Origin of the sequence: Colwellia maritima, from assembly GCF_022669015.1 — a bacterium.
GTDB lineage: Bacteria > Pseudomonadota > Gammaproteobacteria > Enterobacterales > Alteromonadaceae > Colwellia > Colwellia maritima.
Map to the genome: position 1 here is coordinate 1,095,759 of NZ_JAKKSL010000002.1, position 55,823 is coordinate 1,151,581.

Consider the following 55,823-nt stretch of genomic DNA (forward strand, 5'->3'; position numbering starts at 1 on the left):
TCTTTTAAGGGGCGAGGATAACGTGAATGATATATATTAATGAATCGACTTCTAAAATCAGGTACATCCACTTTAATAGGGCACTGACTTGCACAGGCTTTACAGGCTAAACAACCTTGCATAGCTTCCATCACTTCATGAGAAAAATCATTTTTATTCTCTTCTTTTTCAAAAAGACTAAGTTTAATTTTGCTAAAGGTAGAATCTAGTAACTTTTTTATTGACCAATGATTGACTTGATTTTCAAGGGCTAAAATATCTACACCTTGTCTCTCTAATAATCGTAACCATTCGCGCATTAAACCCGCGCGACCTTTTGGTGAATGACGTCTATCTTTGGTTATTTTACTTGATGGACACATAGGGCTGTCTACGTCATAGTTAAAACATAACCCATTACCATTACAATCCATGGCAGCGTTGAATGAATCTTTAACTGCAACGGGTATTTGTCTGTCAAAATATCCTCGTTTAGTATCATCAACACTCACTAATTGTTCTGATGAGTCAATTGGTGTGCAAATTTTACCAGGATTCATTTTATTTAATGGATCAAATACGGCTTTTATTTTTCGGAGTTCAGTAAATAATTGATCACCAAAAAATTCTGGACCGTATTCGCTCCGGTATCCTTTACCATGTTCCCCCCACATTAAACCACCGTATTTTGCGGTTAATTGAACAACTTTATCAGATAGCGTTCTTAAGAGTTTTTCCTGTTCAGGATCACACATATCAAGCGCAGGGCGTACATGTAAAACACCGGCATCAACATGACCAAACATACCATAATGCAAGTCATAGCTATCAAGTAATGCTCTAAATTCACTAATATAATCAGCAAGATTTTCAGGTGGTACCGCAGTATCTTCAGCAAAAGCTAATGGTTTTTGACTACCATCCGTATTGCCTAAAAGACCAACAGCTTTTTTACGCATTGCATATAATTTATTAATACTGGCTAAATCCGAGGTGACTTGATAGCCAATAACTCCGCCTGTGTTTTCGCTTGTAATTGTTTCATCTAACCCCGCCGTTAACATCGCCACTTGTTCAGCTAAAGCGTCAATGGTGGTACCATTAAATTCTACAATATTAATACCATCCATCACTTTGCCAGGCACATCAGTTATTAAATCACTAACACTGTGCCAAACAATATCTTGTTTAGCTAAATTTAATACCTTGCTGTCAATAGTTTCAACAGATGTTGCCTTGGCTTTAACCAAAAAAGGAGAATGACGTAACGCCGAATCAAAACTATCGTATTTAATATTAATTAAAGTTTTAGCGGGCTAATAGGAGTAATATTAAGTTTGGCTTGGCAAACAAAGGCAAGTGAGCCTTCAGAACCTGTAATCAAACGACTTAAATCAAAGGTATTAAGTTCATCCGCTTCGGTGTTTTTCTTCTGTAAAACATTTTCTAAATCATAACCTGTTAAAAATCGATTTAAACGTGGAAATTTTTCTAGAATCAGGTCACGGTTATCCAAGCTTGATGCTAATACTTGTTTCGTTATTTGACCATGACTAGTATCTTCTTGCGCTAATGCTTGAGCTTCTTTTATAGTCATGGGTTCAGTGTTCAATACGTCACCGTTCACAAGTACTGAAGTTAAGGCTAAAACATGATTGGATGTTTTACCGTAAACCAATGACCCCTGTCCTGAAGCATCTGTGTTGATCATGCCTCCAATGGTAGCGCGATTACTTGTTGATAAATCAGGTGCAAAGAAAAAGCCATGAGGACGTAAATAGTCATTAAGCTGATCTTTTACAACACCCGCCTCAACTTTCACCCACTTTTCTTCCACATTAATTTCTAAAACTTTATTCATGTATTTAGATAAATCAACAATGATACCCGGCGTTAAGCTTTGCCCGTTTGTACCTGTACCGCCGCCTCTAGCACTAAATTTTATTTCACTAAACCTTTCTTCACTTGCCGTTTTAGCGAGTATAATAATATCTTGCTGTGAACGAGGATTAATCACTAACTGAGGCAATTGCTGATACACACTATTATCAGTAGCAACGGCAAGGCGAGCACTGTATTTAGCAGAAATATCGCCAGTAAACTGTTTAGCTTTTAACGAGCTAACAAAATTAGTGTATAGCGGAGAAAGGTGCGTTTGATGGTCAATACGGGGTAACATAAAACTAAGACATTAAAAGTAATATAGGGGGTTAGTATATCACGAGATTTTTTGTTTTTGCTCAGCTTATTCAAGATAGTTATAAAATTTTTATAACTATCTATAGGCAATTAAAGAAGATTTATGTTTTTTTATCTTATATAACTTAGTTATTCAAAACAGCTTCATAGACTAAGGCAATAATACTACCGTATTTACCTGTTTCAAATTGCTTACCTGTAAAGTGGTAATTTTTATTATCTCCTTCAATTTCACTATGTCGCGCATTCGTCAGTAAAATAATGGCTAAATCGAGATCAGGGTCAATAACTGTTGCTGTGCCTGTCAGCCGGTATGCCCGTATGCTGAGTGACTAGCATAAGGGCCAAAATGCCATTTACTCTCACCATTATTGGCGCGTCGCCAACCTAGTCCATAACTGCCATTATCATCAGGTTTGATAAATTGATCTATCGCTTGCTCTGAAAATATAACGTTATGCCCATAACCGCCCCTATTCAATAAAATTTGAGCTAACACAGCTAAGTCTTGACCTGTAGAAAAAAGCCCGGCGTGGCCTGCAACGCCGACTAAAGAATGGAACGCTTTTTCATCATGTACTTCCCCTTGCAGTACATAAGTACGAACATTATCAAACGTAACTCGCTTGTCACGTGTTGTGCCGTAAATTTCAGTGGCAGCAAATTGTTTTTTATTGAAACCTTTTTGTAAAGGATTATACAAGGTATTTGTTAGCCCTAGTGGTCGATAAATATTATATTCCACATATAAATCTAGAGGCATTCGAGTTATTGATTCAATGAGCATTCCTAACAAAATAAAGTCGGTATCACTGTATATTTGTTTTGATAGGTGTTTTCTAGCAAAAGGAACTTGAGTTAACATTAACGCCTTAGTACGTTGAGAATCTTGAGAGAAAAAATCTAAACCTAATGCATTTTGTTTAGTAAAAAATTTTACTTCAGGTGCGTAACCCGCTTGATGCGTTAGCAAATCTTTTATTGTACGTAATTCTCGACCGCCACCTCGATACGAAGGTAAATAGTGATTTATCGGTAAACTTAAGTCTAGCTTTCCTTCACTTACTAATTTCATTAATGCAAAATTAGTTGCAAACATTTTTGTATTTGAGGCAAGGTCAAATAGGGTTTCTGTTGTCATTTGTACCGGAACTTTCTGTAATTCACCACCATCAAAAAATTTTCTAGCGTATCCATACGCTGAATTTTTAATGATCTTTCCATGATGAACAACAACTAAAACAGCGCCAGGAAATCCTTTATCTATATCATTTTCGATTAACGTATCCACTTCAGAAAACAGGTGACTATAATATTGAGTGTCATTTTTGAGATGAGGGTAAGGTATGGTAATATGTAAACTTGCCCCTTCTGGTACTACATTTTCAATTTTGAAGGTATTCATACCATTTTGGGTGCGTCGCTTTAATCGGTAATGGTAGCGTTTGTTTGCCTTTAAAGGATTGGCAATGGTGAGTTTTTCGCCATTGATAAAGAAATCTGCAGAAACAGCGTCTTTGTTATCAATAATTAGGTGACCACCTCCCTGATAACTTTTAAACACAGCACGATCATTTACTCTTGTACGACTACTTCGGTTTTTGTCTGGAAACACTTGGTCTATTTGCCCTTTTTTATTAGACAAGTTGTTTTTTGTATTACTAATAGGATGAATAGATTTTTTAGGTGTTGAAGAGTGTTTTTGAGCTGTTCCGTTTTTCGCTAAAGTATGTTCATTTGGTAGCGTGCAATTAGTCACAAATAAACATGCGACTACCAATATCATTTTTTTTGACCTTGTATGCTGTGATTGATTCATGATTTTTCCATAAAAATGGCGATGTCAATTGCACTCTCTTACGAGGTTTAACTTACTTTAGTTACACCAATTAAAATGAATACAATAAGTATGGCGATCTCAACTTCGTAAAATCAGCTAAGTCGTTCTGCCAACTGGCCTTGATTTCTTCTGCCTTTTTTCCTGCCTCTATCGCTTTTCTTAATGTGTCTGTGCCACTTAATTTATCCATAAAGCTTGGTCGTGTAAAAAATGTCATTCCATTTGCTTTAAATACTGTATGCCATTCAATAATAAAATTGAGATCTAAACCGCTAGTTTGACTATGACGTAAATCTTGTCCTAACAATTTTTCATTCATTAACTTAGGACTAATAGCGGCTCCAGGGGTTGAAATAGGTGTAAAAGCAAATTGACCTACTGACACTTTGTTATGCCCGATCACCTGAAAAGGAAAGTCTGTGCCCCGACCTATACTGATAGGCGTTGCTTCAAAAAAACCTAATGAAGGATATAACCTAATTGCTGTGTCGTTCGGTAAATTAGGGCTTGGTTTTACTGGTAACGAATAAAACATAGTACGTGTATAATTTTTCATCGTAACAAAGCGTAAATCGAGTAGTTTTTGGGTGTTAAGCCATTTTTCACCTTTAAACATTAACGCCGGCTCTCCTACAGTCATCCCATGCAGCAAAGGAATTTCATGCATGCCCACAAAAGAAGAGAATTCAGGCTTTAATATTGGACCATCCACAAACGCGCCATTAGGATTAGGTCGGTCAAGAACAATAAACGAAACGCCCGCATTAGCTGCAGCCTCCATCATGTAATGCATCGAACTAATATAGGTATAAAAACGAACACCTACGTCTTGAATATCAAAAATAATAATATCTAAATTATTCATCACCTCTGTCGACGGTTTACGATTTTTACCATAGATAGAGACTAAAGCTATCCCTGTTTTCTGATCTAAACTTGAGTTAAATTTTTCACCCGCATCATAATTGCCACGAAAACCATGTTCAGGTGCAAAGATAGTTTGTACATTAATACCATTAGCAAGTAGTACATCAACCAGGTGTGTTTTACCGATCATGGATGTTTGATTAACAACTAAACCTACCCGTTTACTTTGTAATGTAGGTAGGTATTGAGAAATTTGCTCCGCGCCTAAAATAATCTTTTTGTCTGCCGAGTGTGTGTTTTCTGTTTGCATAACAGAAACATCTGTAATTTGATTGGAAGGTGTACATGACATCAGTAAATAAATTATAAATAACGTTAAAACATAATAACTACACTGATTTTTTATCAAGAATGGCATAAGTAAGTCTTGTGGTTAATGTTCAAATTTTTGAACTGCTTCTCGTAAAAATCCACTGTGATCATCTAAACAAGTAGTAGCCTGCTCAAGATTCAAGCCTGTCAGTATCATCAAAGTAGCAAGTTTGGCATTGTTTTCAGATTTTTCTAGCGCGTTTTTCGCACAACTATAATTACAATCAGTTGCTTGCATAACAATTCGTACAGCTCTCGCATAGAGTTTTTCATTACTTGCATTCACATCAATCATTAAGTTTTTATAACTTTTTCCTGACCGAATCATACTCGCGGTACTTAACATATTTAAAATTAATTTTTGCGCCGTACCTGATTTCATTCGCGTTGAGCCAGTTAACACCTCTGCGCCAACAACAGCGCAAAGATTAATGTCATTAGCTTGTTCAAACTCGCCATTATAACTGCAACTTAAACCCACAACTTTTGCGCCAACTGATTTACCATAATGCATTGCTGAAATAACGTAAGGTGTTCTACCGCTAGCAGCGATCCCAACTAGCACATCTTTTGCTGATAACTCAATTTGCTTAAGATCTTCAATTGCCAATAATTCATTATCTTCTGCACCTTCCACTGCTTTATGAATGGCTTGATTACCGCCGGCAATAATCCCTATAACTTTTTGATCAGAAACACTAAAAGTTGGCGGACACTCTACTGCGTCTAAAATACCAAGACGACCACTTGTACCTGCCCCGATGTATATTAGCCGTCCGCCTTTTTCAAAAGCTTTTACTATCTCATCCACTGCAGAAGCTATTTGAGGAATAATATTTTTTACTACATTGGCAACCTTTTGATCCTCAAAATTTATTTTTTCCAAAATACCTTTAGCATCAAGTAAATCAATGTCTAACGTTTCTTTATTTTGGCTCTCAGTAGAAATTCGTGTTAACTCATCTAATAACTGAGATTGTTTATCCTTGGAATATTCATTCATAATTCATTTCTTCTTTATTATCTAAATTTAGGATTAAACTTACTTAATACGCAACACGCTTTAATATAGAAACATGATACACTGAAAAAAGTGCCGTGCTTCTCCAAATTAATTAGTTGTAATAACTTAAATAACTTGAATAAATAAATCGAATGAAAAACCACTCTAGAAAAACCTACTCTCTTATTAACTTACCTGCTTTACTCTGTAATTATAATCAAATTGATAATTTGACGCCAAACAGTAAAACAATTGCCGTAATCAAAGCTAATGCTTATGGTCATGGCGCTGTTGAAGTAGCACAGTATTTAAGCAAACATGTGCCCGCATTTGGAGTAGCACTGATTGATGAAGCAATTGAATTACGAGAGGCAGGAATTACTTTACCTATTCTGATTATGGAAGGTGCATTGTCCCGTGAAGATTTTTCCACGGCTTTACAGCAAAACTTTTGGCTAATGTTGCACACAACTCAACAAGTAGAATGGTTAACATCATCTTTTCCAAACTATGTAGGTAAGTTATGGCTTAAAATGGACACGGGGATGAATCGTTTAGGCATAAAACCCGATGAAATAAAAAACATCTTAACTAAACTAACAGCACAGCAATTAGAAGAAATAGTACTTTGTACACATTTTTCTAGTTCAGATGAGCTAAACAACCCTAAAACACAGTTACAAATACAAGAATTTGATCGTATAAATCAGATTTTCGGCTTGAAAAAAAGTTTAGCTAATTCCGCAGGTATCCTTCATTGGCCTGAGAGTCATGGCGATTACAATAGACTTGGCCTAGCTTTATATGGATCGAATCCTACCCCTGTTGAAAAACTAGCCGTCACATTAACACCTGTAATGACACTACAATCAACAATTATCAGTTTACGTCAATTAAGCGAAGGTGAGTCGGTCGGGTATGGGGAAATGTGGCAAGCAAAACGCCCTACAATAATTGCAACCATTGCTATTGGTTATGCTGATGGCTACCCCAGAAACGCTAAAAATGGCACACCTGTTTTTATCAATGGTAATATAGCTCCTCTAGCGGGGAGAGTATCTATGGATATGTTAACCGTTGACGTAACAGATATATCAGATGTTAAATTAGGTGATAGTGTAGAATTATGGGGTGAAAATTTAGCCGTTGAAACCGTCGCAGAATATCTCGATACCGTTAACTACGAGCTACTTACTCGGGTGTCAAATAGAGTGACACGAATTTATAGAAGCTGAATATACATAATTGAATATACATAATTGAATATACATAATTGAATATACATAATTAAGCCGAATATTGAACACACCCGACTTTAAAATAGCTTGTACTTATTTCACAATATAATTTTTTCGATTTTTTGCTTCTCTAATATTTTCTTGGTAGAGGTTTTGATAAAAATCTTTTTGTACTTTATCGTATTCAGCCTTTTGATATAAAATATTTTGCATATTGTCTTGATTCCAAGCATTCCATAAAGTCGCTAATTTAGCTTGCTCAATAGGATATTTATCAACAATATTATACTGCTCTGTTGGATCAGAAACCATATCAAAATAGGCATGATTGACACCAGGTAAGCCTTGCTGCATATACTTTCCTGTTATGGTACGTACAGCCCAAATATTATCCGCTTCTTCTAAGCGCCAAAAAAGCGCTTGGTGTGGTGTCCCTTTACTCGTCCCTGTAATGAATGGCATTAGATTTACGCCATCTAATAAGCCATCAGAATCATCTGCGCCGGCTAACGCAACTGAAGTTGCAGCAATATCTAATGAAGAAACTAAACCATCAAAAACTTGACCTTTTTTAATTTTTTTAGGCCAATGTGCAATAAAAGGTACGTGTACCCCTCCTTCTAACAAAGCAACCTTACCATGGCGAAAAGGAGAATTATCTGCCCAATTAAAGGTTGGCCACCATGAATCAGGGTATAAACCACCGTTATCAGAAAGGAAAAAGATTAATGTATTATCAAACTCACCACTTTCTTTTAAAGCATCAATGACCATACCAATACCTTTGTCCATTTCATCAACCATTGCTGCATAAATTTGACGTTTTGGATTTTCAATATAACGATACTTTTTGATTGTCTCCTCAGGAGCTTCTAATGGCATATGTGGCGCGTTGTATGATAGATACATCATAAAAGGCTGACCTTTATTTTCAGTAATATAGCGTGAAGCATCACGGCTAATTGCCGTGGTTAAATATTCATTAAGTTCAGTCGGTTTTCTATTGCGGACTATAGGTAATGAATAACCGTCACCACCGATACTTACACCGCTTGGCATATAGTTATGCCCACCATCTAAAAAGCCATAAAAATAATCAAAGCCACGATTATTCGGTTGAAAGTGAGGCGCCCCTCCTAAATGCCACTTTCCAAAAGCGGACGTTTTATAACCCGTAGTTTGTAATCGTTTTGCAAACGTAGTTTCTGTTAATGGCAATCCCATATATTTGTCGTTAGGCGAATATGAAACATTATTTTCCATACCAAACCGAGCTTGATATCGGCCCGTTAGTAATCCTGCTCTTGATGGACCACAATAGGGGTGTGTCACATAACCATTTTTAAAAATAACACCATTACTTGCTAATTTATCAATATTAGGGGTTTGAATATCTGTTTTTCCAGTAAAACCAACATCGTTGTAACCTAAGTCATCTGCCAAAATGACAACGATATTAGGCCGCTCACTACTAGCCATAGCATTTGAAGTACTAAAACATAATGCACTCAAAACTAGTACTATCATTAATTTATTATTCTTTATCATATACTGCCCTACCAATAATTTTTGTTATCACATAGCCTAAGACAAAGGTTTTAGTCGTACTAATATAGCCTTCAGTATTCTGGGATACTTTATTCTTTCACTACATATAAATTCTTTATTTATAATTTCAATTTAGCGAAAACACAAATAGTTAATAATTAATTGTTAACATATTAGATATAAGTATCGAAGTAAAGATAATAAATAGATAAAATCAAGCGTTAATACGGTAATGCCTAAAGTGAGTCGACAAATAGCATTACAATGGCTATACGGTATGCCTACTAATCAGACTTAACGTATTGAGAGATATGAAGCATTTAATGTATGAAACTTAAACTTTGATTACGCGAATGTAACAGCAACTGCTATTGGCTTTAAAAATTCAAGTTATTTTAGTAGCGTCTTTAAAAAACGACTGGATTAAGTCCATTGTAATTTAAACAGGCTCTTCTCCTAAACAGAGTATCATCGGTAATAAAGTAATTAAGACAAAATGTTACTCAATACCTATATATTTATGTACTTGCACTGATAAACGCCAATTATTGGCAATACATGTTTCAATTGCTAATTCAGTCGCTCTACTTTTTTGACTAATGGGCTGCAAGTATACTGGGGTATTTTCAATAGCATGCTCAGCGAGCAATGCTTTAAGATCATCCACATGCTGCTCTGTAGCAATAGGGTGTTTAATTTCATTGGCTCGTTTCATCGCACTTTCTAAAATAGCATAACCACCACGCATATTGACTTTTGGCGACACGGTTACCCAACATGCTTCGGGCACTAAAATATCAAAGGTTCCAGAAGTTTCTACTTGCGTACTATAGCCTTTATTATCAAAAGTTGAACATAATGGTGTTAAATCAACCATACATGGTTCCCCTCCAGTAATAACAATATGTTTAGCTTTGTAACCCCGTTCAATAATTAACGAATAAAGATCTGACGCTGTAAATGTAGCCCATTGTGACGTTTCTTGTGATTTCGCTAACAAAGTCTCTTTAGTCACTTCATCACTTAATTCAATATCCCAAGTATGTTTAGTATCACACCAAGAACAACCAACAGGACAACCTTGCAGGCGAATAAATATTGACGGTTGACCTGTAAAAGACCCTTCGCCCTGTATCGTTTCAAATATTTCATTAATTTTGTATTGGATCATTTTAATTTGTGCTTTTGCCTAAGATTTTATTCAAGTAAAATATAATGTATCAATTATACCCTATTTATTTTTAAGAGACCTAACTATGACAGAAAAACTATCCCCAGAAAAAGTAAACCCAAATAAAGTGGTGGTTATCTATTCTGGTGGAATGGATTCGTTTACCGTACTCAACAGAGCAATAAAAGACGGCAAAGAGGTGTTTGCGCTTTCATTTGATTATGGTCAACGTCATGTAAAAGAATTGCAATGCGCTAGTAATGTATGCAAATCTTTAAATATAAAGCATAAAGTCATAGATATTTCATCAATAAACCAATTACTTGCCGGTTCTTCATTGACAGATGATATTGAAATTCCAGAAGGTCATTATGCTGCAGAAAACATGAAGTCAACCGTAGTACCTAACCGCAACATGATTTTATTATCTTTGGCTGTGGGTTATGCTGTATCAGTTGGGGCATCACAAGTTTATTATGGGGCTCATAATGGTGATCACGCAATTTACCCTGACTGCCGACCAGAATTTGTTGAAAAAATGAATGATGTATGTCAGATCGCAAACTATGAAAGCGTGGAGATATTCAGTCCTTATCTAACAGTAAATAAATCAGCAATTTTAGCTGATGGGCTTAGCATGGGATTAAATTATAGTGACACTTGGACTTGTTATAATGGTAGAGAGAAAGCCTGCGGCAAATGTGGTTCTTGCCAAGAGCGTCTTGAAGCTTTTAGTGATAATAACTTGGTAGATCCCATACCATATGAATAAAAATAAATAATATCAAACTAAAAAATCAACAACGTAATAGGTGTTTATATGTCAGACCAACTAAACGAGGCACCTAGTTTACGCCTAAAAATATATAAGTTACTTGAAAGTGAAACAAGCTCTAGTATCACTGCCAAAATAGTGACTTGGTTTTTAATTATCCTCATTATTACTAATGTAGCTGCCACTATAGCAGCTTCAGAGCGTGAGTATTTTTCATTATACAAAGAGACATTTATTCTATTTGAAACGCTCTCATTATTGATCTTTTCTATTGAATACTTAATGAGGGTCTGGTGCTGCGTTGAATCAAAAAAATACAACAATAAACCAAAGTTCAAATCGAGAATAAATTATATATTCACCCCTATGGCACTGATTGATTTAATGGCAATTTTACCTTTCATTATTGCTTTGTTTTTTGCCATAGATTTACGAGCTTTACGGTTAATAAGAGTACTAAGATTATTAAAAATAACACATTATTTTAAAGGATTTGATATTTTTGCTACGGTTATTATTAAAGAGTCTAAAAGTATCATGGCCGCAATGATCGTAATGTTTTTTTTGATTATTATTGCAGCGAGTATTATGCAATTTATAGAAGGAAAGGCTCAGCCCGAACAATTTGGCAGTATTATGCAATCTTTTTGGTGGGCCGTAGTAACGATGACAACCGTCGGCTATGGAGATGTGATTCCTATCACAACTACAGGTAAAGTTATCTCTACTTTCATTATGCTTATTGGTGTTGGTTTAGTCGCATTACCTGCAGGTATGTTAGCGGGTCGTTTTGGTGAAGAATTACGACAAAGAAAAGAAAGTTTAGATTCTCAAATTAAAAAAGTATTAGCTGAAGGTCCTATAGATACCGAGGACTACGAAGCGTTAGAAAAATTAGCTGATAAGTTAGAAATTGATCCGGAAGATTTACAACGTACCATTGCACAATTAAAACAAGGTCACCATAGTGGGAAGTGTCCATATTGTGGTAAATAAAAATTAGGTGATCTATTGTATACGTAGAGAAGATTACCAAACACATGACATTTATTTCAATAACGAGTTGTTCTAATTATTAAATAACGAATGCAGTGGGTGATTTTAGCAAGTAGAAATGATCACATAGTTAGTGAGTTTGGTATTAATTACTTTTAGCGCTATAGAATATTATCTTCCTTTGGTTTTATTTTAAGACAAAATCTATCTAACCCTTATCCGGCTTGGGCTAAACTTATACTTACGTCACCTAAGTAAGCTGGATTTTATCATGAGCGAAGCTTTCAAAATACAAGCACAACGTTTGAATAAAATGATTGATGCTAACAACGCAACACAAGCACATATGTATCTTGAGCAGTTATTACTTTTCCCTGTAGATATACAAGATAAAATAATCGATGAAATTAGTCGTTTGGGTAACTGTAATAGTGATGCTATTGCCAATATCATCGGTCGTTATGCAATGATAGATCTCAAGTAGGTGATGCTAACTTAATTCTTCAGTTTTAGCGCTTAGTGACAACATAATAGTTTCTCATGTTATTGCAAAACGTTGAATTGTTAAGCTATTAAGTACTCAATTGTTGGGTACGTAATTTTGCAATATCATCTCGGACTGCTGCCGCTTGCTCAAATTCTAAGTTTTGCGCGTGGTTATACATCGTTTTCTCCAACGCTATAATTTTATCATCAATTTCTTTTGTCGTTAATGCTTGATAGTTGGCCGTCCTTTCAGCCACTTGATCTAACGCTTTCGACTGACTGAAACCACCAACGTCCATAACGTCTGAAATCTTACGAATCACGCCTCTTGGCACAATATTATTATCTAAATTATATTGATGCTGCTTTTCTCGTCGACGCTCAGTTTCATCAATCGCTTTACGCATAGATTTAGTAATTTTACTGGCATAAAGAATAGCACGGCCATTAATATTACGTGCTGCCCGACCAATCGTTTGGATTAGCGAACGTTCTGAACGTAAAAAGCCCTCTTTATCAGCATCTAAAATTGCCACCAGTGATACTTCTGGCATATCTAAACCTTCTCGCAACAGGTTGATTCCAACGAGTACATCAAATTTACCTAAACGAAAATCGCGAATAATTTCAACACGTTCAACTGTATCAACATCAGAATGCAAATAGCGTGTTTTAATACCATGTTCATCTAAATAATCAGTTAAATCTTCTGCCATGCGTTTTGTCAAGGTAGTGGCAAGTACCCGTTCATTTAAGGGTAACCGTTTATTAATCTCTGATAATAAATCATCAACTTGTGTTTCTACGTCACGCACTTCTATTTCAGGATCTAATAAGCCTGTAGGCCGGACAACTTGCTCAGCAATATCTCCGGCTGACTTTTCAATTTCATAATTACTTGGTGTTGCTGACACATAAATAGTTTGCGGCGACAGCGCTTCAAATTCATCAAACTTCATTGGGCGGTTATCTAGCGCTGATGGTAATCGAAAGCCATATTGCACTAAGTTTTCTTTTCTTGACCTATCCCCTTTATACATAGCGCCAATTTGGGGCACTGTAACATGGGATTCATCAATAATAAGTAAACCATCATCAGGTAAATAGTCAAATAATGTTGGTGGTGCTTCACCTTCACCACGACCAGATAAATAACGTGAGTAGTTTTCAATGCCAGAGCAATATCCAAGCTCAGTCATCATTTCTATATCAAATTGTGTACGTTGTGTAATACGCTGCTCTTCAACTAAACGATTATTATCCTTAAGGTATTGAGAACGCTCTTTTAACTCAATTTTTATTTTTTCCACAGCAGATAAAATTTTATCACGAGGGGTCGCATAGTGTGTTTTGGGGTAAACAGTAACACGTCGTAGTGTCCGTTCAACCTGCCCTGTTAATGGGTCAAATTGGCTAATACGTTCAATTTCTTCGTCAAATAATTCTACCCGTAAAGCAAGGCGATCTGATTCTGCAGGGAATATATCAATCACATCCCCTCGAACTCGGTATGTGGCCCGCGCAAAAGCAACGTCATTACGTTTGTATTGTAATTCTGCTAAACGACGTAAAATATCACGCTGATTAATAATATCGCCAACACTAATATGCAGCATCATCTTAAGATACGAATCAGGATCACCCAAACCATAAATAGCTGAGACAGAGGCAATAATAATTACATCTCTACGCTCTAATAACGCTTTGGTTGCAGACAAGCGCATTTGTTCGATATGTTCATTAACAGAGGCATCTTTTTCGATAAATGTGTCTGTGGTCGGCACATAAGCTTCAGGTTGGTAATAATCATAATAAGAAACAAAATACTCAACCGCATTATTGGGGAAAAATTCTTTCATTTCACCATACAATTGTGCCGCCAAAGTTTTATTAGGTGCTAGCATCATGGTAGGACGATTGAGTTTTTCAATAACATTAGCCACGGTAAAGGTTTTACCTGAGCCTGTTACCCCTAATAATGTTTGATGTGCTAAACCCGACTCGATCCCTTCTAATAATTGCTTTATCGCCGTGGGCCGGTCACCACTTGGCGTATAGTCTGACTCTAACTTTAGTGATTTTACCGTTGTTTCTTTTAATATTGTTTCTTTTAACATAGTTTGTTTCAACATTAGCCCGTTTAAGACAATTGTTCCTTAGCAGAGAATTCATCTTCATTAAACTGTTTCGAAAAAAGTCGGTATGAAATTAAAGCCATGATTAAATTTCCCAGTAAAGCCCCTATAAAAAAGCCATATAAGCCATATAAGTAACTTCCTAAAAAAGCTAAAGGTACGTAGCAAACAAATAGCCTTATGATACTTAATATTAAAGCGACAATAGGTTTATGCAATGCATTAAAAGATGAGTTTGTTAAAATGACAACACCTTGCAATCCGTAACCCAAAGGTAAAATCCACATAAATAAGACAATAATATCAGCCACTTTTTGTTCTTTAGCAAAAACGCCTGCAATCCAAGGGGCAGCAAGAATCAATACGACATAAACCAATACTTGCCAGAACAAAATAAACTTAATAGAGCTTTTATATGCTTGTTCAACTCGGTGCATAAGGTCTGCCCCAAAGTTTTGGCTAATAAAAGGCGGTAAAGTCATCGACAGGGCCAAAACAACAAGAGACGCAATAGATTCAATTCGAGTGCCAACACCAAAGCCCGCTACCACTGATTCACCATAACTTGCTGCAATAGCCGTCATAATAGCAGCAGCTATTGGCGTTAACATATTTGCTCCTGCGGCAGGCAAACCTATTTTCAAAATGCCTCGGCACGAATTCATTAATACTTTGATTGATATTAAGTGAGTATGAATTAAATTTTTCTGTTTAGTTAAGATAATAAGTACAAACCCCAAACCAAAAAGCCATGATATGAAGGTAGCTATTGCAGCACCTTCAAGCCCCATTGCCGGCACGGGTCCAAAACCAAAAATACAAATAGGGTCAAGTATTGCATTGATCAGGCCTGCACTCCCCATCACTATACTAGGAGTTTTAGTATCACCAGAGGCTCTCAGTACGGCATTGCCAATCATAGGACCAATTAGACATACACTGCCTAGGTACCAAATATCCATATACTGATGTATCAAAGGCAATAAAGATGCTTTAGCGCCCAGTAAAGTAAATAATTCATCCGTGAATAAATATCCGATAAACGATAAACTCATAACGACAATTGCGGCGAAATATAACGCCGCTGTTGCAGAATTTTTAGCTGATTCGTGATCGTTATTGCCAAGAAATTTGGCAATAACGGCCGAAGTACCTATTCCTAGACCAATCATTAAACTAATAACCGTAAAAGTAACTGGAAAAGTGAAACTAATGGCGGCTAATGGCTGAGTACCTAACATACTAACAAAAAAAGTATCGATTAAGTTAAACGTCATCAACAAAATCATGCCGTAAATCATCGGAATGGTCATTCGTTTTAAAGTACTAGTAACAGGATCTTTGAGTAAGTTAACCGGTTGTTTACTTTTTATTGCTATTTTATTTGACGTCATTAATAAATTTTATAAGGACCTGAGTGAAAATACTTAACTTCATATAAAAAATGCTGAATAAAAATTAAGTAAGGCAAAATATATTGTAATCAAAAGTGAGAGAAATGCACAGTAAATGTCGTTAAATATCGACCTGGTTAAAAATCGACCCAAAGTGTTAATAAAACAACAGATGAAACATAAGTGATTGAATATTATAACTAAACAAAAAAAACACAATTAAGTATTGACTTAACTACACCCTAAGAAAAACGATAATGTAACGAGTTCTTACAAATTAGCCCACATAGTTATCCACAACTTTGGTGGATAACTACATTTTTATTATGTTTTATCGCCCCTTAATTATCTGAGTATATAAAACTACCAAAAAATGCTGATAAACTGACATTACTGAACGCAAAATGAGCAAACAAACTAATAAATGAAATTTTTCTTATTTTAGTGTTGACACATCGGCATCAGGTCTTTAATATTCCGCTCCGTTAGCCAAGATGGTTAACGCGCTTACGAAAGAAAGCAATTCCCCAATAGCTCAGTTGGTAGAGCGATGGACTGTTAATCCATGTGTCACTGGTTCGAGCCCAGTTTGGGGAGCCACATTTTAAAGATGAGAAGTAACAAACTCATTAAAGTTTTATTCCCCAATAGCTCAGTTGGTAGAGCGATGGACTGTTAATCCATGTGTCACTGGTTCGAGCCCAGTTTGGGGAGCCACATTACTTCGGTAAGAAATTAAACCTGCTTTATGCAGGTTTTTTTTCGTCTAAAAAAAGCCATTCCCCAATAGCTCAGTTGATAGAGCGATGGACAGTACTCTTTATTAGTCACGCATGTGTCACTGGTTCGAGCCCTTAACTCATAGAATCTTTGGGAGCCACATTACTTCGGTAAGAAATTAAACCTGCTTTATGCAGGTTTTTTTTCGTCTAAAAAAAGCCATTCCCCAATAGCTCAGTTGATAGAGCGATGGACAGTACTCTTTATTAGTCACGCATGTGTCACTGGTTCGAGCCCTTAACTCATAGAATCTTTGGGAGCCACATTACTTCGGTAAGAAATTAAACCTGTTTTATGCAGGTTTTTTTTCGTCTAAAAAAAGCCATTCCCCAATAGCTCAGTTGATAGAGCGATGGACAGTACTCTTTATTAGTCACGCATGTGTCACTGGTTCGAGCCCTTAACTCATAGAATCTTGGGAGCCACATTACTTCGGTAAGAAATTAAACCTGCTTTATGCAGGTTTTTTTTCGTCTAAAAAAAAGCCATTCCCCAATAGCTCAGTTGATAGAGCGATGGACTGTTAATCCATGTGTCACTGGTTCGAGCCCAGTTTGGGGAGCCACATTACTTCGGTAAGAAATTAAACCTGCTTTATGCAGGTTTTTTTTCGTCTAAAAAAAGCCATTCCCCAATAGCTCAGTTGATAGAGCGATGGACTGTACTCTTTATTAGTCACGCATGTGTCACTGGTTCGAGCCCTTAACTCATAGAATGCCGGGAGCCACATTATTTCGGTAAGAAATTAAACCTGCTTTATGCAGGTTTTTTTTCGTCTAAAAAAAGCCATTCCCCAATAGCTCAGTTGGTATAGCGATGGACTGTGCATTTTTTAACAAAAAAAAACCTTATTTTATTAAAAATAAGGTTTTTAGCTTACATTAAGGGTTTGAAAAACTATTTTTCAGCAATTAACTCTTTTTTATTTTCAAATGAAAGCACTAACTTATCTTTCTTCACGCCTACTTTAGCAACACCACCGTTTGTGAGCTCTCCAAAAAGAAGTTCGTTAGCTAATTCTTTCTTAAGTTGCTCTTGAATCAAACGAGCCATTGGGCGTGCTCCCATCGCTTTATCATATCCGTGTTCAGCTAACCACTTTTTGGCTTCTCGTGTTAACTCTAAAGACACCCCTTTCTCATCCAGTTTTGCTTGCAACTCAACAATAAATTTATCAACTACTTGTTGAATTACTTCATTGCTTAGATGATTGAACCAAACGATATTATCGAGACGGTTCCTGAATTCGGGTGAAAATACTTTATTAATTTCGCTCATAGCATCTAAGCTATGATCTTGTTGTTTAAAGCCAATAGATTGACGTACAGTCTCTTGAACACCTGCATTAGTAGTCAGTACTAAAATAATATTTCTAAAATCTGCTTTACGACCATTATTATCAGTTAAAGTACCGTGATCCATCACTTGTAGTAAAATATTATAAACATCTTCGTGAGCCTTCTCTATTTCATCAAGAAGCACTACAGCGTGAGGATGTTTTATTACTGCATCAGTAAGTAAACCACCCTGCTCATATCCTACATAACCTGGAGGAGCACCAATTAAACGGCTAACCGCATGTTTTTCCATGTACTCTGACATATCGTAACGTAATAACTCGACGCCCAAGATTTTAGCTAACTGTTTGGTTACTTCCGTTTTACCCACCCCTGTTGGCCCGGCAAATAAGAAAGAGCCAACAGGTTTTTCATCATCTCCCAATCCGGCACGAGACAAGCGAATCACGGAAGTAAGCTCTTCAATAGCCTCATCTTGGCCAAAGACGACTAACTTCAAATTACGATCTAAGGTTTTTAGACTATCTTTTTCCGTTGATGATACTGATTTTTCAGGAATTCTAGCCATTTTAGCCACAATGCTTTCTATATCGGTATTACTAATTGTTTTCTTACGTTTTGAGGCGGCAACTAATTGCTGTTTTGCACCTGCTTCATCGATAACATCTATCGCTTTATCAGGTAAGAAACGTTCATTAATATATTTAGCAGAAAGTTGTGCTGCTGCACGTAAAGCTGCATTGGTATATCGAATCCCGTGATGAGTTTCATATTTTTCTTTCAAACCTTGCAGTATTTTAGTGGTATCTTCAACACTTGGTTCTACAATATCTATTTTTTGGAATCGTCTTGCTAATGCACGATCTTTTTCAAATATACTTTGATATTCTTGGTAAGTCGTTGAACCTAAACAACGCAATTTACCCGCAGAAAGTAAGGGTTTGATAAGATTTGAAGCATCTAACATGCCCCCTGATGCAGCACCTGCACCAATAATGGTATGGATTTCATCAATAAATAAAATTGCATTCTCATCTGACTCTAAGTCTTTTAATAGTGCTTTAAAGCGTTTTTCAAAATCGCCTCTGTACTTTGTACCGGCAAGTAATGCTCCCATATCAAGGGAGTATATGGTTGCATTGAGTAAAAATTCAGGTACTTGCTCGTTGACAATTAAATTAGCTAAACCTTCAGCTATAGCCGTTTTACCCACACCGGCTTCACCAACAAATAAAGGGTTGTTTTTACGGCGACGCCCCAATACTTGCAGCGTTCTTTCAAGCTCACTGTCTCTACCAATTAAAGGATCGATATTTCCCTTTAATGCTTCCTCATTAAGATTGACAGAAAAATTTTCAATAGTACGCGGTTCTTCGGCGACCTGTTCACCATCTTCTATTGGTGAATTGGAAGGATTTTGATCTATTTTCGCAATACCATGTGAAATATAATTAACAATATCTAAGCGGCTTATACCTGCTTTTTTTAATATATATGCGGCTTGTGATTCTTGTTCGCTAAAAATAGCCACAAGTACATTAGAGCCGCTTACTTCACTTTTTCCTGACGATTGCACATGAAAAACAGCGCGTTGCAATACTCGTTGAAAACCTAATGTTGGTTGAGTTTCACGCTCTTCTTCCTCAGCAGGGATGATCGGTGTTGTTTCTTGAATAAACTCAAGTACATTAGCGCGTATTATATTCATGTCTGCACCACAAGCACCCAAAACATCTATAGCCGATGGGTTATCTAATAAAGCTAAGAGTAAGTGTTCAACCGTCATAAATTCATGACGAGACTCTTTGGCTTGACGAAAAGCCAAGTTCAGGGAAATTTCTAAGTCTTTATTCAGCATAGGTACTCCAATTTAATTCCTTGCTATCTTTTCTTTAATCAATTTAATCAAAGATTAGATAACATTAAGCTTTTTCTAAAACACATTTTAAAGGGTGTTCGTTTTCAAGTGCATAACGGATCACATGATCCACTTTCGTTTCTGCAATATCTGCAGTATATGTGCCACAAAGTGCTTTTCCTTCATAATGAACGGTTAACATTATATCTGTAGCTTGATCAGAATTTTTATTAAAGAATCGACATAATACATCCACAACAAAATCCATCGGGGTGTAATCATCATTGAGTAAAAAAACGTGGTACTTAGGTGGTTCTTCTACTTCGTCTTTAATTTCTTCTTCTACAAACGCATGACTGTCAAATAACTCTTTCCAATTACTCATATATTTATCTTAGTCTCTACTGATAATTTTTGCTGTAACTTTTTTGTTAAAAAAAGATATTTATTCCCAAAATTAGCTTGACTAATTTTATTTTTTATCTACGATTTAGTAGGTGACTATTTTTTAGTCACTGTTCTAAATTATGTATATGCTTTATTGTATCTCTATTTTAGTAAGACTAAAATTAAATATAAAATTGATATCAAGCATAACTTATATTACTGAAGGATATAGAAGGAAGTAGAAGTATGGCTCACGGTACAGTTAAATGGTTTAATAACGCAAAGGGGTTTGGTTTTATTCGTCCGGATAGTGGTGGAGAAGATATTTTTGCTCACTATTCTACGATTGAAATGGATGGTTACCGTACACTTAAAGCCGGACAAGATGTCAATTATGAATTAAGTGAAGGTCCAAAAGGACATCATGCAGCAAGTATAAAACCTGAGGACGAGTTAGAGTAATTGTTATTACTCTCTTGAATGTATTTTCTACAATGTAATATCTATACAATTATTTATATTGTAGAAAATCTCAGGCCACTAATACTTTTGATTTAATTATTTATGATTAATTCTGTTAAAGCGTTAGTCTAGTTCTTCTATTGCGATACCTACTAAATACATACCTTCACATTCCTCATCAATTCGAACCACTTTCCCTCTTATATCTAGCGGTTGAACTTGCTCAGAAGACGATTGAAGCTTAATCTTTACATGAGTAGACATGGCTAACGGATGATCGACTTCTATTGCTATCCCCGTGGCACTTAAATCCCGACATGTTGCTTTTATTTGACTATTTGCTTCGTCATCAATAATTGTAACATCTACTTCACTGTTCAACATCATGCGATAAAAATTACGCTTGTCATCAAAATTTATCATTTGTACCTCAATGCCATAAAAATTTAAAATGATCTAATAAACTATTTATACTGAGCTTAAGTCGATGTGTCAATTAACAGTTATGAACATTTTATGAAAAGTCTTTTAAGTGATTGATAATTCGTTTTAATGAAATCGGTTGAGCCGTACCTAAGTTTTGCGAAAATAACGAAATTCTTAATTCTTCTATCATCCATTTGGTTGCTAATATTTCTTGTGCTACTGGTTTATCTTTTCGTTGTTGGGAAAGCACATTAATATATAAATCGGTCGCCTTCTTAACTTCAATTAGTTTTAATCTATCTTGGTTAGGATCAATAGGTAGCTTTTCTAATCGGCGTAACATTCCTTTTAAATAACGCATAATATCATCCAATTTATCAAAGCCTGACACACTCACAAACCCTTTAAAAACTAATGATTCACTTTGTTGTTTAATATCCGCATGCGATTGAATAACATCTAAAGCAACGTTACCCTTTAACTTTTTAGCAATATCATGACGTAAACTAAGTACTTGCTCCACTTTAATTGCCGCAGTTAACACACTGTCTGAAATATCAGCTCGAACATAATCACGAACTAGTGCAAAGCTTTTTTCATCTCTAGGTAAATGGTTTAATTTTTTATCGAGCACATACTTTTTAACTAAAAACACACATGCTCCCTGAATACAATCTTCTAATAACTCAGTGATTGAACCAAAGGGATTAAAATACAATCCTAGCTTAGCCTTATTAGGCATTTTCTCTTGTAAGTATTTAAGCGGCGATGGAATATTCAAAAGAATTAATCTGCTTATACCATTAAGCATTGCTTGTTCTGCATGTTCTTCTTGCTCAAACAATTCAATAGCAACACTATTTTTATGATCAACTAAAGCAGGAAATGCTTTTATTGTCATACTTGCCACTTTCTTTTCATAACCTTGCGGTAATTTACCAAAATCCCAAAGCGTTAATTTTGATTTTTCAATACCTTTTTCGGCAACTTGTTTAATAGATGCCTTAACTTTACCTTGTAATTGTGCTTTTAACTGATTTAGGTCTCGACCTTGTTTTAATAACTGCCCTTTATCATTAACAATTTGATAATTCATGGTTAAATGCACGGGTAATTCAACGCCTTGCCAAGCATCTTCAGGTAACCTTACGCCAGTCATACGTAATAATTGTTTTGCCAAGGCATCAATTAAGTTTCCTTGACTTTCATTCATATTATCTAAACAAGCTTGAGCATAATTTGGTGCAGGTACAAAGTTTCGACGTAACGCTTTAGGTAACGCTTTAATTAACGCGACAACTAAATCATAACGCAATGCTTTGGTATTAGCCAATCAAAGCCATCTGCGTGGCACTGATTCAACAATGCCACAGGTATTATGACACTCACACCGTCGTCAATATCACCTGGACTAAAGTGATAAGTAAGCGGTAACGTTAGGTTATTTTGCTGCCAAGTATCTGGGTATTCTTTTAATGACACTTCATCAGAAGACTTATTAAGTAAAAAGTCTTCTGTAAAATTAAGCAGTTTAGCATTTTCTTTTTTTGCTTTTTTCCACCAAGCTAAAAAGCTACGTTGACACACAGCCGATTCAGGAATTTTATCTAGGTAGAAATCAACTAACTGCTGCTCATCAATTAAGAAATCTTTGCGGCGTGCTTTCTGCTCTAACGCCTCAATACTCGCCACTAATTTTTGATTTTCTATTAAGAAACTTTCTTTAATATAACTGTCGCCATTAACAAGTCCCTCTCGGATAAAAATATCTCGACAAGTTTTAGGCTCAATGGCTTTAAAATTAACTTTGCGTTTAGTAACGATAGGCAAGCCATATAAACTAACCTGTTCAAAGGCCATCACCGCCCCTTGTTTCTTCTCCCAATGAGGCTCACTATAACTACGTTTTATCAAGTGTTCGGCTAACGGTTCTATCCAAAGAGGATCAATTCGCGCATTCATTCGGGCAAATAAACGGTGGTTTCCACTAATTCTGCTGACATTAACCATTTAGGCGGTTTCTTTGATAAAGCAGAACCAGGAAAAATAAAGAATTTACTACCACGGGCACCTTTAAACTCTCTATTTTCATCTTGGTGCCCTAAGTGGCTTAATAAACCAGACAATAACGCCTGATGAACAGACACTAAACTGCTTGGTAGATCTTGCGCTTTATTTTGTTGATTTAAGGATTCTCCAGGTTCAACAATTGAAAATTGATAATCAACAGAAGAAAGTGATATTTTTTGTTCTTTTAAGGTTAATTTAAGTTGACTGAAAATATCTTGCCATTCTCGTAATCTCACATAAGACAAATACTCTCGCTGACATAACTTTCTAAAGTGATTTTGAGATAAACCTTTTTGTTGTTTTGTGACGTATTGCCATAAATTTAGCAGGCTGATGAAATCTGAATTTTTATCTTTAAAACGGTTATGCTTCTCATCTGCCGCTTGTTGCTTTTCATGTGGTCGTTCGCGCGGATCTTGAATACTTAAGGCGCTCACAATAATCAATACTTGTTCAATACATCCCATTTCAATAGCGGTAAGCACCATTTTAGCTAATCGTGGATCAATGGGGAATTTTGACAATAAACGACCTGACGTTGTTAATCGAGTTCCTTGGTTTTGGGGTTCTTTTTTCTTTTGCTATGCTTATCAGTTTGAATTACACCATTATCAATAGCAGCTAATTCCTCTAATAATTTAACGCCATCATTGATGTTTCTGTTATCTGGTGCTTCAACAAAAGGAAAATCTTCTATTTCACCTAAATCTAATGATAACATTTGTAAAATAACGGTGGCCAAGTTAGTACGAAGAATCTCAGGATCGGTAAATTCGGGTCTATTGAGATAATCGTCTTCACTGTATAAACGAATACAGATACCTGATGAAACACGACCACAGCGCCCCGCTCTTTGATTTGCGCTAGCTTGCGAAATTGCCTCAATTGGCAAACGTTGTACCTTAGTACGATAGCTATACCGTGAAATACGTGCAGTACCAGGATCTATGACATATTTAATACCTGGGACAGTCAAACTGGTTTCAGCAACGTTAGTAGCAAGCACTATATTTCGTCCCGAATGCGGTTTAAAAATAAGATTCTGTTCGCTAATGGTTAAACGTGCATACAATGGGAGTATCTGAGTGTGCTTTAAATCCGCTTTATTTAACGCGACAGCGGTATCACGAATTTCTCGTTCACCATTTAAGAAAATTAAAATATCTCCTTGCCCATCGGCTGAATTATCTGAAAGTTCATCCACAGCATTCAAAATACCGCTAATAATATCTTTGCCTTCGTTAGCTGATTCACTATCCTGTTCTATTCCCTCACCGTTTAGGGGTCTATAGCGCATTTCTACAGGATATGTACGGCCAGAAACTTCAATAATTGGGGTTTGGTTTGCCATTAATATCGGCAAAATGATTTGCAAAACGCTGAGGATCAATTGTTGCTGAAGTAACAATCACTTTAAGATCTGGTCGTTTAACTAAAATTTGACGTAAATAACCTAGAATAAAATCGATGTTTAAACTTCGTTCGTGGGCTTCATCAATAATAATAGTGTCGTATTGACGAAGCAGCCTATCTTTTTGCATTTCAGCTAATAAAATACCATCAGTCATTAATTTGATATAACTGTGTTGACTAACTTGGTCGTTAAATCTAACCTTATAACCTACTTTTTCTCCAAGCTTACTGTTTAGCTCTTCAGCGATACGATTAGCTACGGTTCTAGCCGCTATTCTTCTAGGTTGCGTGTGACCAATTAGTCCATCAATGCCACGACCTAACTCAAGACAAATTTTGGGAATTTGAGTAGTTTTACCTGATCCTGTTTCACCCGCAATAATAACAACTTGATTTTCTTGAATCGCTTTTGCTATATGTGATGCATTATCACTAATAGGCAAACCTTCAGGATAAGTAATCTTAGGAAGGTTATTTAGTTTTTGTTGTTTTTCAGTAATTGAAATATTAATTGCTTCTGCGGTTTTAGCTAACTGCTTAAGACGTTGTTCAAGTTTGGCTTGACTTTTTTCAGACGAGTCCAGTTGACTTATCGCTCTTTTATGATGAATGAGTTGTTGCTTCAAACGAGGAAGATCTGATTTTTTTACTTGAGTTAAGGTATCAAATAAAACTTGAATATTAGGAATTTCACGAGTTTGGTTACTCGAGTTTATAGTAGCCTTTGCACTCGGCGATGTGGTTAACGACAAAATATACTCAACTAATTTAACAATAAGAAAACATAGAAAGGTCTATTTTATCAGTTATCTTTAACAAATTATATTATGAACTAAAATTAACAATACGAGAAGACTATAAACCCGTAAATGCTGAGCAAATGCATTTAGACAATATATTTTAAGATTATACTGCCTGCATTTTTTTGCTGTCCAATAAAAATAAAAATAAAACTATTTAATTCAATCGGTTAAATAAAAACTGAATTTTTACAAAGCCTTTATTGTTAATAATATTGGATGAAATCCATTCATTTATACTTACTTGTATTCTTGTACTATACTTAAAAAGTAGATAAGTATTGCTCGTGCATTTGATTAGAATTATTCTTAAAATAACTCTCTAATAAAGTTCAAGGATGATTCAGCTATTTTTGAAGGAGTAAAATATGCAGGGTGTAAACAAAACTGATTGTTCTAATATTCCCATAGCACACTTGATTAAGTATGCTGCCCTTATTTTTATCCCCACAGTTTTTATACTTACTGCCATTATATTATTGGGAGTTAACTTTGACGAGAAGCTACAAATAAATCGTACAAAATCCCAAGAATCAAACCGTATTCAGTTTGGTAAAAGAGCGTGTTACGAGAGGCCTTGCGGTTGTTGATACGGATATTCGGGTCATAGTTAACATGCCTTTATTCCAAGAATATGTTAATAGTGGAGATCCTGTATTAAAAACAAAACTTGAACATTATTTTCTTAATTTCTCTAACGAAACAAAACGTTATGATCAAATGAGATACCTTGACCTCAATGGCCATGAAGTATTTCGTGTAAATTACAATGATGGTTATCCCGATATTGTGCCGGCAAACTTGTTACAAAACAAAAAGGATCGTTACTACTTCATCAACACAGTCAAGCTTAATCAAAATGAAATATTTATTTCTCCACTCGATTTAAACATGGAGTTTGGAAAACTAGAGGTACCTTTTAAGCCTGTTATCCGTTATGGCACCCCTATATTTGATAAAAACAAGCATAAAAAAGGCATTCTTTTAGTTAATTATCTAGGAAGTAAATTACTAAAAATTTTCCGTGAAGAAAAACAAAACTCTCATCCTACTATGTTACTTAACCGCGATGGATATTGGTTATCTGGTCTTAATCCTGAAGATGAATGGGGTTTTATGCTTGGTAATAACAATCGAACTTTCGAGCATGATTTTCCACAAGAGTGGAAAATCCTATCCAATGCTGAACAAGGTGCTTTAGTAACAGAAGATGGATTATTTGTCTTTACCACAGCTTACCATTTATCGAACTGGCATAAAGTACAATTAAACCCTGCCATGGAAGATAATTATTATTGGAAGATTGTATCCTTTATTCCAAATGACGCCCTTTTGGTTAATACAATTTATAATCAACCTTTAGGCAAAATATTATTAGGTATTATCTACTTACTGCTTGCGCTCGCCAGTTTTTATGTTGCTCGAGTGATTATAAACCGTAGACAAGTGACTATGGCTTTACATGATAGTTCTGCCCGAGTTTTATCAATTCTCAATGCAGTAAGTGAAGGTATTCATGGGGTTGATTTAAACGGAAACATAATGATTGAGAACCCTGCTTCTATAAGAATGCTTGGTGGAAAGAAGAAGAAATTATTGGCCAACCTGCACATCAAATAATGCACCATACTCGCAATGATGGTTTGCCTTACTTAAGCAGCGAATGTCCAATTTATGCCACACTTAAGGACGAAATTCCTCGTCAGATTGACGATGAGGTTTTTTGGTGTAAAGACGGTACCAAAGATCCCCGTATCTTATACAGCAAGAGCAATGCGAAACAGTGAAAACGACATTATAGGTGTTATCGTATCATTCCGTGATATCACTGAACAAAAACTAGCTAAACAACGATTACTTTCAGCAAAAGACAAAGCTGAAATGGCCAATCGGGCTAAAGATTCTTTTCTAGCTACGATGAGTCACGAAATTCGCACACCTCTTACAGGCATGTTGGGTATGTTAGAAGTGCTTTCTATGGCACCATTGGAAAGCGATCAAAACCAGACATTGCAAGCAGCATGGGAGTCAGCAAGGAGCTTACTGCGAATTGTCAACGATATATTGGATTGGTCTAAAATTGAAGAAGGAAAACTAGCCCTTGCTCCTCGTTCCACTTGTATTCCACAATTACTACAGGATACGGTGAACACCTATTCACGGCTTGCTAGTAGCAAATCACTGATGATCAAACACCATACCGATGAGAATATCAGTTCTGCACATATTGTCGATCCGTTGCGTCTGTCACAGGTACTAAATAATTTTGTCAGTAACGCAATTAAGTTTACCAAAGAGGGTGAAGTTGAACTAACAGCCGAATTATTAGAGGTGCATGAAAGTGGGGAACGCATCCGATTTTCGGTTCGAGACACTGGTGTAGGTATTCCCAAAAGCATTCAAGAACACCTGTTTAAACGTTATAGACAAGAAAGTTCTGATACTGCACGCATGTATGGCGGTACAGGACTGGGATTAGCAATCAGCCGGCCGTCTTGCACAAATGCTTGACGGTGAAATCACGTTAGAAAGCAAACCTGGTCATGGCTCAATTTTCAGTATCACAATGATATTGCCAGTTTCCGCCGAACCAACTGAAAAAGTAATCTGTTTGCATCCAGAAGTTTCACAACACACAGTAGACCCTCTGTTTAATACAAGTATGGATGCACCATTAGTACTGGCAGTGGATGATCATCCTATCAATCGCGATCTATTGGCTCGTCAAATTAAACTACTTGGTCTTCGAGCTGAAACGGCAGAAAATGGTAAAGTAGCATTAGCAATGTGGTTAGAAGGACGGTTTGACTTAGTGATTACTGATTGTCATATGCCAGAGATGGATGGCTATGCCTTTTCATTAGCTGTACGTAAACTTGAAGCTGAAAAAAAATCACCACGTACACCTATTATAGCTTGGACGGCTAATGCACTTGCCGAAGAAGCCAAAAACTGCCGATCTGCAGAGATGGATGAAGTGTTAGTAAAACCAAGAAATTTAATTCAATTGAAACAAATGTTGTCAAAATGGTTACCCGACTCTGTGAAAAAACCTAATCAGGTTATACATTCAATTAATCATTCGTCAAATAGTCGAAATATTGTACCTATTAACTATACTATTCTAGAGCAGATAGAAACCGACACTATTAAGCAAATTCAAATACTTGAGGATTTCATTTTTCATATACATACTGATAATAAAAAACTAATTAAGCTGTTGGCGCAAGGGGCTTGTGACGATATTAAAAATACAGCCCATCGCATGAAAGGCTCTAGTCGAATGATAGGCGCAGAAGGCATAGCTAAAGCCTGTAGCGTGATTGAACAGGCTGCAGCTAATGGAGATATACTTAATGCAAGGACTGGTAAAAGTACATTAGATATTGAATTAAAAATTGTAGAGGCACACCTCACAGGAGCTAAAATATAATGGACAATATTGATAAATTGAATCTTTGTGTGATGGAAGATGATGACTTTCAACGTAAAATGCTTATAAAAATGTTACATTCTTTAGGTGTAACATCAGTTCTTGAAGGATGTGACGGCGAACAAATGCCGGAGGTAGTTAAAAACCAAACAATAAAACCCGATATTGTACTCTGCGACCTGAATATGCCGAACATGGATGGTCTGGAATTTCTTCGGCATCTAGGTGAAGCATATAAAAACATTGCTGTTATTATTATTAGTTCACTAGATAATAAACTGTTGGTCGCTGCAGGTAAAATAGCAAAAATGCATGGTATTCAACTACTTGGCGTCATAGGAAAACCTGTTATGTTATCTCAGCTTGAATCGCTTCTTAGTAAATTTGAATTTATGAAAAATAAAAAAGAAGCGCAGATAGTCACTGAAATTGGCTTTACTCTAGAGGAAGTCCTCGGTATTCATGCAAAGCAAATCGTGCCATTTTTCCAAGCAAAAGTAGATTTAAAATCAAACCGACTAATAGGCGCAGAATCATTAGCTCGCCGGATCCATCCAAAGTATGGTGTCGTCAGCCCTTATTACTTCATTCCGATACTAGAGAACAGTAATAATATTGATGAACTTACTTTCAATATGCTCGAAAATTCTGCTACTGCCTGTCGTTCCTTTCATGATAAAGGCTATTTGATTTCAATCTCAGTTAATCTATCACTCGTCTCATTGAGTGATCCTAATTTATCAGAAAAAATTACTCAGATAGTAAGAAAGTCAGGAGTGGAAAATAAATATATCGTATTAGAAATTACAGAATCTGCTGCTATGACTGATATTGCGAATGCCATGGAAAATTTAACCCGTTTACGCATGAACGGATTTTCACTTTCCATTGACGATTATGGAACTGGCTACTCCAGTATGCAACAACTAACCCGCGTTCCTTTTAATGAATTAAAAATCGACCAATCCTTTGTACATGATTTTGGCGATAATGAAGCTTTACGTATCGTAGTTGAATCAAGTATCCACATGGCGCATAAGCTACATGTTAAAAGTGTTGCTGAAGGCGTAGAAACACAGCAAGATTGGGATATGCTAAAAAGTATGAAATGCGACATTGCACAAGGTTATTTTATCTCAAAACCGATTGATTTAGACGCTTTCCATGATTTTATGAAAATTTTTAATATAAAATGAATTACCTAATCCAACGGTTGAGAATAAACGCTTAGTGATAATTAAACCTTGCTTGACTGAAAATAACCAATGCATTGAATTAGGAAAAAACTAAAATATTTAAATAAATAATCTCTATTTATTTAATGCTATTGCGATGATTTTATTGTTTTAGTTTCCTTTTTCGCATAACTAAAAATATCGCCAATGCAATGAGAATAATGATGCCATTACCTGCCGCTATCAATAGTATTGTTTGAGTCTTATCTTCTTCTTTAATTTTTTTCTGCTCGGCAATATCTTCAAGCATCTTACGGTTTTTATCTGCTAAATCTTGTATGGAGGTATCAACTATCAACGCTTGATCGCCATCGATTTCTTCAGTGGTTGTTTTCAATGTTTTATTTAAAGACCCTTTTACATTAAAAGTAAATTCAGGCACAACTAAACGAAATTCTCGCCCTGTTGTAGTTCGTCCAAATGCACTTAAATTTACGCGGTGAATACCAGGCTCTGTATAAGGAATAATCTGCGTTCGAGTTATAGCATCTTCATTACTTTCATTATTAATAATTGAAAACGGTTTAGTTTGTCTATCAGGGAACGTTGTCTTACCTTGAAATACTAAGCTGCTAGGATCAACATACGTTGGATCAATAGTAATTAACAAGTTATGAGGAGACGATTCTTCATTCGAAGTTTCCACAGTCAATGTGATTGGTGATTGGTATAAGAGGATAGGTTTCTGTCTAAGCTCTCTTGTTATCAAAGGTAATTTAATAATAAATACAGGTTGCCATTCTCCAGTAGCAAAGTCTAAAACAAATTCCCCAGTATAAAGACCATCCCCTGCATATTCATCAAGGTCACGACCATTATCTTCGAATGATGTTAATTTGAAGCCATCTCTGCCAAAATTATCATAAGCTGAATTATTAGTACTAAAAAAATTAACGTCTAATTGAACTGTATCCTTAAAACCAAGAACATCAATTTTTTGATTACCATTATAAAGCCTTCCTACTACTTTTAAAGTTTCGCCTGACAACACAACTTCTGGTAAAGGGTCAACAGCAATGCTAACGTCTGACACTACCAATATTTTACTATCAGGTAATATATCTCCGATAGCCTGCCATGGTCCTGGCATAGGTTTACTGATTTTAATCATATCGAATGTACGATCATCATGCCATTTAACCTTCTCGTGATCATAGTCATTTGCCCGTATCTTTTTACCATCAGGTTGAACTAGGATAACAGGAGTACTTCCTCGCTCTCGAAAGAAAACCAGTGTTATTTCATCAAGTTCAGCATCAATACGAAAGCGATTATCGAAGTATGGAATTTCGTTCGTAGTATTATCACTTTGATAAAAATCTATTTTGCCATTGAGTAATAGTTTTTTGTCATCTTCAGCTATATTGTTATGGCGTGTTTTATTCAATGTAGTGTCTTGCACTAACGCTTGCGCTGTTTCTGCTGAAAAAGCGATATTAACGTGAGTTAATAATAAACAAAATATCACTAATGACTTGGGAATTTCCAAAGTGGCTCTCCTCCTTTTTCCTTAACAACCAACAATCTTTCTTTATGGGCTTCTACTTCATCGGCAGAAGCAGTAATAACCTTTAATTTTTCCCTGTCACTACGTAAACGTCTCACTGCATTTTGATCACCACTCGAATTATCACCCACAGATAAATTAAAGGTAGCTTGTTCACGAGTCATTTCAATGTAAACAAAGGCAAGCAGTTGAGCATCTATTAATGCGCCGTGATAAGTACGGTCGATTAACTTGTCAACTTTATAAAAACGCGCCAAATAATCTAATGTTTTTGGTGAACCAAATTCATCTTTCGATGTTTTCAATGTATCTATAATGGTACAAATATCTTCTGTCATTGGTACTTTATTACGAGCGCGTTCGGCAAAATTCAATAATGAAAATTCATGATCCATAAAGCCAACATCAAATTTTGCATTATGAATAACCAATTCACCACCACGAATGAAATCAATAAATTCATCAACAACTTCTGAAAATATCGGTTTATCATCTAAAAAGTCATTGGTTAATCCATGAACATTAATAACTTCTTGATCCATTTGTAAAACTTGTCCTCGCGCATCAAGTGGCTTGATATAGGCATGAAACGTTCGTCCAGTTAATTGGCGGTTGATCATCTCAACACAACCTATTTCTACAATTCTATGTCCTTCTCTCGGGTTTATGCCCGTAGTTTCAGTATCAAGAATAATCAAACGTTCTTCTTGTTTGCTATCGATTTTAGGTTCAGTTTTACTCGGGGGATTACTCAAATTCACTATAAATATCTCTGCTCTATTCTTATTAAGGGCGTTACTTTTCGGGCATTTTTTGCGGAAACTCTTCTAGATTTATTTTAAATCGCTCACTGCTATAGCATAGTACAATCAATACGATACTGATAATGATCTGAATGAAAATCCATGTTAATGAAAATAATTGCCAATAAAAATACGCAATTACATGGGTGAGTAAATCAAACAACAATGCCACAACAATAATTGTGCGACAATGCCGCCAAGATACTTGTACCCAATTAGCCGCTTCAGGTCGACGTAAGCTAATATTGAGTACAACAAACAAACCGATAGCTCCAGAAAGTAAACTTAAGTAAAACAAAGATGTTTCTGGGTATATCCACGAAATAATACTTACCCTATCACGCATATTTGTGACTGACATTAACCAAACAATATAACCACGTAAAATGAATAACAATACTAAATACAAACGTTTTGACAATTTTAAGCAATCATAGCTGTCAAAATCTTCAACCGAGTAACGTTGATACTTTTTAGGATCCCTTTTGCTCACCCAACGTCCTTCTTTTGTGTAGTTGATTCACGTGCAAGCTTTAAATATTCTTGTCCTGCTGTAATAGCTTTCACTGCTTTTGAATTAAACTCACGGGTATACAAGGTATAAACAACCCAAAGGCTCATTATAATCAGTAATAGTGGATGAAAAAACCAACATATAGCGGCTAATGCAAAATAATAAGATCGGAGTCCATAATTATACGCATGCGCTGCTTGGTCTTGCACAATAGACATTTGTTTAGCATATGCTTTCAGGTTTTCATTTAAACCAGAAACATCGATAGGTGCGGCACCAACCATAACATTAACAAAACCATATTGACGCATTGACCAAGTAAACTGAAAGAATGACAAAACAAAAATGGATACGAGCAAAGTTAATTTAAGTTGTATTCCTAGATGACTAGGGAGATCAGCATAAGGCATTGATGATATAACGGTTTCTAAGGTATCAATTTTAGCGAACAGTGTTAATAAACCGCCTAAAATTAATAAAGTACTCGAAGCGAAAAAAGTGATATTTCTTTCTAGATTCCCCAATAAAGCAGCCTCACCTACTCTTATTTCTCGAGTCATTACTTCAGACATCCAATAAATTCTGTGTTGGTTTAAACTCCGCGCTAAGCAGTCAGTAGTTTTAGCTCTATTGCGAGCAAACCAAGTATAACCAGACCAACAGAGGAAAAAAACTAATAAAGCAAAAACGTCAACGATAGATAATGGCATGTAAACACTCATAAAACGGGGTAGTTAAGTAATATATCAATACAATATTAACTTGTTAATATTAGTCTGTAACCTAATACTAACAATAATTGATCTTAACTATTAAGAATAATTAATCGGCTGCTTCAATTTTTGGTAATACAAATTTAAAATTATGTATAAATAAGTAAATATTGTGTTAATGGATTAAATTTGTAACAATTCACCTAAAATTTGTACGGATTATGCTTTTGTCATAACTATTTGAGTTTCATTATACTCAATTCACCGTACCAACATTATAATAAAAAATAATAATTATAAAAAATAATAATTATAAAAATCAAAAATTTATGGACGATTTATGCAAAAGCTAAGTTTTATTAACTTATTAGTGCTTTTTGTTGCTTTTTTACTGATATCACCAATATCAGCTGCACAAGCAATCAATGCGCTTCCTATAAAGGAAAACATAACTAAACAACCTTTAAATATTCCCTTCGCTAAAGGAAAAATTATAATAGACGGCGAATTAGATGACACCCTTTGGTCTAACGCCTTAACAATTGATCTAAATATTGTAAATAATCCTTGGAATAATCTAGCTAGCCCAATAGATACGACAGCGAAAATAATAGAAAATGGTAAGTTTCTTTATGTATCATTTATTGCTTCTGATCCTAATCCAGAAAATATTCAAGGATTCTTAACGGATCGAGACAATGCTTGGTCCCATGATTTAGTGGGTATTAAACTTGATACACATAACAACCGCCGCTTAAATTATGAGTTTTTTGTTAATCCTTATGGTGTACAGAACGACGCAACCTTCAATGAAATAACTGGCCAAGCAAACAGTGCTTGGGATGGTCTTTGGTTTTCATTTGGTAAAAAAACTGAGCAAGGCTATCAAGTAGAAATAGCAATTCCTTATAATATATTAAATTTCGAAAGTGATGGCCAAGTAAAAAAGTGGGCCATAGAGCTTGTTAGAACCTACCCTAGAGATACAAATTTACGTATTTCTCATGTACCAATCGATAGAGATAACCCTTCTTGGTTATGCCAATACCCTGAAGCCATTGGATTTAAAAAAGCCACCATTGGAAAAAATATACGCTTAACACCATCATTAACGGCAACTCGATATGATACGCGTGATATTTATGTCAATAGTAGTGACGTTGCAAGTGATTGGTCTGCTGAAAATGATGTGGAAGCCGGGTGGATTTACGCCGGGAATAAATGCCCATAACTTATTAAATGCAACACTAAATCCCGATTTTTCAACAGTAGAAAGTGATAGTGGTCAACTGAGCGTTAATACTAACTTTTCTTTATTTTATGATGAAAAACGCGCATTTTTCTTAGACAACAGCGATTATTTTAGTAGTGATTTTAACTTAGTTTATACTCGCAACATTGCTGATCCTGATTATGGTATTAAAGTTACAGGTCGAGCGGATAAACATAGCTACGGGATTTTTAATACCAATGACACTGAAACAAATATTCTTTTGCCAGGCAATTTAGATTCAGAACTAGTGACTATAAACCGAAAAAGTAGCGCCGGCGCATTACGCTATCGTTATGATTTCGATGAGAACCTAACACTAGGTACCATTGCAACATTACGTTCAGCGAATGACTATCATAACTATGTTTTGGGTTTAGATGCACGCTACCGTTTATCTGATTCAAATGCTATCAAAGCACAAGTTTTAAGTTCCGATACATTATATTCTGATACATTATATTCTAATAAATTAAATTCTTATCAAGCAAGTAAAGACAGTTTTACGGATAATGCATTTAAGCTAAATTTTACCCATAACTCGGAATATTGGCTAATTGAATTAGATCATCAAAATATTGGCACTGATTTTCGCGCTGATTTAGGTTATATGCCAAAAGCTGATATAAAAATAGACCAAGCAGTGCTCAAAAGAACCTTTTATTCAGAACAAGATAGCCTTTGGCAAGAGACCAGTGTTTTAGGACAATGGCGAATTGTTCACAATACAAATAATGAATTGATAGAGCGAGAATTAACAACAAGTTTTGCTGTTGATGGCCCTTTACAGTCACTGATTCAACTTGATTTAGTTCATGGTGAAAAAGTTGGCCTTCGCCATGATAAAAACAGCAACAAGATCGATGGCAACACGACATCGTTTAACGAAAATCAACTAATATTATATTCCAGTGCTTATTTAGACAATCGAACCTATGTTTCACTTGATTTTACCATTGGAGATAAAATTGATTATTCAAATAATCGTTTAGGGGATTTAATTGAAGCTACAGGTAATATTACCGTTTTTGCAACCGATCATTTAGAAGTAGATTTTTATCAAACTTATAGTAAGTTAGATGCACAAGAGAACAATAGAGAAATCAACGTTTATACAGCAAACATCTCTGAATTACGCTTGTCTTATCAGTTTGATATACAAAGTTACTTAAAATTGAGCCTAATTTATAATGATATTAAATTTGCAGACTCTGAACATGTTAAAGATTTATCAAGCCAACTTATTTATGCTTATAAGCTTAACCCGCAAACAGTTTTTTTCTTAGGTTACTCTGACAATAGTTACAAAGATAATGACCTAACTAAATTAACACGCGCTGAACGAACCTTTTTCACAAAAATCAGTTATGCGTTTTCGCCATAGTGGTCAGAAATGATTATAGTAAAAACCGCTTCAAACACTAGAAAATAAAATCATGCGTGCTATTTAAAAGCACGCTGTTGATTTAATAACATCATACCCACCTATTAAATTAACGCTTTAATTCCTTGACCTAAACCGACTAAAGTCAATGGATACATTTTCCCTTCAACCTTGACTGTTCCATGATTTGTATCGAAGCATAATAGGACCACTGAGGCTCAGCTTGAGGGTTCAGCCAAATGACTTTATCGAAATGATCGGTCAATCTTTTCATCCACACACTGCCTGGTTCTTCATTCCAATATTCAACACTACCCCCAGGGTAAGTAATTTCATATGGTCCCATAGTCGCATCACCCACAAAGATCACCTTATAATCCCGGCTATACGTATGAAGCACTTGTAGTAAATCTATTTTCTCCGTTTGCCTACGGCTATTATCCCGCCAAACATTTTCATAAATACAGTTATGAAAATAAAAGAATTCTAAGTGTTTAAATTCACCATGAATTGCAGAAAATAATTGTTCACATACCTTAATGTGGTCATCCATTGAACCACCAATATCAAAAAACATCAGCACTTTGATAGCATTATGACGCTCTGGTTTCATTTTAATATCAAGATAACCAACATTTCGTGCTGTTGACGCAATAGTATCATCAAGGGCGAGCTCTTCACTCGTACCCGTACGCGCAAACTGCCTTAATTTACGCAATGCCACTTTCATATTACGAGTGCCTATTTCTACATTCGCATCTAAATTTTTAAATTGCCGTTTATCCCATACTTTAGTCGCTTTACGATGCCTAGAGCTTTCTTGTCCAATTCGCACACCTTCAGGGTTATAACCATAAGCACCAAACGGAGATGTGCCTCCAGTGCCTATCCATTTATTACCACCTTGATGTCTTTTTTCCTGTTCATTGAGTCGTTCTGCTAGTGTTTCCATTAATTTATCTAAACCACCTAGCGCAGCTATTTTAGCTTTTTCTTCATCGGTGAGTTGTTTCTCAAACTGCTTCTTTAACCACTCTTCGGGTACTCCTGACAGATCTAATTCTAAACTTGCCACCCCTTTAAAATAATCTGCAAAAGCTCGATCAAATTTATCAAAGTGAGCCTCATCTTTAACTAAAATAGTGCGACTTAAACTATAAAAATCATCGATACTCGCAAAAATAACGCCTTGCTCTAACGCACGAAGAAGATCAAGTAACTCGCGCAAGGTGCAAGGCACTTTGTAATCACGTACCTTGCAAAAAAAATCAATTAACATACCATTTCACCTCAACCCTAACGGTGACGTTGGTGCATGAAAGCAAGCTTTTCAAACAAATGAACATCTTGTTCATTTTTTAATAAAGCACCATGCAAAGGTGGTATCACTTTTTTCTGCCTAGTTTCATGTAATATTTCTTCAGATATATCTTCAGCCAATAATAATTTAAGCCAATCAATAAGCTCAGAGGTAGATGGCTTTTTCTTCAAGCCTGGCATTTCTCGCAAATCAAAAAATAACGCTAAGGCTTCATCTAAAAGAGTTTGTTTAATCTTAGGAAAGTGCACATCAACAATCGCTTGCATTTCTTCTTTTTCTGGGAAGTTGATGTAATGGAAAAAACAACGTCGAAGAAAAGCATCAGGTAATTCTTTTTCATTATTAGACGTTATGATGATAATAGGTCTTTGTTTAGCGATAACCTTTTCTTGCGTTTCATAAACAAAAAATTCCATTTTATCGAGTTCTAATAAAAGGTCATTTGGAAATTCAATATCAGCTTTATCAATTTCATCAATTAATAAAACGGGACGATTATCAGCGGTAAAGGCATGCCACAATTTTCCTTTAATGATGTAATTACTAATATCATTTACCTTTTCATTACCTAACTGACTATCTCTTAAACGTGAAACAGCATCATACTCATACAAACCTTGTTGCGCTTTAGTCGTCGACTTAATATGCCATGGAATAAGCTCTACATTTAAACTCGATGCTAATTCTTCAGCTAGCATGGTTTTACCTGTACCCGGCTCACCTTTTATCAATAATGGTTTTTCTAAAGCAATAGCGGCATTAACCGCTAATTGTAAATCATTTGATGCAATATAATTGCTAGTGCCTTGAAATGCGCTCATATTTTATTTCCAAAAATTATGCTAAGTGATGAATGATAATTGTGTGATACGGTGGTTTTTTAAAATTAGTACTAGATAATCGTTTATCTATTCCATAAAAATATATAAGTTATAACAAAATATCACTTCTTTTTCTCTCGTAAAGCGCTAATCTTAACAAATATAATTAAGTGAACATAGTCACAGGAACCTGCAATGTCTAATATATTTGAAGATAATTCAACCTCCATCGGGAATACACCTTTGGTAAAGCTAAACCGCGTAATTGCGAGCAAAACTAGCGACGGTACACAAGCCAGCAACCGTGCTTGCCAAAATCGAGTCGAGAAACCCAAGTTTTAGCGTTAAATGTCGCATTGGTTCTGGCATGGTGTGGGATGCTGAAGAAAAAGGCATATTAACACCAGGTAAAGAAATTGTAGAGCCTACTAGTGGTAACACAGGTATTGCACTCGCTTTTGTTGCAGCAGCTAGAGGCTATGGTATAACCCTGACTATGCCAAGCACCATGAGCTTAGAGCGCCGTAAGTTATTAACTGCTTTAGGTGCAAAAGTTGAATTGACCGATGGTGCTAAAGGCATGAACGGAGCAATTGCTAAAGCGCAAGAAATTAAAGATTCTAATCCTGAAAAGTACGTTTTATTAGGCCAGTTTGACAACTTGACTAACCCTAAAATTCACGAAGAAACAACAGGCCCTGAAATCTGGCGTGACACTGAAGGCGCAATTGATATTCTAGTTTCAGGTGTTGGTACTGGCGGTACAATTACAGGCACAAGTCGTTACTTAAAATTAACAAAAGGTAAAGCAATACAAAGTATTGCCGTTGAACCAACTGATTCACCAGTGATTACCCAAAAACTTGCAGGTGAAGCATTAACGCCTGGTCCTCATAAAATTCAAGGTATCGGTCTTTGGTTTTATTCCTGGTAACCTAGATTTAGACATGATTGATGGTGTTGAGCAAATTACAAATGAAGACTCTATGTCAATGTCACATAGATTAATGAAAGAAGAAGGTATTTTGGCCGGTATTTCCTCTGGTGCAGCAGTTGCAGCAGCTAAACGTCTTGCTGAAAAACCAGAAAACTCTGGTAAGGTTATTGTTGTTATTTTACCTAGTTCTGCAGAGCGCTATTTATCAAGTGCTTTATTTAGTGATAGCTTCACAGATAAAGAATTAGTACAGTAATACAATTAACTAGATAGAATCCTATTCTTTAAAGGTGCCTCGGCACCTTTTTTATTGAATATTTTTTATCAATTATTTTAATGATTACTATTTAAAAATCTTATATTGAAAAACTTATATTGAAAAAACCAAGGCATTCACGTTATGCTTAAGTTACAAATGATGACTCACTTATTTAATCCTCTTATGCTTAAAAAACTTCCTATCATTTTTGTCTTTCTATTTTTCCTGAGCGCTTGCAGCGGTGAAGAAGAAATTAACGAAATTGAAAACCCCAAATTTGTCGCTGTAGCCTTTTTTGAAGCTATTTATAATGAGAAAGATATTGATAAAGCAGCCTCTATTTGTTCTCCTAAATTAGCCCGTTTATTAATACACTACAAAACACCGCAATCTGTCGCTAGGCATCTGTTTAATATGTCGTTTGAAAAGACTATTGATATACGACCTGACGATAGCGGTGTTAAGATCAGAGAGCGATTTAAAGATAAAATTGCGGTAACCATATATATTGAAGGCTACTACAACGAAAGCAAAGTGAAACATGTTAAACGTCTTTTATTAATACAAAATGACGATGATCAATGGATCATTGATGAAATATTAAAAGATCCTTTTTAATAAACGCCACTGGTCATAAATATTTCCCTTTTGTTTTCGTGCTTCTATATTTTGAAACTGGGCAACATCTATTGAGTCTTCACTGACCAAGCGCATTTTTTTATTAGGATAATCCAACTGAGTAACAAATTTATCAAAAAAACTACTACCGAACAAAAGTCCAGTAGAATGATGTCCTAGATTCATTTCAGTAATTTTATCAACCGTAGTTTCAATGCCCAAAAAACTAATTGGAACATTAGTAAACGTAGTTTTATTCTCTATACCAAAAACACCTCTGACTTTCCTTTTACTCCCTTTATCTAACGTTAATTGATGCTTAGCAAGAAAGACCTTATTAATACCACTCAATTGAGAGCCCGTATCAAGCATTGCATAGGTATCAATATCTGTAATAGTAGCGGGTATTTTCACATGACCATATTCAAGGTTAAAATCAATCCATTCAGTGACTACTGCAGCACATTTAAGTGTTAAGAATAAAAAAGCGAGTGGCAATAATACCTTCATAATAAGTCCTTTTATTTGTAAAAATCCGATTTTCATTATTTTGGGTAATTATACTATTAATTGTATAGTATTCGTCTATATCCTGACACATTTAATACAATTAGCCTATCTAGAGGATAATTAGCATATTACATAAAAGAAATAAAAAACCCCAAAACTAAGTGTCGTTTTGGGGTTTTATAAGTGATATTTTAGGTAAATGAGCTAACTCAGCTATTAAATATGATCTACAGCCATAATTTCGTATTCAACCACACCACCAGGAGTAACAATTTCAATTTCGCTATCTACAGTCTTTCCAATTAAACCACGTGCTATAGGTGAGTTAATTGAGATTCGATTATGCTTGATATCTGCTTCATCATCACCAACAATCTGATATTTGACTTCTGCTTCGGTATCGATATTTAATAAAGTAACCGTAACACCAAATATCACTTTGCCGGTATTAGCAATTTTTGATACATCAATAATTTGTGCATTGCCAAGTTTGCCTTCAATGTCTTGTATACGACCTTCACAAAAACCTTGTTGTTCTCGTGCAGCATGATATTCAGCATTTTCTTTTAAATCGCCATGTTCACGTGCATCAGCAATAGCAGCAACGATTTCAGGGCGTTTAACTGTTTTTAATATATTCAACTCTTCACGTAACACATTCGCGCCATGAACAGTCATTGGATATTGACTCATAATTTTATAATCTTTATTGTTGCGTGATTAAAACCCCATCTAACTATAAAACCGTAGACGGGATATTTTTCACGCTTGTTTTAAGGTATTAACGCTTTAAAATAGCCGCTTATTTACAACGCTTATGCAATTCTTGAATTGACGTTACCGTATTTCTATCATCAGCAGAATGTGCCTGACAAGCCGCAAATGCAGCGTTTAATGTTGTAGTATAAGCAACTTTATAACGTAATGCACCACCACGTAACACTTTAGAATCTTCTATGGCTTTACGCCCTTCCGTTGTGTTAATAATATAACTATATTCGCTGTTTTTAATTCTATCAAGAATATGCGGACGCCCTTCATGTACTTTATTAACCAAACGAACCGGAATGTTTGCTTCACCTAAGATGATAGCAGTTCCGTGTGTTGCATCAAGTTCATAACCTAAAGCAACCATTTGCTTAGCTAAATCAACTACGCGTACTTTATCAGAATTACGAACAGAAATTAAAGCTCTGCCTGATTTAGGAACAGACTCACCAAGACCCAAATTAGCTTTTGCATAAGCTTCTTCAAACGTGTTACCCACACCCATTACTTCACCGGTTGAACGCATTTCTGGTCCAACTAAAGGGTCACTTCCATGAAACTTATTAAAAGGAATAACCACTTCTTTTACAGAGAAATAATCTGGAATAATTTCTTTAGTAATACCTAGTTCTTTCAATGTTTTACCCGCCATAACGCGCGCACCAACTTTGGCTAAAGGAACAGATGTTGCCTTAGATACAAAAGGAACAGTTCGTGCTGCACGAGGGTTCACTTCAATTAAGTAAACCTTATTATCCTTAACTGCCATTTGTGTATTCATTAAGCCAACCACACCTAATTCAAATGCTAAATCAGTTACTTGCTTACGCATAACATCTTGAATTTCTTGGCTTAAGCTATATGCGGGTAATGAACAGGCTGAATCACCAGAGTGAACACCTGCTTGTTCAATATGTTGCATAATGCCACCAATTACAACATCAGTACCATCACAAATAACATCAATATCAACTTCTATTGCATCATCTAAGAAGTGATCAAGTAACACAGGTGAGTCATTCGACACACTGACGGCTTCTGTCATATAACGGCGTAAATCATCTAAATCATAAACAATTTCCATTGCTCGGCCACCTAATACATATGATGGACGAACCACTAATGGGAAGCCAATAGCTTCGGCTTTAGCCATTGCTTCTTCAATAGAAGTAACGGTAGCATTTTCAGGTTGTAATAAACCTAAACGGTCTACCGCTTGTTGGAAACGTTCTCTGTCTTCTGCACGGTCAATAGCGTCAGGTGATGTACCAATGATTGGTACGCCTGCTGCTTCTAACGCTCGCGCTAATTTAAGTGGTGTTTGACCACCGTATTGCACTATTACGCCTTTAGGTTTTTCAACGCGAACAATTTCTAATACATCTTCAAAGGTAATCGATTCGAAATATAAACGATCCGACGTATCATAATCAGTAGAAACAGTTTCAGGGTTACAGTTAACCATAATAGTTTCATAACCGTCTTCACGTAAGGCTAACGCGGCATGAACACAACAATAATCAAATTCAATACCTTGACCAATGCGGTTTGGTCCACCACCTAAAATCATTATAGAATCTTTATCGGTAGGGTTTGCTTCACATTCTTCATCGTAAGTTGAATACATATAAGCCGTATCAGAGCTAAATTCTGCCGCACAGGTATCAACACGTTTGTAAACTGGGTAAATATTAGCTTTATGACGTTTCTTACGAATTTCAGCTTCAGCAACACCAATAACATCAGCAAGGCGAGCATCTGAGAAACCTTTACGCTTAAGTTTACGTAAATAATCAGGCGTTAATACTTTTAAACCACCTTCAGAGACTTTCCCTTCTTCTTTTATAATATCTTCAATTTGTACTAAGAACCAACGGTCAATTTTGGTTAAACGGAAAATATCGTCAACTGAAAGCCCTAAACGGAATGCATCAGCAATATACCAAATACGGTCTGAACCTGCTTCTTGCAATTCGTGCATTATTTTTGTTTTCGCCCCCGGTTGTGTAACATCAACCATAGGGTCAAAACCATTTACGCCCACCTCAAGACCACGTAACGCTTTTTGCATAGACTCTTGTTGATTACGACCAATTGCCATAACTTCACCAACAGATTTCATTTGTGTTGTTAATCGGTCTTCACTACCTGCAAATTTTTCAAAGTTAAATCGTGGAATCTTAGTTACAACGTAATCAATGGTTGGCTCAAATGACGCAGGTGTTTTGCCCCCAGTAATATCATTCGTTAATTCATCTAATGTGTACCCTACTGCTAATTTGGCGGCTATTTTAGCAATTGGGAAACCTGTTGCTTTTGACGCTAATGCAGAAGAACGAGATACACGTGGGTTCATTTCAATAATAACCATACGGCCAGTATTGGGGCAAATACCAAACTGAACATTTGAACCGCCTGTTTCTACACCTATCTCACGAAGTACTGCAAGTGATGCATTACGCATGATTTGGTATTCTTTATCCGTTAACGTTTGAGCTGGTGCAACCGTTATTGAATCACCAGTATGAATGCCCATTGGATCGAAGTTTTCAATAGAACAAATAATAATACAGTTATCATTCTTGTCACGAACCACTTCCATTTCATACTCTTTCCAACCAATTAGTGATTCATCAATCAATAACTCTGATGTAGGAGATAAGTCTAAGCCGCGGGTGCAGATTTCTGTGAATTCTTCGGTGTTATAAGCAATACCACCACCAGAACCACCCATAGTAAATGATGGACGGATAATACATGGAAAACCAAGGTGCTTGCTAGCAGCATAGGCTTCGTCCATTGAATGAACGATTTCTGCACGTGGGGTTTCTAATCCGATCGCTTTCATTGCCTTATCGAAACGACTTCTATCTTCTGCTTTATCAATAGCATCAGCAGTGGCACCAATCATTTCAACATTAAATTCTTTTAACACGCCCTTTGCTTCTAATTCAAGCGCACAGTTTAAAGCTGTTTGACCACCCATTGTAGGTAGTACGGCACAAGGACGTTCTTTTTCAATAATTTTACGAACAACTTCCCAATGAATTGGTTCGATATAAGTAGCATCAGCCATGTCAGGGTCAGTCATGATAGTTGCAGGATTAGAGTTAACTAAAATAACCCGGTAACCTTCTTCACGTAATGCTTTACATGCTTGCGCGCCTGAATAATCAAATTCACACGCTTGACCAATTACAATTGGGCCAGCGCCTAAGATCAAGATACTTTTTAAATCAGTACGTTTTGCCATTTTTCTTTTCTCTCTCTTGTCTGTAGGTTTAGGCTTGGTTTGCTTTATATTCGTTAATCAATTCAATGAAATGATCAAACAATGGTGCTGCGTCATGTGGTCCGGGGCTTGCTTCTGGATGACCTTGAAAGCTGAACGGTTTATCTGTACGATGAATCCCTTGCAATGAACCATCAAATAATGATTTATGCGTTACGCGTAAGTTAGTTGGTAAATTATCTTCATCAACAGCAAAGCCATGATTTTGTGAAGTAATCATTACGACATCTCGGGCAAAATCTTTTACCGGATGATTAGCGCCATGATGACCAAATTTCATTTTGATGGTTTTTGCACCACTAGCTAAACCGAGTAATTGGTGACCTAAACAAATACCAAATACAGGGATATCTGTCGTTAAAAATTCTTTAATGGCTGTAATCGCATAATCGCAAGGTTCAGGATCACCAGGTCCATTTGATAAAAAGATCCCGTCAGGATTCATTGCTAATACATCTTTAGCAGAGGTTTGTGCAGGCACTACTGTTAATTTACAACCGCGGTCAACTAACATTCGCAAAATATTGCTTTTCGCGCCAAAATCATAGGCAACCACATGAAAGTCAAAGTTTTCTGGTTCAGAGAAGCCTTCACCCATAGGATTCCCTAACGACCAACTCCCTGATGTCCACTGATATTTTTCTTTAGTAGAAACCACTTTAGCTAAATCCATGCCTTTAAGACCAGGGAATGCTTTTGCTTGTGCTAATGCATTATCTTGCGCTGCCTGTAAGCTTTCATCACTGACATCATCAAGTGTTATAATACAGCCGTTTTGTGCGCCTTTTTCTCTTAAAACACGGGTCAATTTACGGGTATCAATATCAGCAATACCTAAAATATTGTTGGCAATTAAATACTCGCTTAAACTTTGCTCACTTCTAAAATTACTCGCTAGTAACGGTAAATCTCTAATAACTAAACCTTTAGCAAAAATAGTGTTTGATTCTTTATCTTCACAATTTGTTCCTGTATTACCAATATGAGGGTATGTCAGGGTGATAATTTGCTCTGCATAGGAAGGATCAGTTAATATTTCTTGATAGCCTGTCATTGAAGTATTAAATACTACTTCACCAACAGCCGTTCCCTTTGCACCAATTGCGGTGCCTTTAAATACGGTACCGTCTTCCAAAGACCAAAATAGCAGATATAGCCAATGTAACCTCCAAAAAAGAAGAAAAGAATGCAACACATATATTTTAAAGGTCATTACAACACTTTAAAATTTCCTTTAAAATAAATGCAAAACAATCACAAAATTTGCACATAAAAAATGTCAAAAACCAGCTTTTTGCTAAACTTTTGACAAAATCCACTTATTTTACGCTTGTAGCTTCCTTACGTCTAGTAAAAATTTTATAAAACAATGGTTTTATGTGATTAAATCGTTTTTAACCACGAAACAGTTAAAAGTAGAAGTTATCTATTACTTTAAACCTAAAACATCTTGCATATCGTAAAAACCATTATCAGCTTCACTCAACCAAAATGCGGCTCTCATAGCACCTAAAGCAAAAGTCATACGTGAGCTTGCTTTGTGAGTAATTTCTATACGTTCACCTAAATCAGCAAAGAATGCGGTGTGCTCTCCCACAATATCCCCTGCCCTTACCGTAGCAAAACCTATGGTTTCTTTATCTCTTTCACCGGTTATCCCTTCTCGGCCATAAACCGCGCATTTATTAAGATCTCGTCCTAAGGTATCGGCTATCACTTGTCCCATTTTTACTGCCGTGCCAGAAGGAGCATCTTTTTTGAATCTGTGATGGGCTTCAAAGATTTCTATATCGGTATAGTCACCAATTGCTTTGGCAGTAACTTCCAGTAGCTTAAACATTAAATTAACACCTACTGAGGTATTAGGGGCTAAAACAATTGGCATTAAATCACTTGCTGTTTTTATCAAAGATATTTGTTCAGCACTAAAGCCGGTTGTTCCGATGACTAATGCTTTATTATGCTTTTTACACCACGCAATATTTTCAAGTGTGGCCTCTATTGAAGTGAAATCAATAAAAACATCCGCACTAGTTAACTGATTTAATTCGGTTGACGCCGTTAATCCTATCGCACCAATACCCGCTAATTCTCCCAAATCAAAACCAACAAAAGAGGAGCTTGCGCGAACACTTCCGCCAACCAAATCAATATTTTCATGTTCGTGGGCTGCCTGAATAAGATTACGGCCCATACGGCCACTACATCCTAATATCGCTACTTTTACTTTCATTTTTATCTCTATATTTAAATTACTTACTTTTAATCACTATTAAAAATTACCGATAATAAACTATTGTTATTGATGTTTATCTATTATCATTTACTCTCTAACTTCATTTATCATCTAACTAAAAACGATAAATCAGTCTGTTAACTCAAAGGGAATATCTAATGTTATTGAATTGTCTAATTCATGAGAAACCACATTAATTATCTTCAATTGATTATCAATCAATATTAAATGATATATCGCGCAAAAATCAGCAAACGTTTCTCCCTGTTCATTAATGAACGTCCAATTAACACATGCTAATAACACACTGTCAGTCACTAAAGTGTAACTAGCATTACTTACAAGAATATCACGGGTATTGGCTTGCTTTAATTGGGTGAAAATATTCTCTAACTCTTTAATGCACTCAGCTTCATTTTCCAAGAATACAAGCTTGTCTGGTGTATGTAATGTACACGGTAAATGATAAAATTCTACAACATCATTAAGATTATATTGTTTAAATGCCGTTATATACGCGTTAAATAACCTAACAATTTTTTCCGTTTCCACTTTCGCTTTCATCCATTTATACCAATTAAAAAAAGCCCTCAAATGAGGGCTTTTAAAATAGCTAAATTAGCTAATGATGTTTAACAATTCAACATCAAACACTAAGGTTGCATAAGGAGGTATTGCACCTTGCGACCCTTGTTCTCCGTAAGCTAAGTTATATGGAATAGTTAATTTCCACTTACTGCCTTCAGTCATTAACTGTAATGCTTCAGTCCAGCCTGCAATAACACCACCTACAGGAAACTCTGCCGGTTGACCACGTTCTACAGAACTGTCAAACACATCACCGTTAGCAAAGGTACCATGATAATGAACACGAACAGTACTTGCTGCTGTTGGTTTTTCGCCATCGCCTGTAGCAACAACTTCATATTGTAAACCTGATTCTGTTACAGTAACTTCATCACGTTTAGCATTTTCAGCTAGAAAAGCTTCGCCTTCAGCCGCTTTTTCTTTAGCAATAGCTTGTTCTTGCTCTTGTAGTTTTTTTGATACAATTGAAAAAGCATCGTTTAAATCTTCATCTGATACTTGGCTATCGGCATTAACTAAGGCGTCAGCAATACCCGCTTGGACTGCAGTAACATCAAATTCTTTAAATGGGTTATTACGTAATTGGTCACCTAACTGACGACCTACACCATAACTTACGCGTTGTTCTATCGTTTCAAACTTGTTTTCAGACATATCTTTCACTTATTTTTAAATTAATAGGAATTAAATAATTGGCGAGAGTTTATCATAAAGCTTAACGGGTATGTAGGGGGCAAGTATCGCAATTTGTTCTTTTTTATAAGGGAATGAATGTAAAACATTACTTCACACACTCATGATTTAACGAATATAATGGAGTAGCAATTAACATAAAGGTCATTAGACCCTAATAAGAATATAATTTATGACCACAACAACGGCTGCTTCATTGCCCACACCAACTAAAAAAACCTTTTAGCCCTACTGCCCTTTGCCGTATTTCTTGGTATTTTTTTAGGTACGGGTGTTATTCTGACACTTCAAGGTAGTGATTTTGCGTTTTATCAACTTCCGGCTAGTATCGCTATTATTCCGCCCATTTTTGTCGCTGTTTTTTTAGGTAAAATAGTTAATAAAGATACGATAGAAAAGCAAATTGGGCAATTTATTAGTGGTGCCGGTCATGCAAACATCATCACTATGTGTATTATTTATTTACTTGCAGGCGCTTTTGCTACTGTGGCGAAAGCTACGGGAAGTGTTGATGCCAGTGTTCAATTAGGATTAGCTGTTTTCCCTACTTACTTATTGTTGCCTGGATTATTTATTGTTGCCGCCTTCTTATCAACTGCGATGGGATCGTCTATGGGAACAATTGCTGCAATTGCCCCTATTGCGCTGGGTTTTATTGAATCAGCAGGTATTGATTCAGCTTTAGTTGCCGGTTGTTTAATTTCAGGGGCTATTTTTGGTGATAATCTATCTATTATTTCTGATACCACCATTGCTTCAACCCGAAGCCAGGGTGCACAAATGAAGGACAAATTCAAAGTAAACTTTAAATTTGCCGTACCTGCCGCCCTTGTTTGTTTAGCTATTTTTACCGCGTTTGGACAAAATATCGATTATGAAATGACGAATGATCCTGCAATTGTTGGACTTGTGCCTTACATCGTGATTCTCGTGCTTGCCCTGTCAGGTGTTAATGTTTTTGTCGTACTTTCTTTAGGTATTGTACTGGCGGCTGCTATCGGTATGTTAACTAACGATTATCAATTATCTGCTTGGATTAGTGATATCAACTCGGGCTTTTCTAGCATGCAAGATATCTTCATTTTGTCATTGTTTATTGGGGGATTAAGTGAATTAATTCGTCATCAAGGTGGATTATCTGCTTTAACAAATACCATTGAGTCATTCGCGAAAAAACTAAGCCCTTCAAATAAAAAGCGGGCTGCCGGCCTGGGTATTGCAGGATTAACCTTTGGGTGTAACTTTTTTACAGCAAATAATACTGTCTCGATTATCATTACAGGTGAAACTGCGAAAGAATTGGCAATCGATGGAGATCTAACACCCGCGCAATCAGCCAGTTTACTCGATATATTTGCCTGTATTAACCAAGGGTTGTTGCCTTACGGAGCACAAGCGCTATTATTAGGTACCACCCTAGGGATATCACCCTTAGCAGTAATTTCTCATGCCTTTTATCCAATGGTATTGTTTTTTACTGCAGGCATTGCTTTTTGGAAAATGACCAAAGCTAGCGTTTAATTTTAGCTAGCTTTCGCCCTGGTAGTTTGATTGGGATTTGATTTAGTCAAATTTGAGATTAATAATTTATGTATTACTCTTTGATTAATGTACTGCTATCTTTTGTTACCCCATAAATATCATCGGGGTTAAAACCTAACGTTATATGAAAATCTTTATTTTTCAAAAGAAATTGTTGACGAATCATTTGCGCATCGCTACTTTTGGCAACGATAAAATAGGTTTCTTTGTTATCTAATTGCACATTACCTAAACCAAGGAGTGTCACATTTACCTCACCAGACATGCTGCTATTGATAACATCTAAAGACAATAATTTTTCAATATCTGTTTTGTTTGCAACTTGATACTCTGGCGGGCTAATGATGGTCATGTGAAATAATTGATGATCACGCGTCGCTTGTCGTTCACGGTATTGCTGAAAACTCGCGCCAAGTATCGACTCTAGTTTAGCTAAATATGGCTGTAATTCTGCGCGGCTTACAGTGGCGCCTATATATTCTTGTCCTCGGTTATCGCTCAATTTAGTAATTTTTAATCGCAATGTTTTGCTAATTCGTCTAATTTGTTGCGCTTCTACGTCATTTGACGCTTGCCGTGCCTGAGCTCGTTGACTAATCAATTCGGCTTTGCCGGCGCTATTTGGTTCAGCTATAGCGCGTGTTTGCATACAGATTAGAAATACTACGATACAAAATTTATACATGGTAAATAAAGCCTTTTTGATGATGGATATTTAGAAAACTGAACATTAATGGTACTTTGCTAATAACGCCACTAAATCATCTTCTGTTAATATTATAACTCCTAACTCTTGCGCCTTAGTTAGTTTAGAACCCGATTTTTCACCTGCAACTAAGTAGTGTGTTTTCACGGAGATGCTACCTGAAACCTTAGCACCTAATAATTGTAATGCGGCTTTAGCTTCTGTTCTGCCCATTTGGCTCAGCGTGCCCGTCAACACAAATGTTTGCCCTGCTAATGGCATTTCATCTGCTGTTTTAACAACAATATCTGGCCACGTCATTTTAGTACTTAACGCCGAAACTACAGCTAAATTATGATCTTCATTGAAAAAGTTGATGATATTTTTTGCCACAATAGCCCCTACATCATCCACAGTTTGTAATGCTTCAAAACTTGCGGCTTGTATTGCTGATAATGTATAAAAATGATTCGCCAAATTAGCTGCTGTTGCTTCACCAACTTCTCTTATACCCAAAGCATAGATAAATTTAGGTAACGTTGTTTGTTTTGCTTTTTCAATGGAGGCAATAAGTTTTTTTGCTGATTTTACACCCATACGCTCCATAGTGCTTATGTCAGTCTCGGTTAAATTAAATAAATCAGCAGGTGTGGAAATTAATCCTTCATCAACAAGCTGCTCAACTAATTTATCCCCTAAGCCATCAACATCGTGCGCTTTTCTTGAAGCAAAGTGTTTTATCGCTTCTTTACGTTGTGCTTGACAAAATAACCCTGCGGTACACCGCAATACAGCCTCACCTTCAGCTCGTGCAACACGTGAACCACAAACAGGACATGTTGTGGGAAACACAATATTTTTAGCATCATCTGTTCGTTTTTCAAGAACAACAGATACAATCTGCGGGATCACATCCCCTGCTCTGCGTATAACAACGGTATCCCCGATCTTTAAACCTAAACGTTCAATTTCATCTTGGTTATGTAGCGTAGCATTTGAAACAGTAACACCTCCAACAAATATCGGTTTTAAACGCGCAACGGGGGTTATGGCACCAGTGCGTCCTACTTGAAATTCAACATCATCTACGGTGGTTAGTTCTTCTTGTGCCGGAAATTTATAAGCCATTGCCCAACGTGGTGCCCGGGCAACAAAACCAAGTCGCTCTTGTAAGGCAATATCGTCAACTTTAAGGACAGTACCATCTATTTCATAACTTAACTCATCTCGTTTATTAAGAATATCTTGATAAAACTCCTGTACTTGCGCTTGATCGCTTAACAAACGTACTTCTGGGCACATGGGTAAGCCTAATGATTTAACCTGACATAAACGTTGGTAGTGTGAAGGTTTTAAAAAGGCTTGCCTTGCATCTTTCATGATCTCTGACGATAAGTTTCCTACAAAACCTAGACCATAGGCATAAAAATCTAAATTACGTTTGGCCGTAATTTTTGAGTCTAATTGGCGTAAGCTTCCTGCTGCTGCATTACGTGGATTAGCAAAAGACTTTTCACCTTTTTTAATAGCGGCTTTATTTAATTGTTCAAAACTCGCTTTAGGCATAAAAACTTCACCACGAACTTCAAAAACATCAGGATAGTCAATACCACATTCACCAATAAGCTTTAAAGGAATAGACTTAATAGTACGTATGTTTTCTGTGATATTTTCTCCCGTAGCTCCATCGCCACGGGTCGCAGCTTGCACTAACACCCCTTGCTCGTAACGCAGGCTTACTGCTAAGCCATCGAGTTTTGGCTCAGCACAAATAATAAGTTTTTTATCGCTACCCAATCTGTCTTGAATACGCTTAACAAAAGCATCCCACTCATCAACAGAAAAAACATTATCAAGCGACAACATAGGTACTTGATGTGTAACTTGAGTAAATGCTTTAATAGCTTCGCCACCAACTTTTTGGGTAGGTGAGTCAATTGTTTTTAATTCTGGATGTGATTGTTCGATAGCCTGCAATTCACGTAATAAACGATCATATTCAGCATCCGGTACGGGTTGATCTAGTACATAATATTGATAATTATACTGATTCAGTTCTTGGTGAAGTTGTTTAACTCGCTCAGATTGCGTTTGTGAAGACTTGATAGTTGTCATGGATAATTAACTCGAAAAACAAAGAAAATATTAACTGAGCCACTGCTTAATACGATAAATAAGTCAGTGGCTTAAAGAATGTGTATACGTTGCTATTCAACACGAGCAAGACGATGTTGTCGGTCAAACTCACGTATTTTACTTACATAGTGTTGCTCAGTTTGTTTAGTCATTACATTACGTTTATCATCAAGTAACTGCGCATTAAATTCTGCCGCTAATTGCTTAGCTGCCAATAACATTTGGTCAAAGGCTGCAAAAGGGTCACCTGCATTAGGTAACGTCATAAATAAACTAACGCCCTGCGTTACAAACGTTTCCATACTTTCTAATTCAAAAGATCCGGGATTAAGCATATTAGCTAAACTAAAAGTTACAGGGCCATTACCCGCATTATCTTGATGTCGATGAAAAATATTCATCTCACCAAATTTCATGCCTAATGTTAATAAACTAGGTAAAAGTGCAGCACCAGACATTTGGTGATTTTCAGGCATAACAACACTTAAAATAATGACTTGAGCATCTAGTGGTGCCGGGTCCGCCTCTTTTTTGGCTGTTGATTTTTGAGGCGAAGTTTTTAATTCATCTACATTAATGTTTGGGTTAACATCATCATCAATAGATAGACCATCACCAAAATTTATTTCTATTTGATTTCGTTTAATTTCTGCCGCAGATGGTGGTGTTGCTTGTTTAACAATAGATTTTGAAACAGGCGTTTTAGCCTTAGCAAGTTTTGCCTTAGTTGGTTTTGCCTTCGTAACTGGCTGCTGATACATAGGTGGTTCTAGAACAATTTTTTCTTTTATCGCTTCAGTTTGTTTAGCGTCACCGTTTATCTTTTGATGAGAAATATCATGTTCTGACAATTGTTCATTTGCAGAAAAACTATGATAAGAGTCTTCATTTTGACCATTTTCTAAATGACTAATTTCTTCAAGGCTTATTGTTTCTTCAAAGTCTTTTTCACTGACAACGTCAGGTTCATTTGCTTGTTTTAATATTTTAACTTGCCCTACGCCGTCTTGATCAAATCCACTACCATCAAAATTTCTTGATATTGGCTCAACCTTTGTTTTACTGGTTTTGAGTTTATAAGGGTTTTTTTGTTTTCTAATGGTCCACAAACCATGAATAAAAATAGCAGCAATAATAACGCCGCTAAGAATAATTAATGCGTTTCTGAAATTATCTTCCATTGTTATGCCTGTCTTTAAAATGCTTTAAGGGAAAGTCGGGATTTTTATTATATAGAGTAAACTCTAACAGAAACAGTGCCATTTTGTAACATGTTAGTATTGTAATTACGTTTCAACAACCTCTATAATCAATCCATTAATATCAATGCGTTACTTTTATACATGTCTAACTCTGTAAAAAATAATTTTCGTTCCTCGCATACACCTTTCGCTGAAAGTGGTGCGGGGTATTTATTTAAAGGTTTTGAGCTTATTAAATTAAAAGGGATCCGTCGATTTGTATTTATTCCTTTATTAATAAATTTACTATTATTCAGCTTTGCATTCTATTTTTTATTTAAGGAACTCGAACATTACATGACCGTGATAATGGCGTGGCTACCTAGCCGGTTAGATTGGCTTAATGCTATTTTATGGCCAATTGCCGTTATTACAATCCTGATTGTTTTCTCATTTTTGTTCAGTACGGCTGCAAACTGGTTAGCGGCACCATTTAATGGTTTGTTATCTGAGAAAATAGAAAACTTATTAGTGGGTGAACTTTCACCTAACGGCAGCATGTTAGAAATTGTAAAGGATATTCCGAGAACCTTAGCCAGAGAATGGACGAAACTCGCTTATTATATTCCACGTGCTATCGGTTTTTTTATTTTACTGTGGATATTGCCTGTTGTGGGACAAATTATTTGGTTCTTATTTGTTGCTTGGATGATGGCTGTACAATATAAGGATTACCCTTTTGACAATCATAAAGTACCATTTACTGAGATGAAACGAGCACTAAAACAGCAACAAGGCTTGAGCTATAGCTTTGGCATTACTGTTGCCGTATTTTCAATGATTCCCATTGTTAATCTAATTATCATGCCGGTCGCTATTTGTGGTGCTACAGCCCTTTGGGTTGATCATTACCGTGATGAGTTTCATTGTAGTAATTTATAATCAATCACTATCTCGCACTATGTATAAAAATAATATATATTTAGCTAAGTGACTTTAAACCAACAGGAATTGATTAAATGAAAAGAACACGAATAAATAAATACGGCATAGTAGCCTGTGCTATTTTATTAAGTTTAAGCAAGGTAACGCTTGCGGTTGATAATGTTACCCCTATTTCAATTCCTATGGTTGCTAATGCACAGGTTTTCGCAGATTTTACTGATGACATACCTGCGGTTTTAAATTATTTCACCTCTTCTACTAAAGATGAAATTATAGATTTTTATAATCAAAGTTTCGGTGAGTCAATTTTTCAAGAAAAAAAAACGAGAGCGCCTTACGTTAACCTATAAAAATGAAAATAAAACTATTCGAGTTGTCATTTCTCAGCAAAATAGTAAACGCCAAGTTGATATTCTTGTGGATAAAACACCAGAATAATTTAATAAATAGTTTATATTTTCATTAAACCAAACATGAACATCTATATATTTAGTTAGAGTATTTAATTAAAGATTACTATGTTGCCTAATCTGTTTCTTCTATACTCTAGTTTATCCGTTAATTGCTTATATGTAATCCGTTGTGAGATAAATTGTTATGTGTTTAGTTCATGGTTAAAGTATGACAACTCGTCCAAAAAAAGAAAAATAAAAAAGAACTCAGCCCTTGTGTAAGGAATTGTTGTTTGATCAAAATGACATTTGTGTAGGTTGCTACCGTCACCTCTCTGAAATTATCGGTTGGCGAGATAAGTCAGAAACTCAAAAGAAAGAAATATTAGCTTGCTGTAACCAAAGAAAATGTAAATCCATTACTAACTCCTCAGCTTAACAAGTCTTTCTTTCTATAGCGGCTATTTATACTAACTTCCTCGTTAAACCAATTCTATTATATTTATTACCACCACGGAGCTACATTAGCGACCTTATACCAAT

At 36.0% G+C, this 55,823-nt stretch carries 41 protein-coding genes, 3 tRNA genes and 5 pseudogenes (1 of these 49 only partly in view); 21 read left to right on the top strand and 28 right to left on the bottom strand.

Annotated features, from left to right (window positions below):
- The 4 genes and pseudogenes from ydiJ to murQ form a co-directional block, all read right to left on the bottom strand.
- Nucleotides 1-2,158: pseudogene (ydiJ, locus tag L3081_RS15505) on the bottom strand (D-2-hydroxyglutarate dehydrogenase YdiJ); it reaches 940 nt to the left of the window's first position.
- 145 nt (nucleotides 2,159-2,303) lie between these two features.
- A pseudogene (gene pbp4b, locus L3081_RS15510) lies at nucleotides 2,304-3,997 on the bottom strand (penicillin binding protein PBP4B).
- Nucleotides 3,998-4,067: 70 nt separating this feature from the next.
- On the bottom strand, nucleotides 4,068-5,237 hold the full coding sequence (locus L3081_RS15515) for an exo-beta-N-acetylmuramidase NamZ family protein (RefSeq protein WP_420839739.1): 1,170 nt from the start codon (nucleotides 5,235-5,237) through the stop codon (nucleotides 4,068-4,070).
- Nucleotides 5,238-5,318: 81 nt separating this feature from the next.
- A complete protein-coding gene (gene murQ, locus L3081_RS15520) occupies nucleotides 5,319-6,260 on the bottom strand; it encodes an N-acetylmuramic acid 6-phosphate etherase (protein WP_242286972.1) in 942 nt (313 codons plus the stop codon).
- 152 nt (nucleotides 6,261-6,412) lie between these two features.
- Between murQ and alr the strand changes: the two genes are divergently transcribed.
- Nucleotides 6,413-7,495: an alanine racemase gene (gene alr, locus L3081_RS15525; protein ID WP_242286973.1), complete on the top strand. Its 1,083-nt coding sequence runs from the start codon at nucleotides 6,413-6,415 to the stop codon at nucleotides 7,493-7,495.
- Between the two features lie 96 nt (nucleotides 7,496-7,591).
- On the opposite strand, the gene L3081_RS15530 is transcribed toward alr, so the two are convergent.
- Both L3081_RS15530 and queE read right to left on the bottom strand, forming a co-directional pair.
- On the bottom strand, nucleotides 7,592-9,025 hold the full coding sequence (locus L3081_RS15530) for a sulfatase family protein (RefSeq protein WP_242286974.1): 1,434 nt from the start codon (nucleotides 9,023-9,025) through the stop codon (nucleotides 7,592-7,594).
- Between the two features lie 520 nt (nucleotides 9,026-9,545).
- Nucleotides 9,546-10,217 (bottom strand): 7-carboxy-7-deazaguanine synthase QueE, encoded by a 672-nt coding sequence (gene queE / locus L3081_RS15535; protein WP_242286975.1) that lies wholly within the window; start codon nucleotides 10,215-10,217, stop codon nucleotides 9,546-9,548.
- Between the two features lie 85 nt (nucleotides 10,218-10,302).
- On the opposite strand from queE, the gene queC reads away from it, so the two are divergent.
- The 3 genes from queC (at nucleotide 10,303) to L3081_RS15550 (ending at nucleotide 12,472) form a co-directional block, all read left to right on the top strand.
- The gene (gene queC / locus L3081_RS15540) at nucleotides 10,303-10,989 is read left to right on the top strand and encodes a 7-cyano-7-deazaguanine synthase QueC (RefSeq protein ID WP_242286976.1); all 687 of its coding nucleotides are present in this window, start codon (nucleotides 10,303-10,305) and stop codon (nucleotides 10,987-10,989) included.
- A gap of 48 nt (nucleotides 10,990-11,037) precedes the next feature.
- Nucleotides 11,038-11,988 (top strand): ion transporter, encoded by a 951-nt coding sequence (locus tag L3081_RS15545; RefSeq protein WP_242286977.1) that lies wholly within the window; start codon nucleotides 11,038-11,040, stop codon nucleotides 11,986-11,988.
- A gap of 271 nt (nucleotides 11,989-12,259) precedes the next feature.
- On the top strand, nucleotides 12,260-12,472 hold the full coding sequence (locus L3081_RS15550; RefSeq protein ID WP_242286978.1) for a hypothetical protein: 213 nt from the start codon (nucleotides 12,260-12,262) through the stop codon (nucleotides 12,470-12,472).
- Nucleotides 12,473-12,560: 88 nt separating this feature from the next.
- On the opposite strand, the gene uvrB is transcribed toward L3081_RS15550, so the two are convergent.
- Both uvrB and L3081_RS15560 read right to left on the bottom strand, forming a co-directional pair.
- Nucleotides 12,561-14,591 carry an excinuclease ABC subunit UvrB gene (gene uvrB, locus L3081_RS15555; RefSeq protein WP_420839747.1) on the bottom strand — a complete coding sequence of 677 codons (2,031 nt, stop codon included), beginning with the start codon at nucleotides 14,589-14,591 and terminating at the stop codon, nucleotides 12,561-12,563.
- Between the two features lie 23 nt (nucleotides 14,592-14,614).
- A complete protein-coding gene (locus L3081_RS15560) occupies nucleotides 14,615-16,003 on the bottom strand; it encodes an MATE family efflux transporter (RefSeq protein WP_242286980.1) in 1,389 nt (462 codons plus the stop codon).
- Nucleotides 16,004-16,527: 524 nt separating this feature from the next.
- Here L3081_RS15560 and L3081_RS15565 point away from each other — a divergent pair.
- The 3 genes from L3081_RS15565 (at nucleotide 16,528) to L3081_RS15575 (ending at nucleotide 17,348) form a co-directional block, all read left to right on the top strand.
- Nucleotides 16,528-16,603 (top strand) — tRNA-Asn (locus tag L3081_RS15565).
- Nucleotides 16,604-16,644: 41 nt separating this feature from the next.
- Nucleotides 16,645-16,720 (top strand) — tRNA-Asn (locus tag L3081_RS15570).
- A 552-nt stretch (nucleotides 16,721-17,272) separates the two neighbouring features.
- Nucleotides 17,273-17,348, top strand: a tRNA-Asn gene (locus L3081_RS15575).
- Between the two features lie 332 nt (nucleotides 17,349-17,680).
- Here the strand turns inward: L3081_RS15575 and clpA are convergent.
- A complete protein-coding gene (gene clpA, locus L3081_RS15580; RefSeq protein ID WP_242286981.1) occupies nucleotides 17,681-19,939 on the bottom strand; it encodes an ATP-dependent Clp protease ATP-binding subunit ClpA in 2,259 nt (752 codons plus the stop codon).
- A 64-nt stretch (nucleotides 19,940-20,003) separates the two neighbouring features.
- Nucleotides 20,004-20,324: an ATP-dependent Clp protease adapter ClpS gene (gene clpS, locus L3081_RS15585; protein WP_242286982.1), complete on the bottom strand. Its 321-nt coding sequence runs from the start codon at nucleotides 20,322-20,324 to the stop codon at nucleotides 20,004-20,006.
- A 248-nt stretch (nucleotides 20,325-20,572) separates the two neighbouring features.
- On the opposite strand from clpS, the gene cspD reads away from it, so the two are divergent.
- The gene (gene cspD, locus L3081_RS15590) at nucleotides 20,573-20,788 is read left to right on the top strand and encodes a cold shock domain-containing protein CspD (RefSeq protein WP_242286983.1); all 216 of its coding nucleotides are present in this window, start codon (nucleotides 20,573-20,575) and stop codon (nucleotides 20,786-20,788) included.
- A gap of 123 nt (nucleotides 20,789-20,911) precedes the next feature.
- On the opposite strand, the gene L3081_RS15595 is transcribed toward cspD, so the two are convergent.
- Together L3081_RS15595 and hrpA are read right to left on the bottom strand one after the other, a co-directional pair.
- Nucleotides 20,912-21,211, bottom strand: coding sequence for a PilZ domain-containing protein (locus L3081_RS15595; protein ID WP_242286984.1), 300 nt, complete (start codon nucleotides 21,209-21,211; stop codon nucleotides 20,912-20,914).
- A gap of 91 nt (nucleotides 21,212-21,302) precedes the next feature.
- Nucleotides 21,303-25,386, bottom strand: a pseudogene (gene hrpA / locus L3081_RS29165) (ATP-dependent RNA helicase HrpA).
- 660 nt (nucleotides 25,387-26,046) lie between these two features.
- Between hrpA and L3081_RS15605 the strand changes: the two are divergent.
- The 5 genes from L3081_RS15605 to L3081_RS15625 are packed head-to-tail and all read left to right on the top strand — an operon-like array spanning nucleotide 26,047 to nucleotide 30,126.
- The gene (locus L3081_RS15605; protein WP_242286985.1) at nucleotides 26,047-27,117 is read left to right on the top strand and encodes a cache domain-containing protein; all 1,071 of its coding nucleotides are present in this window, start codon (nucleotides 26,047-26,049) and stop codon (nucleotides 27,115-27,117) included.
- Nucleotides 27,117-27,284, top strand: coding sequence for a hypothetical protein (locus tag L3081_RS15610; RefSeq protein ID WP_242286986.1), 168 nt, complete (start codon nucleotides 27,117-27,119; stop codon nucleotides 27,282-27,284). The genes L3081_RS15605 and L3081_RS15610 overlap by 1 nt, the downstream gene beginning before the upstream one ends.
- Nucleotides 27,271-28,008 (top strand): sensor histidine kinase, encoded by a 738-nt coding sequence (locus tag L3081_RS15615; RefSeq protein ID WP_242286987.1) that lies wholly within the window; start codon nucleotides 27,271-27,273, stop codon nucleotides 28,006-28,008. The genes L3081_RS15610 and L3081_RS15615 overlap by 14 nt, the downstream gene beginning before the upstream one ends.
- Complete coding sequence (locus tag L3081_RS15620) at nucleotides 28,001-28,930, top strand: response regulator (RefSeq protein ID WP_242286988.1); 930 nt, start codon at nucleotides 28,001-28,003, stop codon at nucleotides 28,928-28,930. The genes L3081_RS15615 and L3081_RS15620 overlap by 8 nt, the downstream gene beginning before the upstream one ends.
- The gene (locus L3081_RS15625; protein WP_242286989.1) at nucleotides 28,930-30,126 is read left to right on the top strand and encodes an EAL domain-containing response regulator; all 1,197 of its coding nucleotides are present in this window, start codon (nucleotides 28,930-28,932) and stop codon (nucleotides 30,124-30,126) included. The genes L3081_RS15620 and L3081_RS15625 overlap by 1 nt, the downstream gene beginning before the upstream one ends.
- 142 nt (nucleotides 30,127-30,268) lie before the next feature.
- On the opposite strand, the gene L3081_RS15630 is transcribed toward L3081_RS15625, so the two are convergent.
- Genes L3081_RS15630 through L3081_RS15645 form a run of 4 tightly spaced genes read right to left on the bottom strand, consistent with a single transcriptional unit; the run spans nucleotide 30,269 to nucleotide 33,699 of the window.
- Nucleotides 30,269-31,654 carry a TIGR03503 family protein gene (locus L3081_RS15630; protein ID WP_242286990.1) on the bottom strand — a complete coding sequence of 462 codons (1,386 nt, stop codon included), beginning with the start codon at nucleotides 31,652-31,654 and terminating at the stop codon, nucleotides 30,269-30,271.
- Nucleotides 31,633-32,433 (bottom strand): DNA polymerase III subunit epsilon, encoded by an 801-nt coding sequence (gene dnaQ / locus L3081_RS15635; RefSeq protein WP_242286991.1) that lies wholly within the window; start codon nucleotides 32,431-32,433, stop codon nucleotides 31,633-31,635. Before dnaQ ends, L3081_RS15630 begins: the two co-directional genes overlap by 22 nt.
- A 34-nt stretch (nucleotides 32,434-32,467) precedes the next feature.
- On the bottom strand, nucleotides 32,468-32,968 hold the full coding sequence (locus L3081_RS15640; protein WP_242286992.1) for a DUF2919 family protein: 501 nt from the start codon (nucleotides 32,966-32,968) through the stop codon (nucleotides 32,468-32,470).
- Complete coding sequence (locus tag L3081_RS15645) at nucleotides 32,965-33,699, bottom strand: DUF599 domain-containing protein (RefSeq protein ID WP_242286993.1); 735 nt, start codon at nucleotides 33,697-33,699, stop codon at nucleotides 32,965-32,967. Before L3081_RS15645 ends, L3081_RS15640 begins: the two co-directional genes overlap by 4 nt.
- Before the next feature lie 343 nt (nucleotides 33,700-34,042).
- Here L3081_RS15645 and L3081_RS15650 point away from each other — a divergent pair, with 343 nt between their 5' ends.
- Nucleotides 34,043-34,933: a carbohydrate binding family 9 domain-containing protein gene (locus L3081_RS15650; RefSeq protein WP_242286994.1), complete on the top strand. Its 891-nt coding sequence runs from the start codon at nucleotides 34,043-34,045 to the stop codon at nucleotides 34,931-34,933.
- Nucleotides 34,845-36,356, top strand: coding sequence for a hypothetical protein (locus L3081_RS15655; protein WP_242286995.1), 1,512 nt, complete (start codon nucleotides 34,845-34,847; stop codon nucleotides 36,354-36,356). The genes L3081_RS15650 and L3081_RS15655 overlap by 89 nt, the downstream gene beginning before the upstream one ends.
- A 104-nt stretch (nucleotides 36,357-36,460) precedes the next feature.
- Here L3081_RS15655 and L3081_RS15660 read toward each other — a convergent pair.
- Together L3081_RS15660 and L3081_RS15665 are read right to left on the bottom strand one after the other, a co-directional pair.
- A pseudogene (locus L3081_RS15660) lies at nucleotides 36,461-37,635 on the bottom strand (vWA domain-containing protein).
- A gap of 17 nt (nucleotides 37,636-37,652) precedes the next feature.
- Entirely contained in the window at nucleotides 37,653-38,498 is an 846-nt protein-coding gene (locus tag L3081_RS15665) for an AAA family ATPase (RefSeq protein WP_242286996.1), read from the bottom strand.
- A gap of 195 nt (nucleotides 38,499-38,693) precedes the next feature.
- Here L3081_RS15665 and cysK point away from each other — a divergent pair.
- A pseudogene (cysK, locus tag L3081_RS15670) lies at nucleotides 38,694-39,691 on the top strand (cysteine synthase A).
- A gap of 144 nt (nucleotides 39,692-39,835) precedes the next feature.
- Nucleotides 39,836-40,312, top strand: a complete 477-nt coding sequence (locus L3081_RS15675) for a hypothetical protein (RefSeq protein WP_242286997.1) — start codon at nucleotides 39,836-39,838, stop codon at nucleotides 40,310-40,312.
- Here L3081_RS15675 and L3081_RS15680 read toward each other — a convergent pair.
- From L3081_RS15680 to L3081_RS15710, 7 genes are all read right to left on the bottom strand, one after another.
- A complete protein-coding gene (locus L3081_RS15680) occupies nucleotides 40,295-40,822 on the bottom strand; it encodes a pepsin/retropepsin-like aspartic protease family protein (protein ID WP_242286998.1) in 528 nt (175 codons plus the stop codon). The two genes, L3081_RS15675 and L3081_RS15680, sit on opposite strands and share 18 nt — an antisense overlap.
- 216 nt (nucleotides 40,823-41,038) lie before the next feature.
- Nucleotides 41,039-41,515 carry a transcription elongation factor GreA gene (gene greA, locus L3081_RS15685; RefSeq protein WP_242286999.1) on the bottom strand — a complete coding sequence of 159 codons (477 nt, stop codon included), beginning with the start codon at nucleotides 41,513-41,515 and terminating at the stop codon, nucleotides 41,039-41,041.
- A gap of 109 nt (nucleotides 41,516-41,624) precedes the next feature.
- Nucleotides 41,625-44,843, bottom strand: a complete 3,219-nt coding sequence (carB, locus tag L3081_RS15690; protein ID WP_242287000.1) for a carbamoyl-phosphate synthase large subunit — start codon at nucleotides 44,841-44,843, stop codon at nucleotides 41,625-41,627.
- A 28-nt stretch (nucleotides 44,844-44,871) separates the two neighbouring features.
- The gene (carA, locus tag L3081_RS15695; RefSeq protein WP_242287001.1) at nucleotides 44,872-46,095 is read right to left on the bottom strand and encodes a glutamine-hydrolyzing carbamoyl-phosphate synthase small subunit; all 1,224 of its coding nucleotides are present in this window, start codon (nucleotides 46,093-46,095) and stop codon (nucleotides 44,872-44,874) included.
- Nucleotides 46,096-46,311: 216 nt separating this feature from the next.
- Nucleotides 46,312-47,115, bottom strand: a complete 804-nt coding sequence (gene dapB / locus L3081_RS15700) for a 4-hydroxy-tetrahydrodipicolinate reductase (RefSeq protein WP_242287002.1) — start codon at nucleotides 47,113-47,115, stop codon at nucleotides 46,312-46,314.
- Nucleotides 47,116-47,247: 132 nt separating this feature from the next.
- Nucleotides 47,248-47,670, bottom strand: a complete 423-nt coding sequence (locus L3081_RS15705; protein ID WP_242287003.1) for a hypothetical protein — start codon at nucleotides 47,668-47,670, stop codon at nucleotides 47,248-47,250.
- 66 nt (nucleotides 47,671-47,736) lie between these two features.
- Entirely contained in the window at nucleotides 47,737-48,360 is a 624-nt protein-coding gene (locus tag L3081_RS15710; RefSeq protein WP_242287004.1) for a BamJ family beta-barrel-assembly machinery protein, read from the bottom strand.
- Nucleotides 48,361-48,630: 270 nt separating this feature from the next.
- On the opposite strand from L3081_RS15710, the gene L3081_RS15715 reads away from it, so the two are divergent.
- Nucleotides 48,631-49,920, top strand: a complete 1,290-nt coding sequence (locus tag L3081_RS15715; protein ID WP_242287062.1) for a Na+/H+ antiporter NhaC family protein — start codon at nucleotides 48,631-48,633, stop codon at nucleotides 49,918-49,920.
- A gap of 73 nt (nucleotides 49,921-49,993) precedes the next feature.
- Here the strand turns inward: L3081_RS15715 and L3081_RS15720 are convergent, their stop codons facing one another.
- The 3 genes from L3081_RS15720 to zipA all read right to left on the bottom strand — a co-directional run bounded on the left by L3081_RS15720 (nucleotide 49,994) and on the right by zipA (nucleotide 53,943).
- Complete coding sequence (locus tag L3081_RS15720) at nucleotides 49,994-50,626, bottom strand: hypothetical protein (protein WP_242287005.1); 633 nt, start codon at nucleotides 50,624-50,626, stop codon at nucleotides 49,994-49,996.
- 45 nt (nucleotides 50,627-50,671) lie between these two features.
- Nucleotides 50,672-52,741, bottom strand: a complete 2,070-nt coding sequence (gene ligA, locus L3081_RS15725; protein WP_242287006.1) for an NAD-dependent DNA ligase LigA — start codon at nucleotides 52,739-52,741, stop codon at nucleotides 50,672-50,674.
- A gap of 92 nt (nucleotides 52,742-52,833) precedes the next feature.
- Nucleotides 52,834-53,943 carry a cell division protein ZipA gene (gene zipA / locus L3081_RS15730; protein ID WP_242287007.1) on the bottom strand — a complete coding sequence of 370 codons (1,110 nt, stop codon included), beginning with the start codon at nucleotides 53,941-53,943 and terminating at the stop codon, nucleotides 52,834-52,836.
- A 162-nt stretch (nucleotides 53,944-54,105) separates the two neighbouring features.
- Here zipA and cysZ point away from each other — a divergent pair, with 162 nt between their 5' ends.
- From cysZ to L3081_RS15745, 3 genes are all read left to right on the top strand, one after another.
- Nucleotides 54,106-54,885: a sulfate transporter CysZ gene (gene cysZ / locus L3081_RS15735; RefSeq protein ID WP_242287008.1), complete on the top strand. Its 780-nt coding sequence runs from the start codon at nucleotides 54,106-54,108 to the stop codon at nucleotides 54,883-54,885.
- A 77-nt stretch (nucleotides 54,886-54,962) separates the two neighbouring features.
- The gene (locus tag L3081_RS15740) at nucleotides 54,963-55,238 is read left to right on the top strand and encodes a hypothetical protein (RefSeq protein WP_242287009.1); all 276 of its coding nucleotides are present in this window, start codon (nucleotides 54,963-54,965) and stop codon (nucleotides 55,236-55,238) included.
- Nucleotides 55,239-55,569: 331 nt separating this feature from the next.
- Entirely contained in the window at nucleotides 55,570-55,719 is a 150-nt protein-coding gene (locus L3081_RS15745; RefSeq protein ID WP_242287063.1) for a DUF1289 domain-containing protein, read from the top strand.
- Nucleotides 55,720-55,823 lie beyond the last annotated feature (104 nt).

Excerpts from the sequence above, each read along its gene's own strand:
- cspD (WP_242286983.1), top strand. The coding sequence starts at position 20,573 with ATGGCTCACGGTACAGTTAAATGGTTTAATAACGCAAAGGGGTTTGGT.
- dapB (WP_242287002.1), bottom strand. The coding sequence starts at position 47,115 with ATGAAAGTAAAAGTAGCGATATTAGGATGTAGTGGCCGTATGGGCCGT.
- alr (WP_242286973.1), top strand. The coding sequence starts at position 6,413 with ATGAAAAACCACTCTAGAAAAACCTACTCTCTTATTAACTTACCTGCT.
- L3081_RS15530 (WP_242286974.1), bottom strand. The coding sequence starts at position 9,025 with ATGATAGTACTAGTTTTGAGTGCATTATGTTTTAGTACTTCAAATGCT.
- clpS (WP_242286982.1), bottom strand. The coding sequence starts at position 20,324 with ATGAGTAATTGGAAAGAGTTATTTGACAGTCATGCGTTTGTAGAAGAA.
- carA (WP_242287001.1), bottom strand. The coding sequence starts at position 46,095 with ATGACCTTTAAAATATATGTGTTGCATTCTTTTCTTCTTTTTTGGAGG.
- L3081_RS15550 (WP_242286978.1), top strand. The coding sequence starts at position 12,260 with ATGAGCGAAGCTTTCAAAATACAAGCACAACGTTTGAATAAAATGATT.
- uvrB (WP_420839747.1), bottom strand. The coding sequence starts at position 14,591 with ATGTTAAAAGAAACAATATTAAAAGAAACAACGGTAAAATCACTAAAG.
- L3081_RS15620 (WP_242286988.1), top strand. The coding sequence starts at position 28,001 with ATGCTTGACGGTGAAATCACGTTAGAAAGCAAACCTGGTCATGGCTCA.
- L3081_RS15615 (WP_242286987.1), top strand. The coding sequence starts at position 27,271 with ATGCGAAACAGTGAAAACGACATTATAGGTGTTATCGTATCATTCCGT.
- L3081_RS15560 (WP_242286980.1), bottom strand. The coding sequence starts at position 16,003 with ATGACGTCAAATAAAATAGCAATAAAAAGTAAACAACCGGTTAACTTA.
- L3081_RS15720 (WP_242287005.1), bottom strand. The coding sequence starts at position 50,626 with ATGTATAAATTTTGTATCGTAGTATTTCTAATCTGTATGCAAACACGC.
- L3081_RS15655 (WP_242286995.1), top strand. The coding sequence starts at position 34,845 with ATGTCAATAGTAGTGACGTTGCAAGTGATTGGTCTGCTGAAAATGATG.
- murQ (WP_242286972.1), bottom strand. The coding sequence starts at position 6,260 with ATGAATGAATATTCCAAGGATAAACAATCTCAGTTATTAGATGAGTTA.
- L3081_RS15645 (WP_242286993.1), bottom strand. The coding sequence starts at position 33,699 with ATGCCATTATCTATCGTTGACGTTTTTGCTTTATTAGTTTTTTTCCTC.
- L3081_RS15680 (WP_242286998.1), bottom strand. The coding sequence starts at position 40,822 with ATGAAGGTATTATTGCCACTCGCTTTTTTATTCTTAACACTTAAATGT.
- L3081_RS15710 (WP_242287004.1), bottom strand. The coding sequence starts at position 48,360 with ATGTCTGAAAACAAGTTTGAAACGATAGAACAACGCGTAAGTTATGGT.
- L3081_RS15625 (WP_242286989.1), top strand. The coding sequence starts at position 28,930 with ATGGACAATATTGATAAATTGAATCTTTGTGTGATGGAAGATGATGAC.
- zipA (WP_242287007.1), bottom strand. The coding sequence starts at position 53,943 with ATGGAAGATAATTTCAGAAACGCATTAATTATTCTTAGCGGCGTTATT.
- L3081_RS15675 (WP_242286997.1), top strand. The coding sequence starts at position 39,836 with ATGCTTAAGTTACAAATGATGACTCACTTATTTAATCCTCTTATGCTT.
- ligA (WP_242287006.1), bottom strand. The coding sequence starts at position 52,741 with ATGACAACTATCAAGTCTTCACAAACGCAATCTGAGCGAGTTAAACAA.
- queE (WP_242286975.1), bottom strand. The coding sequence starts at position 10,217 with ATGATCCAATACAAAATTAATGAAATATTTGAAACGATACAGGGCGAA.
- carB (WP_242287000.1), bottom strand. The coding sequence starts at position 44,843 with ATGGCAAAACGTACTGATTTAAAAAGTATCTTGATCTTAGGCGCTGGC.
- L3081_RS15610 (WP_242286986.1), top strand. The coding sequence starts at position 27,117 with ATGCACCATACTCGCAATGATGGTTTGCCTTACTTAAGCAGCGAATGT.
- L3081_RS15665 (WP_242286996.1), bottom strand. The coding sequence starts at position 38,498 with ATGAGCGCATTTCAAGGCACTAGCAATTATATTGCATCAAATGATTTA.
- clpA (WP_242286981.1), bottom strand. The coding sequence starts at position 19,939 with ATGCTGAATAAAGACTTAGAAATTTCCCTGAACTTGGCTTTTCGTCAA.
- queC (WP_242286976.1), top strand. The coding sequence starts at position 10,303 with ATGACAGAAAAACTATCCCCAGAAAAAGTAAACCCAAATAAAGTGGTG.
- L3081_RS15740 (WP_242287009.1), top strand. The coding sequence starts at position 54,963 with ATGAAAAGAACACGAATAAATAAATACGGCATAGTAGCCTGTGCTATT.
- cysZ (WP_242287008.1), top strand. The coding sequence starts at position 54,106 with ATGTCTAACTCTGTAAAAAATAATTTTCGTTCCTCGCATACACCTTTC.
- L3081_RS15595 (WP_242286984.1), bottom strand. The coding sequence starts at position 21,211 with ATGATAAATTTTGATGACAAGCGTAATTTTTATCGCATGATGTTGAAC.
- L3081_RS15545 (WP_242286977.1), top strand. The coding sequence starts at position 11,038 with ATGTCAGACCAACTAAACGAGGCACCTAGTTTACGCCTAAAAATATAT.
- L3081_RS15515 (WP_420839739.1), bottom strand. The coding sequence starts at position 5,237 with ATGTCATGTACACCTTCCAATCAAATTACAGATGTTTCTGTTATGCAA.
- L3081_RS15650 (WP_242286994.1), top strand. The coding sequence starts at position 34,043 with ATGCAAAAGCTAAGTTTTATTAACTTATTAGTGCTTTTTGTTGCTTTT.
- greA (WP_242286999.1), bottom strand. The coding sequence starts at position 41,515 with ATGAGTCAATATCCAATGACTGTTCATGGCGCGAATGTGTTACGTGAA.